Below are 57,363 nucleotides of genomic sequence, written 5' to 3' on the forward strand. Positions count from 1 at the left end.
CCCCAACAGCGAATTCTCCGCCAGCGGCCTTCCGGTGGGCCACGAGTGGTTGCTGCTCAAGCCATACCGTGAACAATTGCCGTCCAAACTGCTCACCGAGCCCTTCAGCTTGTCCAAAACCGATGGTCGCGGCATTCCCCGGGAAACCCTGCGCAAAGCCTTGGCACTCTTGAAGGACGCCGGATGGTCCCTCAACGGCCAACGACTGGTGAACGCCGACAGCCAGCCCCTGAGCTTCGAGATCCTCTTGGTGAATCCGAACCTGGAGCGCATCCTGCAACCCTACGTTGAAAACCTCGCCAGCATCGGCATCCAGGCCCGGCTGCGCACGGTGGACCGCGCCCAGTACAAACAGCGGCTGGACCAGTTCGACTTCGACATGATCCTGCTGACCCTGGGCCAGACCCTCAGCCCGGGCCTGGAACAATGGCAGTATTTCCACTCCAGCCAGGTCGGGGTCAAGGGCAGCAAGAACTACGCGGGGATCGCCAACCCCGTGGTCGATCACTTGTTGGAAAAGCTGCTGGCCGCCCGCACCCGCGACGAACAGGTCGCCGCCGGCAAAGCCCTGGACCGCGTGTTGCTGTGGCAGCACTACTGCATCCCCAACTGGTATCTCAATTATCATCGCCTGGCGTACCGCAACCGGTTCGCCTTCGTCACCACGCCGCCCTACACCCTGGGCCTGAGCAGCTGGTGGCTGAAATCTTCGGAGAAAGATCAATGAAGCCTTTTCGCGCCCTGCTCCTGCAGGCCAGCAGCTTGTTATTCGCCGGGCTGGCCTTCGCCGCGCCGCAGCACGCCTTGACGTTGTACAACGAACCACCGAGATACCCGGCCGATTTCAAGCATTTCGACTACGTGAACCCCGATGCCCCCAAAGGCGGCGTGTTCCGCCAGGGCGGGTTTGGTGGTTTCGACAGCCTCAACCCGTTCATCAGCAAAGGTGTACCGGCCGATGACATCGGCCTGATCTACGACACCCTGGCCAAGCAAGGCTTGGACGAACCCTTCACCGAATACGGTCTGATCGCCGAAAAAATCGAGAAAGCTCCGGACAATGGCTGGGTGCGTTTCTACTTGCGTCCCGAAGCCCGCTTCAACGACGGTCATCCGCTGCGCGCCGAAGACGTGGTCTTCAGCTTCCAGACCCTGACCAAGGACGGCGCCCCGATGTTTCGCGGGTATTACAACGATGTCGCCGAAGTCATCGCCGAAACCCCGCTCAAAGTGCTGTTCAAGTTCAAGCACACCAACAACCGCGAATTGCCGTTGATCCTCGGCCAATTGCCGGTATTGCCAAAACACTGGTGGGCCGAGCGCGATTTCAACAAAGGCAACCTGGAGATCCCCCTCGGCAGCGGCCCCTACAAGGTCGCCGAAGTAAAGGCCGGACGCTCGATTCGCTATGAGCGCGTGAAGGACTACTGGGGCAAGGACCTGCCGGTCAATCGCGGCTTCTACAATTTCGACGTACTGACCACCGATTACTACCGCGACAACACCGTCGCGGTCGAGGCATTGAAAGCCGGGCAGTTCGATTTCTGGCTGGAGATGACCGCCAAGAACTGGGCCAACGCCTACAACATTCCGGCCGTAGCCGAAGGTCGACTGATCAAGGAACAGATCCCCAACGGCAACCCTACCGGCATGCAGGGCTTTGTCTACAACCTGCGCCGACCGATCTTCCAGGACGTGCGAGTGCGCAAGGCCTTGAGCCTGCTGCTGGATTTCGAGTGGACCAACAAGCAACTGTTCAACGGCGCTTACGCCCGCACCCGCAGCTATTTCGAAAATTCGGAAATGGCCGCCACCGGCCTGCCCGGTGAAGACGAGCTGAAGATACTCGGACCCCTGCGCGGCAAGATTCCCGAGCAGGTGTTCAGCGAAGCCTTCCAACCCTCAATGTGCGACGGCAGCGGCATGATCCGCGACCAGCAGCGCAAGGCGTACCAATTGCTGCAAGAAGCCGGCTGGCGCATCGTCGACGACAAGATGGTCGACGCCCAAGGTAAACCGGTGGTGCTGGAGTTCCTGCTGGCCCAGACCGAATTCGAGCGGGTGCTGCTGCCGTTCAAGCGCAACCTGAGCGACCTGGGCATTGAACTGGTAATCCGTCGTGTGGACGTGTCCCAGTACATCAACCGCGTGCGCTCCCGGGATTTCGACCTGGTGGTGGGCAGCTTCCCGCAATCCAGTTCGCCGGGTAACGAGCAGCGCGAGTTCTGGATGTCGGCCGCCGCCGACAAGCCTGGCAGCCGCAATACCATGGGCCTGAAGGATCCGGCCGTGGACCAGCTGGTGGAGCAACTGATCAACGCCGATTCGCGCAAGAGCCTGGTGGCCCACGCCCGGGCGCTGGACCGGGTCCTGCAATGGGGCTACTACGTGATTCCCAACTGGCACATCAAAACCTGGCGCGTGGCCTACTGGAACCATATCGGCCATCCGAAAATCACGCCGACCTATGACATCGGCACCACCACCTGGTGGGTCAAGCCGGACACCAAGCCTGCGGTGGAAGTAGAAAAACAAGTCATGGAACAACACATCAACGCCGCTCCTGCGAGCGTGGAGTAAACGATGCTGGCTTACATCTTTAGGCGGCTGCTGCTGATCATCCCGACCCTGTTCGGCATCCTGTTGATCAACTTCGTCATCATCCAGGCCGCGCCCGGCGGGCCAGTGGAGCAAATGATCGCCAAGCTCGAAGGTTTCGAAGGTGCCACCAGCCGCATTGCCGGCGGCGGCGCCGAAGTGTCGGTGGCCGGATCCTCCTATCGCGGCGCCCAGGGCCTGGACCCGGGACTGGTCAAGGAAATCGAGCGCATGTACGGCTTCGACAAGTCGGCCCCCGAACGCCTGTGGATCATGATCAAGAACTACGCCCAACTGGACTTCGGCGACAGTTTCTTCCGCGATGCCAAGGTCATCGACCTGATCAAGGAAAAGATGCCGGTGTCCATCTCCCTCGGGCTGTGGAGCACGCTGATCATGTACCTGGTGTCGATCCCGCTGGGGATCGCCAAGGCCACGCGGCATGGCAGCCATTTCGACGTGTGGACCAGTTCGGCGATCATCGTCGGCTACGCGATCCCGTCGTTCCTGTTCGCCATCCTGCTGATCGTGGTGTTTGCCGGCGGCAGTTATTTCGATTGGTTCCCGTTGCGCGGACTGACCTCCAACAATTTTGACGAACTGAGCATGGGCGGCAAGATTCTCGATTACTTCTGGCACCTGGCCTTGCCCGTGACTGCCTTGGTGATCGGCAACTTCGCCACCATGACCCTGCTGACCAAGAACAGCTTCCTCGATGAAATCAACAAACAGTACGTGGTCACCGCCAAGGCCAAGGGCCTGACCCGTCATCGGGTGCTCTACGGCCACGTCTTCCGTAACGCCATGCTGCTGGTGATCGCCGGCTTCCCCTCCGCGTTCATCGGGATATTCTTCACCGGCTCCTTGCTGGTGGAAGTGATCTTCTCCCTCGACGGCCTTGGGCTGATGAGTTTCGAAGCGGCCATCAACCGCGACTACCCGGTGGTGTTCGGCACTCTGTTTATCTTCACCCTGCTGGGGCTGGTGGTGAAGCTGATCGGCGACCTGACCTACACCTTTGTCGATCCACGCATCGACTTCGAAAGCCGGGAGCATTGAGATGAACCTGTCCCCTCTCAATCGCCGCCGCTTCGAATTGTTCAAGGCCAACAAGCGTGGCTGGTGGTCACTGTGGCTGTTTTTGATCCTGTTCGGGCTGAGCCTGGGCGCCGAGTTGATCGCCAACGACAAACCGCTGGTGGTGCATTACGACGACGGCTGGTATTTCCCGGCCCTCAAGCGCTACCCGGAAACCACGTTCGGCGGCGAATTTCCGCTGGAAGCCAACTACAAGAGCCCGTACATCCGTGAGTTGTTGGCCGCCAAAGACGCCTGGGTGCTGTGGGCGCCGATTCCGTTCAGCTACCAGAGCATCAACTACGACCTTAAGGTCCCGGCGCCAGCACCGCCTTCGGCCATGAACTGGCTGGGCACCGACGACCAGGGCCGCGATGTCCTGGCGCGGGTGATCTACGGCTTCCGCATCTCGGTGCTGTTCGCCCTGACCCTGACGGTGCTCAGTTCGATCATCGGCGTGATCGCCGGCGCCTTGCAGGGTTTCTATGGCGGCTGGGTCGATCTGGCCGGCCAGCGTTTCCTGGAGATCTGGTCCGGGCTGCCGGTGCTGTACCTGTTGATCATCCTCGCCAGTTTCGTACAGCCGAACTTCTGGTGGCTGCTGGGTATCATGCTGCTGTTTTCCTGGATGAGCCTGGTGGACGTGGTGCGCGCCGAGTTCCTGCGCGGACGCAACCTGGAGTACGTACGCGCCGCACGGGCGCTGGGCATGCAGAACGGGGCGATCATGTTCCGCCACATCCTGCCCAACGCCATGGTCTCGACCATGACCTTCATGCCGTTCATCCTCACGGGTGCCATCGGCACCCTCACCGCCCTGGATTTTCTCGGTTTCGGCTTGCCTGCCGGCTCGCCATCCCTGGGCGAGCTGGTGGCCCAGGGCAAATCCAACCTCCAGGCGCCGTGGCTGGGCATGAGCGCGTTCGCCGTGCTGGCGCTGATGCTGAGCCTGTTGGTGTTCATCGGCGAGTCCGCTCGCGATGCCTTCGATCCGAGGAAGTGATATGAACCAGGACAATCTGATCGAAGTACGCGACCTGGCGGTGGAATTCATTGTCGGCGAACGCCGCCAACGCGTAGTCGAGGGCGTCAGTTTCGATATCAAGCGCGGCGAAACCCTGGCCCTGGTGGGTGAAAGTGGCTCGGGCAAGTCGGTCACCGCCCACTCGATCCTGCGGTTGCTGCCCTACCCGCTGGCCCACCACCCGACCGGGACCATTCAGTACGCCGGGCAGGATTTGCTGGGGCTGAAAGAAAAAACCATCCGTCATATCCGCGGCAACCGGATCGCGATGATCTTCCAGGAACCGATGACGTCCCTGAACCCGCTGCACTGCATTGAAAAACAGATCAATGAAGTGCTCGGCATTCACAAAGGCCTGAGCGGCAAGGTGGCGAGCCGCCGGACCCTTGAGTTGCTGGAGCTGGTCGGCATCCCCGAGCCCCATAAGCGCCTCAAGGCCCTGCCCCATGAATTGTCCGGGGGCCAGCGCCAGCGGGTGATGATCGCCATGGCCCTGGCCAACGAGCCGGAGTTGCTGATCGCCGACGAACCGACCACGGCCCTGGACGTCACCGTCCAGCTGAAAATCCTCGAATTGCTCAAGGAGTTGCAGGCGCGATTGGGCATGTCGCTGCTGCTGATCAGCCACGATTTGAACCTGGTGCGAAGAATTGCTCACCGCGTATGTGTCATGCAGCGCGGTTGCATCGTCGAACAGGCATCGTGCGAAGAGTTGTTCCGCGCGCCACAGCATCCGTACACTCGGGAATTGCTGGCCGCCGAGCCCAGCGGCACCCCGGCGACCAACGTCGTCGGCCCGCCGCTGTTGCAGGTCGAAGACCTGAAAGTCTGGTTCCCGATCAAGAAAGGTTTGTTCAAACGCACGGTAGACTACATCAAGGCCGTAGACGGTGTCCGCTTCAGCCTGCCCCAGGGCCAGACCCTGGGTATCGTTGGCGAAAGTGGTTCCGGCAAGTCCACCCTGGGCCTGGCGATCTTGCGGTTGATCGGCAGCCAGGGCGGGATCCGCTTCGAAGACAAGCAACTCGATAGCCTGACGCAGCAACAGGTCCGGCCGCTGCGCCGGGAGATGCAAGTGGTGTTTCAGGACCCGTTCGGCAGCCTGAGCCCACGGATGTGTGTGAGCCAGATCGTCGGCGAAGGCCTGCGGATCCACAAAATCGGCAGCGAAGCCGAACAGGAACAAGCGATAATCGCGGCATTGAAGGAGGTAGGCCTGGACCCGGAAACCCGGAACCGCTACCCCCATGAATTTTCCGGAGGGCAACGGCAGCGTATCGCCATTGCCCGGGCCCTGGTGCTCAAGCCGGCGTTGATTCTGCTGGATGAACCGACGTCGGCCCTGGACCGTACCGTGCAACGCCAGGTGGTGGAGCTGTTGCGGTCATTGCAAACCAAGTACAACCTGACGTACCTGTTTATCAGCCATGACCTGGCTGTCGTCAAAGCGCTGAGCCACCAGCTGATGGTGGTCAAGCATGGCCAAGTGGTCGAACAAGGTGATGCCCGCAGCATATTCGCCGCGCCGCAACACCCCTATACACAGCAGTTGCTGGAGGCCGCCTTCCTGGCCCCAACAGCTGCCGAATAACCTGAAAGAGGAGCAACACATGGGTTTTCTCGCCGGTAAGCGCGTACTGATCGTCGGTGTCGCCAGCAAGCTGTCCATCGCATCCGGCATCGCCGCCGCCATGCATCGCGAGGGCGCTGAGCTTGCCTTCACTTATCAGAACGACAAACTCAAGGGTCGTGTCGAAGAGTTCGCACAAGGCTGGGGCTCGAGCCCTGAACTGTGCTTCCCGTGCGACGTGGCCAGTGATGAAGAAATCGCCAAGGTCTTCGAAGCATTGAGCAAGAAGTGGGACGGCCTGGACTGCATCGTGCACTCCGTGGGCTTTGCCCCGGGCGACCAGCTGGACGGCGACTTCACCGAAGCCACCACCCGCGAAGGTTTCCGCATCGCCCACGACATCAGCGCCTACAGCTTCGTGGCCCTGGCCAAGGCCGGTCGCGAAATGATGAAAGGCCGCAACGGCAGCCTGCTGACCCTGTCGTACCTGGGCGCCGAGCGCACCATGCCGAACTACAACGTCATGGGTATGGCCAAGGCTTCCCTGGAAGCTGGCGTGCGTTATCTGGCCGGCTCCCTGGGCCCGGACGGCACCCGCGTCAACTGCGTATCGGCAGGTCCGATCCGCACCCTCGCCGCTTCCGGCATCAAGAATTTCCGCAAGATGCTGGCGGCCAACGAAGCGCAAACCCCGCTGCGTCGCAACGTCACCATCGAAGAAGTCGGCAACGCCGGCGCCTTTCTGTGCTCGGACCTGGCGTCGGGCATCAGCGGTGAAATCATGTACGTGGACGGCGGCTTCAACACCACCGCCATGGGTAATCTCGAAGAGTAATCTTCGCTTCAGCGCTGCATAAAAACGCCGCTTGCCCTGAAAAGGACAAGCGGCGTTTTTTTGTCCCCCTATTTCCCAGTCGCCACAGTCCACCTCTGGGAGCCAGCTTGCTCGCGATAGCGGCGGGTCAGTGTGCAGTGATATTGGCTGTGCCGCCGTCATCGCGAGCAAGCTCGCTCCCACATTGGTGCCGGGCGGGTCATAGAACTTACATCCGCCACAAATCCCCTGTGGGAGCCAGCTTGCTGGCGATAGCGGTGGGTCAGTGTGCAGTGATATTGGCTGTGCCGCCGTCATCGCGAGCAGGCTCGCTCCCACATTGGTTCCGGGCGGGTCACAGAACTTACATCCACCACAAACCCCCTGTGGGAGCCAGCTTGCTCGCGATAGCGGCGGGTCAGTTTGCAGTGATATTGGCTGTGCCGCCGTCTTCGCGAGCAGGCTCGCTCCCACGTTGGTTCCGGGTGTTCACAGAGCTTACATCCACCACAAATCCCCTGTGGGAGCGAGCCTGCTCGCGATAGCGGCGGGTCAGTGTGCAGTGATATTGGCTGTGCCGCCGTCATCGCGAGCAGCGAGCCCACACCAACTAGCGGCGCAATGCCTGTTTCTGGGTATACATGGCCGCATCCGCCTCGGCCAACAGGCTGTCGATTGACGAATGCCGCCGGGGGTCGTATTCGATCTGGCCCACGCTGAAGTGGATGTCATAGCCGCGATGCAGCATCGCATTGCGTTCATCGAGGATTTCCTTGAGCCGCGCCACAATCGCCGAGGTCTCGACATGGGAAGAGCCGGTGAGCAACGCCACGAACTCATCGCCGCCCAAACGGCCGATCACATCGCTTTCGCGAAAGGCGATGCGCAACACGTCGGCGAATGTCTTCAGCGCAGCGTCGCCCTCGGCGTGCCCGAAGCGGTCATTAATGGACTTGAAATCATTGAGATCGAAGAACAGCAACGTCGCCGGGCGCGACAAGCGGTCGCAAACGCTCAATCCATGCTGGGCGAGCATCTTGAAGCCGCGCCGGTTGGACAGCAGGGTCAGTTCGTCCAGGCTCGCCATCTGCACAGCAATCATTTCCTGCTCGGCCATGCGTGCCAGGTCACGCAGCAGCTCGCGCTCTTCATCGTTCAGGGTGCGCGGCCGGGTGTCGAGCAGGCACAATGTGCCGAGCTTGCTGCCGTCCTCCAGCCCCAGGGGATACCCCGCATAGAAGCGAATACGCGGTGCGTCCGTGACCAGCGGGTTGTCGTGAAACCGCTCATCCTGTTCCGCGTCGCAGATTTCCAGGATCTGATCCTGCAAAATCGCATGCCCGCAGAAGGAAATCTCCCGCGAGGTTTCACAGGCCTCCAGGCCGGTACGGGACTTGAACCACTGGCGGTTGCTGTCCACCAGGGATACCAGCGCAATGGGCACATCAAACAAACGCCGGGCAAGCCGGGTCAGACGGTCAAACCGCTCCTCGGGCGCGGTGTCGAGCAGTTTGAGCGAGTGCAAATTCTTGAGGCGAACGGCTTCGTTGTCCGGTTTACCTGGCGCAAGCATCGGGAACTCCATCGGCGGGACTTTTTGAAGTCTAGTCCAGGCCCACGCCCCTTCAAACCCAACGGCCAAATCAATCGGGCATTTGTCGGCGAGGGCTAATACACTGCTTCACAGGTTCAGGACGAGGACGTTCAGCGATGAAGCACGCTACCCATGACGCCGCCCCACGCTTCTGGCGCGATGCAGCCCTGCCTTTCATCGAAGCCCGAGCCATCGCCGATGGGCGCAAAGTCTGCTATTCACGTCACTCCCACGACCACTTTTCCATCGGTGCGATCACCGCCGGGCGCAGCACCTATATTCACGAACGTTCGAATTTCCAGGTGCAGAGCGGCACGGTGGTGCTGATGAACCCCGGCGATGTCCATGCGTGCAACCCCATCGACGATGAGCCCTGGTCGTATGTGATGCTGTACGTCGATACCCAATGGCTCAGGGATTTGCAACGCCGTATCGGTTTTGATGAAACCCTGGAATTCCAGAGCTTCTCCACGACCCACAGCCGCGACGTCGAGCTGTTTGCCGCGCTACAAGGATTGTATGAGCAACTGGTGGATGAGCGGCTCGACACCGACCGCAAGCGCACCGCCGCCGAGGCGTTTTTCACCGATCTGCAACAACGCCTCAACCCTGCCGGCCGTCCGGACCGGGGCAGCCATCCGGGGTTGATGCGCGCAGCGCAGTTCATCCACGACCATTGCACCGAAGCGTTGAAGCTCGAAGATATCTGCACCGCGGCGCAACTCTCGCCGTCTTACCTGAGCCGCGCCTTCAAGCGCCATTACGGGATGACGCCCCATGCGTTCCTGGTCAACCGCCGGATCCAGTTCGCCCGCCGCCAACTGCGCGAAGGCAAGCTGATCGCCGACGTGGCGCTGGACAGCGGGTTTGCCGACCAGGCGCATTTTCAGCGGGCCTTCAAACAACACCTGGCCGCTACGCCGGGCCAGTATCGCGGTTGATGCCGACTCCCCACATACTTCTGTGGCGAGGGAGCTTGCTCCCGCTGGGCTACGCAGTAGCCCCACTGACCTTTGGCGACTGCTGCGCAGTCGAGCGGGAGCAAGCTCCCTCGCCACAACAGCATCCGATCTGAAAATGGGGTTGCTGCCACAACAGCGGGCCCGACTCAAGGCAACAGCAAATACACCGCACTTACCACCAGCAACACCGCCATCGCCCGGTTGAACAGGCGCATGGTCGCCGGATTGCCCAGCCAGATGCGCAAGAAACTGCCGGCATAGGCCCAGCAGCCCACCGAGACGTAGCAGATCACCAAGTAGACAGCCGCAAACTGCCACACCAGTCGTGCCTCCCCATCGGCCACGAACGCGCCCATCCCCGCCACACAGGCCAGCCAGGCCTTGGGGTTGAGCCATTGCATCAGCGCACCGTAGAACATCGACGGCGCCCGGTCCTCGTCCTTGGCGCCCAAGTGCCCATTGTCCATCGCCAACTTCCATGCCATGTACAGCAGAAACGCCACGCCCCCCAGTTGCACCACCCGCGTGAGCCCGGGCCAGCGTTGCAGCACTTCATGCAACCCAAGTCCCATCAGCACCAGTAATAAGACAAAGCCCAGGGTCGCGCCGGCCACATGGCGCAAGGTCGCTCGAAACCCGTATCGTGCCCCGGAACTGAGGGCCACAATGTTGACCGGCCCTGGTGTAATGGAGGCGACCAAGGCAAACGCCGCCATGGAAAGAATCAGACTCATCGCAAACCTTCTTCGTATCTGTGAGGTGGCGATCAAGGTAAATCGACCGTCGCGGTGGGTATTGAAGAAAACTGCCCAATGGAGAGAGCCAATCACTACCTCGCGAAGCGGCATCACTTCAGGCTCTTTTTTACGCAAACTTTACGCAGCGGCCGACCCACGAAAACAATACTGTGCGGCTCATTCATTCAGGCGCGTCCCATGTCCATTGCGGTAGTGCGGTTTATCGGTTTCATTCTCGGTATTTTCCTGATCACCCTCGCTGCCAGCATGGCAATCCCACTTTTGACGTTGGTGATGTACGGGCGCAACGATGACCTGTCGGCGTTTTTGTGGTCGAGCCTGATCACCTTTGTCTGTGGCATCGCCCTGGTGGCGCGAGGTCGGCCCGCGCACACCCAGATACGCCCGCGGGACATGTACCTGTTGACCACCGCCAGCTGGGTCATCGTCTGCAGCTTCGCCGCCCTGCCCATGGTGTTCATCCAGCACATCAGCTACACCGATGCCTTTTTCGAGACCATGTCGGGTATCACCACCACCGGCTCGACCATCCTCACCGGACTGGACAACGCCTCCCCCGGTCTGTTGATCTGGCGCTCGATGCTGCACTGGCTCGGCGGGATCGGTTTCATCGGCATGGCGGTGGCGATCCTGCCACTGCTGCGGGTCGGCGGCATGCGACTGTTCCAGACCGAATCGTCGGACTGGTCGGAGAAGGTCACACCACGCTCCCACGTCGCCGCGACCTACATCCTGTGGATCTACGTCGGGTTGACCGCACTCGCCACCCTTGCCCTGTGGTGGGCCGGCATGACGCCCTTCGACGCGATCAATCACGCGATGTCCTTGATTTCCACCGGCGGCTTTTCCACGTCGGATTCATCCCTGGGACATTGGACTCAACCCGCCATTCACTGGGTGTCGGTGATCGTCATGATGGCAGGCGCACTGCCATTCACCTTGTATGTCGCCACCTTGCGCGGCAACACGCGCGCGCTGTTCAGGGACCAGCAAGTCAGGGGGTTCGTCGGGTTTCTGGTCATCACCTGGCTCGTGGTGGGGACCTGGCTGAGCCTGAACAGTGACTACACCTGGTGGGACGCGGTGCGTATCGTGGCCGTCAACGTGACGTCAGTGGTGACTACTACGGGTGTGGCGCTGGGTGATTACACCTTATGGGGCAGTTTTGCCTTGCTGTTGTTCTTCTATCTGACGTTTGTCGGCGGCTGTTCGGGCTCCACGTCCGGCGGGTTGAAAATCTTCCGCTTCCAAGTGGCCGGGGCGTTGCTGATGAGCAGTCTGAAACAATTGATCCATCCCCGGGCGGTGATTCAGAAAAAATACAACAACCACCCCATCGATGAAGAGATCGTCCGCTCGCTGCTGACGTTTTCGTTTTTCTTCACCATCACCATCGGCGCTATCGCCCTGGGGTTGGCGCTGATCGGCCTCGACTGGACAACCGCCTTGACCGGCGCGGCCACCGCCGTGTGCAACGTAGGCCCGGGGCTGGGTACGATCATCGGGCCAGCCGGTAACTTCTCGACGTTGCCGGATGCGGCGAAGTGGCTGCTGACCATTGGCATGCTTCTGGGTCGCCTGGAAATCCTGACGGTGATGGTGTTGTTCACCCCAGTGTTCTGGAAGTATTGAACGCCTCGCTACTATGTAGCCGACAGACGAAAAAGCCCCGGCACCCTGAACAAGCGTGACCGGAAAATTCACTGTCGATTTTTCGGTGGAGTCGTTTCCGACACGGTTCTATGCTCCACCCATGAACCGACAAGACTCGCTGCTCCCGCCCCATGCCGAGATGGTCCGCGCCATGCTCGAACGAGACACCGCCTACGAGGGGGTGTTTTTCACCGCGGTCAAGACCACCGGCATTTTCTGCCGCCCCGCTTGCACGGCGCGCAAGCCGAAACCGGAGAACGTGGAGTTCTTCGCCCACGCCGACGAAGCCATGTCAGCCGGCTACCGGGCCTGCCTGCGCTGCAAGCCGTTGGACGCCGCGGCCATCGCGCCGGACTGGATCCAGGCCTTGCTCAAAGCCGTGGATGCCGAACCCGAACTGCGCTGGACCGACGCCCTGCTGCTGGAACAAGGCATCGAACCGCTGAAACTGCGGCGCTGGTTCAAGCAACATTTCGGCATGACCTTCCACTCCTATTTGCGCACCCGCCGCCTGGGTATCGCCCTGGGCGGTATCAAGGAAGGCGCCTCCATCGATCACGCGGCATTCGATTCCGGCTATGAGTCGCTGAGCGGATTTCGCGACGCCTTCGTCAAATCCTTCCATATCACCCCGGGCCGCGCCGCCCTCAGTGAGCCCTTGTTGTTCACCCGCCTGACCACGCCGTTGGGTCCGATGCTGGCCATGGCCGAACGGCGTGGCCTGGTGTTGCTGGAGTTCCTCGACCGTCCGGCCCTGACCCGGGAAATCGAAGAGCTGCAGCAGCGCTACGGCTATACCATTGCGCCGGGGCACAACCCTCATTTGCAGCAGATCGAAACCGAGCTGGCCGACTATTTCGCCGGCAAACTCACCGCGTTCAGCGTCCCGCTGCATATGCCTGGCAGTGCCTTCGCCGTGCGGGTCTGGGCCGAGTTGCAGAACATCCCCTACGGCGAAACCCGCAGCTACGGCGGCATCGCCTCGGTGCTCGGCAGCCCTGGCGCCAGCCGCGCCGTGGGCCTGGCCAATGGACAGAATCGCCTGGCCATCGTCATCCCCTGCCACCGGGTGATTGGCGCGGACGGCTCGTTGACCGGTTATGGTGGCGGACAGCCGCGCAAGGCGTTTCTGTTGCGGCTGGAAAAAGCCGCGGTGCAGGTTTCGCTGCCGCTGGCGTTCTGATCGGCCCGGAGAACGAACACCTGATGCCTGTGCCCTACCATGACGCCAGTGTCTTTCTGGCGAGTCAGGACGAAGATTGGCGCCGCCATGTCGAAGCGATCGGCCCTTGCCTGCTGCAACCCAAGCCGGCCCGCGATCCCTATGAGGCCCTGGTGCGGGCGATTGCCTATCAGCAACTGCACGCCAAGGCTGGCGATGCGATTCTCGCTCGGTTGCTGGCACTGTTCCCGGCGCTGACATTCCCCAAGCCTGAGCAGATTCTGGCGACTGACTTTGCGCAAATGCGCAGCTGTGGGTTTTCCGCCAGCAAGATCGCGACCATCCAGGGCATAGCCCAAGCGACTCTGGAGGGGCTGGTGCCGGATTACGCCACGGCGCTGGCCATGGGAGATGAAGCCCTGATCGAGCGCCTGACCGCGTTGCGCGGTGTCGGGCGCTGGACCGTGGAAATGCTACTGATCTACAGCCTGGAGCGGCCAGACATTCTGCCAGCCGATGACTTTGGTGTGCGCGAGGGTTATCGACGGATGAAGGGGCTGGAGCAACAGCCCAGCCGCAGGCAGATGATCGATATCGGCCGGGCCTGGAGCCCTTATCGGACGGTGGCGGCGTGGTATTTGTGGCGGGTACCCGGCCGTGGGGCCGCGTAATCTGTCATCGCGAGCAGGCTCGTCTAGGCTGTTTAGAATCATTCCAACCCTAATTGGAGGCTCCCATGCAGCTCGAAGGATCCTGCCACTGCGGCGCGGTTTCATTCAGCCTGACCTGTGCCCACCCCTACCCTTATCAACGCTGCTACTGCTCGATCTGCCGCAAGACCCAGGGCGGTGGTGGTTTTGCCATCAACCTGGGGGGCGATGCCCAGAGCCTGAAGGTGCGCGGGCGCAAACACATTTCCATCTACCATGCACGGCTCAAGAATGAAGGCGATAAGCGCGCCCACCGCAGCAGTGCCGAACGGCATTTCTGTTCCTTGTGCGGCTCGGGATTATGGCTGTTCAGCCCGGAATGGCCAGAGCTGATCCACCCTTTTGCCTCCGCCATCGACACACCGCTGCCGGTACCGCCGGAGCACACGCACCTGATGCTCGGTTCCAAGGCGCCGTGGGTGGAGGTCGAGACGCATAAGGGCGACCAGCAGTTCGATGTCTATCCCGAGGAATCCATTGCCCAGTGGCATGAACGCCTGGGGCTGGTCACTTAGAGATGCAGTGCTGCATAAGGCCCCATCGCGAGCAAGCTCGCTCCCACATTTGACTCTTCAGTGTTCACAAATAATGTGTACACAGAAAATCCCCTGTGGGAGCGAGCTTGCTCGCGATGGCGTCAGTACCGGCACCTCAGCACTGTCGAGCCGGCACACCACTGTGGAACCGAAACTCCACGTCCGGCGATTCGATCAGTTCCCGCTCGGCGTCACGCACCTTGTCGATCACCTGGGCAATGTCCTTGGCGTCACCGTACTGGTAAGCCAGTTTCAGGTAACCCTGGAAGTGCCGCGCCTCGCTTTTGAGCAAGCCGAAGTAGAATTTGCCCAGTTCTTCGTCCAGATGCGGCACCAGGGCCTCGAAACGCTCGCAACTGCGGGCTTCGATGAAGGCGCCGACCACCAGGGTGTCCACCAGCTTGACCGGCTCATGGCTGCGTACCACCTTGCGCAGCCCCGAGGCGTAACGCCCGGCGGAGAGCTGGCGCAAGCCGATCTTGCGTCTTTTCATCAGGCGCATGACCTGCTCGTGATGCACCAGCTCTTCTCGGGCCAGGCGCGACATCAGGTTGATCAGGTCCACATGGGAATGATACTTGGCGATCAGGCTCAAGGCGGTGCTGGCGGCCTTGAACTCGCAGTTCTTGTGGTCGATCAGCAACGTTTCCTGATCAGCCAGCGCGGCCTGGACCCAGGCATCCGGGGTGCGGCAACCAAGGAATTGGTGAATTTCGGGAAGGATCATGGGGCTCACGGGAAAAGGTAGTCGAGCGAAGGGCGCCGATTATACCGGCCTGCCTCCAGACCACCAGTCACCGCCGTTGATATGCATCAAGTCGACGACTCACCCATAGCAACTAGACTGCCCCACAACAACTATAGTTGAGCAACGCCAGCCTTTTCATTGCAGGAGAACGCCGATCATGCAAGCCATTCGCAGCATTCTGGTGGTCATCGAACCCGAACATTCGGAAAGCCTGGCGCTCAAGCGCGCCAAGCTGATCGCCGGGGTGACCCAGGCCCACCTGCACCTGCTGGTGTGCGACAAAAAGCACGACCATGCCGGCATGCTCGGCGTGCTGAAGGCCGCGCTGCTGGCGGACGGCTACAGCGTCACCACCGAGCAGGCCTGGAACGAAAGCCTCTACGAAACCATCATCGATGTGCAGCAGGCCGAGGGCTGCGGCCTGGTGATCAAGCAGCACTTCCCCGACAGCCCGCTGAAAAAAGCCCTGCTCACCCCGGCGGACTGGAAGCTGCTGCGCCACTGCCCGACCCCGGTGCTGCTGGTGAAAACTGCGGGTTCCTGGAAGGACAAGGTGATTTTGGCGGCCGTGGACGTTGGCAATGCCGACGGCGAGCACCGTCACCTGCACAACACCATCATCGATCACGGCTACGACATTGCCCTCCTGGCCAAGGCGCATCTGCATGTGATCAGTGCCCACCCCACGCCGATGCTGTCGTCGGCCGACCCGACCTTCCAGCTCAAGGAAACCATCGAAGCTCGTTATCGCGAGCAATGCCGGGCGTTCCAGGCCGAGTTCGACATCGACGACCAGCACCTGCACATCGAAGAAGGTCCGGCGGACGTGCTGATCCCATTCATGGCGCGCAAGCTGCAGGCCGCGGTAACGGTGATCGGCACCGTGGCGCGTTCCGGGTTGTCAGGGGTGTTGATCGGCAATACCGCCGAAGCGGTGCTCGATACACTGGAAAGCGACGTGCTGGTGCTCAAGCCGCAGGAAGTCGAGGACCATCTGGTGGAGTTGGCGGTCAAGGAATAAAGCGAATGAGCTCTTTGTGGCGAGGGAGCTTGCTCCCGCTGGGTTGCGAAGCGACCCTCGCTCTTGATCTTAAAAATGTCTGGTCCTGAAAAACCCTGGCGCAAATGGCCGGAGGTCAGCCGCCGATTGCATCCTTCAGGAACCCCGGCGCGATGTAGCGCTGGTAGTGGGCTTCGGACAGAAGGAAAAATTCCCGATCAATGGCGTCGCGCAGGTCTGGCAGGTCCCAGTCGCGAAACTCCGGCATCAGCACCATGCCGTAGGCTTCCAGATTGTTGATCACGCGCGCGCCCCGGGCGATCAATTGGTAGGCCCAGCAATATTCCGACTGATGCGGCACAAAGCGGATTTTGCGCGACTCCAGCTGCTGGCGCAGCAATCCTGGGTCGAAAACCTCCAACTTGGCCACCATCACCTGCACCAGCAACTGCTCCAGCCGCATCCACACCGCGCGTTTTTCGTCCTCGTTGTAGCCGTTCCAGTGAATCACTTCATGGTGGAACCGCTTGCAGCCACGGCACACCAGGTCACCGTAGACAGTGGAGCAGAGGCCGACACAGGGGGTCTTGATGAGCTGGTTGGGCATAAGGAAAAGCACACGCAAAAGCAGGACAGGCCGTCATGTTAGCCCTTTGTCTAAGATTGATCACCCCTTCAAACTTCATGGCCCAACTTACCTTTAATTTTTTTTTCCCGTAGAATCAGCCAGCCTTTTAAGGCGCCAATGTCCGTTAGAAGCTGTTTTCAAAGCGTCACGAGCACAGTCGTTCCTTCAGAGCGGTGTTGGCGAAGGGTCTTTCCAGCGGGGAAAGCCCAACGCCAACCCTCATCAGCTCCCCGTTCTGCAGGCGTAAAACTTTGAAAGCAGCTTCTGTGAGGAACCCCGGAAACTCTGGCCTGGTGGCTCAAAAAGCCACCGACGCGCATGAGTACCGTGGGTTTCTGGATGAGCGTCCCGGACACCCATTTGGGACCACTGATGAGGGTAATAACTGTGCTTGAAGCCTACCGCAAACATATCGAAGAGCGTGCAGCACTGGGTATCGTTCCCCAGCCGCTTAACGCCGAACAAACCGCAGGCCTGATCGAGCTGCTGAAAAATCCTCCGGCTGGCGAAGAAGCTTTCCTCGTTGACCTGATCACCAATCGCGTTCCGCCTGGAGTCGACGAAGCCGCCTACGTCAAGGCCGGTTTCCTGTCCGCCCTGGCCAAGGGCGAAGCCCAATCCCCTCTGCTGGACAAGAAGCGCGCCGTTGAACTGCTCGGCACCATGCAGGGCGGCTACAACATCGTGACCCTGGTGGAATTGCTGGACGACGCCGAGCTGGCGCCGGTAGCAGCCAAGGAACTCAAGCACACCCTGCTGATGTTCGATGCCTTCCACGACGTGGCTGAAAAAGCCAAGAACGGCAACGTTCACGCCAAGGCCGTGTTGCAATCCTGGGCCGACGGCGAGTGGTTCAAGAATCGCCCTGTGCTGGCCGACAAGATCAGCCTGCGGGTATTCAAAGTCACCGGCGAAACCAACACCGACGACCTGTCCCCTGCCCCTGATGCCTGGTCCCGCCCGGACATCCCGCTGCACGCCCTGGCCATGCTGAAAATGGCCCGCGACGGTATCGTGCCTGATGAACAAGGCAAGACCGGGCCGATGAAGCAGATCGAAGAGATGCGTGGCCAAGGCTTCCCGATCGCCTACGTCGGTGACGTAGTCGGTACTGGTTCGTCGCGTAAATCGGCGACCAACTCGGTGCTGTGGTTCTTCGGCGACGACGTTCCTTTCGTTCCGAACAAGCGCGCCGGCGGTTTCTGCTTCGGCAGCAAGATCGCCCCGATTTTCTACAACACCATGGAAGACGCCGGCGCCCTGCCGATCGAATTCGATGTGTCCAACATGCACATGGGCGACGTGATCGACCTGTACCCGCATGCTGGCAAAGTCTGCAAGCACGGTACCGATGAAGTCCTGACCACTTTCGAAATGAAGACCCCGGTCCTGTTGGACGAAGTCCGTGCCGGCGGCCGTATCCCACTGATCATTGGCCGTGGCCTGACCGAGAAGGCTCGCGCCGAACTGGGCCTGCCAGCGTTCGACCTGTTCAAGAAACCGGATGCCCCGATCGAAAGCACCAAGGGTTTCACCCTGGCGCAGAAAATGGTCGGTAAGGCCTGCGGTGTAGCGGGTGTGCGTCCAGGCACCTACTGCGAGCCGAAGATGACTACCGTCGGTTCCCAGGACACCACGGGGCCGATGACCCGTGATGAACTGAAAGACCTGGCATGCCTGGGCTTCTCGGCCGATCTGGTGATGCAGTCGTTCTGCCACACCGCGGCTTATCCAAAGCCGATCGACGTGACCACCCACCACACCCTGCCTGACTTCATCATGACCCGCGGCGGCGTTTCCCTGCGTCCGGGCGACGGCATCATCCACAGCTGGCTGAACCGCATGCTGCTGCCGGACACCGTCGGTACCGGTGGCGACTCCCATACCCGTTTCCCAATGGGCATTTCGTTCCCTGCCGGTTCCGGTCTGGTCGCGTTCGCTGCAGCCACTGGCGTCATGCCGCTGGACATGCCGGAATCGATCCTGGTGCGCTTCAAAGGCAAGATGCAACCGGGTGTCACCCTCCGTGACCTGGTTCACGCCATTCCTTACTTCGCGATTCAGGCTGGCTTGCTGACTGTCGAGAAGAAAGGCAAGAAGAACGCCTTCTCCGGCCGCATTCTGGAAATCGAAGGCCTGGACAACCTGAGCATCGAACAGGCTTTCGAGCTGTCCGACGCCTCTGCCGAGCGTTCGGCTGCCGGTTGCACCATCAAGCTGTCGAAAGAGTCGATTACCGAATACCTGCAATCGAACATCACCCTGCTGCGCTGGATGATCGGCGAAGGCTACGGCGATGTGCGTACCCTGGAACGTCGCGCCCAAGCGATGGAAGCCTGGATCGCCAACCCTGAGCTGATGGAAGCCGATGCTGACGCCGAATACGCCGAAGTCATCGAAATCGACCTAGCCGACATCAAGGAGCCTGTGCTCTGCGCCCCGAACGACCCGGACGACGCCCGTCTGCTCTCCAGCGTAGCTGGCGAGAAGATCGACGAAGTGTTCATCGGTTCGTGCATGACCAACATCGGTCACTTCCGCGCTGCCGGCAAGTTGCTGGAGCAGGTCAAGGGCCAGTTGCCAACCCGTCTGTGGCTGTCGCCGCCGACCAAGATGGACGCTCACCAGCTCACCGAAGAGGGCTACTACGGCATCTACGGCAAGGCCGGTGCACGGATGGAAATGCCAGGCTGCTCGTTGTGCATGGGTAACCAGGCACGCGTCGAGCCGAACGCCACCGTGGTGTCGACATCGACCCGTAACTTCCCGAACCGTCTGGGTGACGGCGCGAACGTCTACCTGGCTTCGGCTGAACTGGCGTCCGTTGCATCCATCCTGGGTCGCCTGCCGACCGTCGAGGAGTACATGGAATACGCCGGCAAGATCGACAGCATGGCAGCGGACGTGTACCGCTACCTGAGCTTCGACCAGATCGCCGAGTTCCGTGAAGCAGCTGCAAACGCCAACATCCCGGTCGTCCAAGCCTAACGCTTCGACGCCCGACTAAAAACGCCGCCCTTCTTGCGAGGGGCGGCGTTTTTTTATGCCTGCTGCTTCGATGCAAACCGAGCAACCGCTATCGCGAGCAGGCTCGCTCCCACAGGAGATTGTGGTTGGATACAGGTTTGTGAACAGCCCGAAAACCATGTGGGAGCGAGCCTGCTCGCGAAGACGGCGGCACATTCAAAACCAATGCCAACTGAACCACCGCTATCGCGAGCAAGCCCGCTCCCACAAGGGGATAGTCAGGCCATCAGGGAATAGACCAATGCCGTAATCGCCACCAAGCCCACCAACGCGACAAAGACATTGGACGCCTGGCCGCGATAGCGGGCCATGGCCGGGACTTTGCGGATGGCGTACATCGGCATCAGGAACAGGATCGCCGCGATGACCGGGCCGCCCAGGGTTTCGATCATGCCCAGGATGCTCGGGTTGAGCGTGGCGACGATCCAGCACACCACCAGCATGAACGCCGCCGTCAGGCGGTCCAGGGTCTTGGCTGCCGGGCGACGACCGCTCTTGGCGATCAGGCCCTTGAGGCCTTCGCTGGCGCCGATGTAATGGCCGAGGAAGGATTTGGAGATCGCCACGAACGCAATCAACGGCGCAGCAAAGGCGATGGTCGGGTTGCTGAAATGGTTGGCCAGGTACGACAGGATCGACAGGTTCTGCGCCTTGGCCTCAGCCAGCTGCGCCGGGGACAGGGTCAGCACGCAGCTGAACACGAAAAACAGCACCATCACCACCATCAGCACGTGGGCGCGTGACAGGATCTGCGAACTGCGCGCCTCGGCGTTGGCACCGTAGCGACGCTTCTGGTCCACCGCAAACGCCGAGATGATCGGCGAGTGATTGAACGAGAACACCATCACCGGAATCGCCAGCCACAGGGTGTGCAGCAGCGCCGAAGGCTCAGGCGGCGTGGACGCCGTGGTCAGGATGCCGCCGTTCCAGTGCGGGATCAGAAACACCGCCAGGAACAGCAGCGCAACGATAAACGGATAGACCATCAGGCTCATGGCCTTGACGATCGCCTGCTCGCCGCAACGCACCACCGCCAGCAGGCCCAGGATCAGCACCAGGGACAGCACCGCCCGAGGGGGTGGCTGGATATGCAGTTGATACTCCAGGAAGCTGCCCACGGTATTGGTCAGCGCCACGCTGTAGATCAGCAGGATCGGGAAAATCGCAAAGAAGTACAGCAAGGTGATCAACGCGCCGGCCTTGAGACCGAAATGCTCTTCCACCACCTCGGTGATATCCGCGCCGTCACGACCGGACAACACGAAGCGGGTCAGCCCCCGGTGTGCATAGAACGTCATGGGGAACGCCAGCACTGCCAGGATCAGCAGCGGCCAGAAACCACCCAGGCCCGCATTGATCGGTAAAAACAGCGTGCCTGCACCGATGGCGGTGCCAAACAGACCCAACATCCAGGTGGTGTCATGGCGACTCCATTGGCCGAGGGTGGCGGGGGCTGTCGTTTCAAAGCGCTCTTCGACGCTGTTGGCCTGATCATTCATCCGGTCGGATCTCCGTTTTCCGGTCACATGCACCCGGCCGGGACGAGTCGGAAAAACCCGACAGGCAGCGCCCTGGCCGAAACAGGGGCGCGATTGTCCGGGATTAACGAGCAGAAGCAAAGACTTAGCTGAGGAGTGGTGGTGCGGATCAGAGCACTGCAGTAGAAGTTGTCGCTGCATTAACGGTGAGACCGGGCTTGCTCGCGAAAGCGACACTGAACAGCAAATGCACATAAAAAGCCTGAGCCCCCTGCCCTCGGCTCCTACAATCAGGTTGAATACTGAAATCAACCCAGCGCCCACAGGAGCACAGCATGACCGCAACCGTTCTGGTACTGGTTGAAACCGTCAATGAATACCTGCCGATTCTTGAGCGGCAGGGCTATCACCTGGAATTGGCGCCAACGCCTGCCGAACGCAAGACGGCGATTTTCGAACACGGTGAGCGGTTCAGCGCGGTGCTGACGCGGGGTCCCCTGGGGCTGACGGCTGAAGAAATTGCCGCCCTGCCCAACCTGCGGATCATCTGCGTGATCGGCGCCGGGTACGAACAGGTGGACCTGCAGGCCGCCAGTAACCGCGGCATCGCAGTGACCAACGGCGCCGGGGTCAATGCCTCATCAGTGGCCGACCATGCCATGGCGTTGCTGCTGGGGCTGGTGCGCGACATTCCCCGCTCCGATGCGGCGCTGCGCCGGGGCGAATGGCCAAGAGGCACACGTCCTTCCTTGGCCGGCAAACGCCTGGGCATATTAGGCCTGGGCGCGGTGGGCATGGCGGTTGCCAAACGGGCCGCGCTCGGCTTCGACATGAGCGTCAGCTACCATAATCGCCGGGTGCGCAACGACGTGCCCTACACCTTCTGCGCCACCCCCACCGAGCTGGCCCGGGTCTCGGACTTCCTGATCATCGCTACGCCCGGGGGCCTGGACACCCGGCAGTTGATCACCAAACAAGCCCTCGACGCCCTGGGCCCCAAAGGTTTTTTGGTGAACATTGCCCGGGCCAGCGTGGTCGCGACCAGCGACCTGATCAGCGCATTGGAACAACGACGAATCGCCGGCGCAGCCCTGGATGTGTTCGATCACGAGCCCGAAGTACCTGAGGCGCTGAAGAACCTGCCCAACGTCGTCCTCACGCCCCATGTGGCCGGCCTGTCGCCGGAAGCGACCCGCAGCACGGTGGAGCTGGTGGGCCAGAACCTCTCGGCGTTTTTTTCCGGCAAGCCGCTGCTCACGCCAGTGCCGTTACCCGATGCCTGGGACTAAAGAACCCCTAGCAACGTCCACAACCGCCGGGATTCGGCATCGGCACTGATCAGTTCGCCCAACAACTCGCTCAACGGTTTGTTGCCCCACTCCACACCGCGCCGGATCAGGTAAGGCACGGGGCTGTGGGGTTCGGTGCGGGCGAGGTAACCGGCGATGACCAGCAGCTGTCGATAGGCTTCTTCGCGGCTGGCCGGTTCTTGAAAGACTTGGGCCGATGCAGCCTGCGGCGCAGAAGTCGGCGTCACCGCAGGGGCATTTTGCACCGGCACAACAGTAGGTTGCTGCGGATTCATCGCGATGAACTCCTCTACCAAGGTCAGCAAGGCCTGTATCACGTCCTGCAAGGATCTGTAGCCCGGGGCCTGGTTGCCCAGGTAAGCGTCGCTCCAGGCTTCGAGCCGTTGCAGATGTTGCAGGCTCAACATCAAGCTGCCCTGGTGGTGCAACCAGAACGACAGCGGCGTGGAGCGAATCAGTTCGCTGAGTTTCTTTTGATCATTGCGCGCCGCTTCGGCCGAGGCCTTGGCGTTCTTGCTGTCGTTGCCCAGCACTTGCTGGCGCTGCAGACGTTGCCAGTCATCCAGGCAAAAACCGGCGAAAGCCTGGTCCCGACCGTCGAACAACGGCACCCGCGTCAGCAGCACTTCGCTGTAGCGGCGGGCCAGCCACTCCAGCGGAATCACCCGCCACGACTGGTCGCCCTCTTCGGCCTGGGGATGCAACTGCTCGGAGTAGCGTTCGCACAGGCCCGCCACCAAGGCCAGGCTGCCCGGCAAGCCTTCCAGCCCCGCCAGGTGCAACCACGCCTCCCCCAGCCAGGCACTGATCATCAAGTCCTTGCTGCGCGTGAGTAACAGCGTGGTGGCGAGTTTTTCCAGGTCCGGCCATTGGGCGCGCTTGATCGAAGACTGCCACACGCCGGTGGGCAGGCTGGTGTCGTCCTCACGGCGCAACTCGCGCAGCAGGTCATATTCCGGTTCGTAGCGCAGGTCCTGGCCGCAGGGCGATTCGACGCTGAGCGGTTCGAGCAGCTGGCTGACCCGGTCGGGCAAGGGGGATATCGACAAGCTCACAGGCCTTCCTCACGGGTGGCGATGGCGGGACTCGATGAAGTCGCCATGAACGGTGAACGGGGTGCCCGCGTCGGCAACGGCGGGATCGACAGGGGCAGCTTCGAACCCTGGCTCATCAACGACAGGCGCACGAACATCAACGTTTGCTGCGCCGTGCTGGCCTGGACCTGGGCCGTCACCGGCAATTGCAGGGTCAGCGGAAAATCGGTGTAGTCGATGTTGGGTTGGCGTTGCGTCGACACCAACGAACGCATCAGCCGTAGCAACGACCAGGGCCCCTGATACTCCCAGCCGGCTTCAAGGTCGCGCACCACCAGGTTCGGTTGCAAGGGGTCGTTGACCGGCCGCTGGTAACCATTGCGAGCCCAGCGCAAGGTCAAGCGCACGGGCTGCCCGACCATCCAGCGCAGGTTCTGCTGGGCTGCACCGGGGTAGCTGACCTGCTGGTTGCCGGCGTTCAAGCCCCAGGCAATCACTTGGTCGGCGCCACGTTCTTCCTCTCGGTCGGTACGCCAGCGCACGTCCATTTCCACACCGAGAATGCCGCTCTTGTCCCGCACGAACAGCGGCCCGAGCCACGTGCCGGCCTGTTTCAAACGGTTGAGGAAATCTTCGGCCGCCAGCCGCTCCGGTGTCTGGCTCAGCGTCAGCCCGGCCTGGGCCAAGGGCAAGCGTGTGTCGATCAACTCCAGCAGGTGCTGCACGCGCGCCGGGTCGGCATCGCTGGCCCGCACATCCTGGGAAAACGGAAAGCGTCCGGCCAGGTACTGATTGAAGTAGTTGGCCAAGTCATTCCAGGCCATTGCCGCCTGGTTCTGTTGCAGGTACAGGCAACGTTGCAAGGCGCTCTGTTGCAACGCGACCGTGCGCTGGGCCAGGTCACCACGCCCGACGGACAGGCTGGAGGTGCGCAGGATCTGCGCGCAAGACGTGGTGTCCATCTCGATGAAATCCCGGCTCACCAGTTGTTCCAACTGGGCTGCGGAACTGGCCGGGTTCTGGTTCTTGTACTTGAGCAACTCATCGTTGAGGGCCATGAACCGCGCCACCTGGTCGTGCTCCAGGCCCGACAGGTTGTCCTGCTGGACGATCAGCCATTCCAAGGCCGGCATGCGTTGCTCGGCGATCTGCAACATGGCGCCAAATTGCTGGTTCAGGTTCAGCTTCAGATCTTGGGGGTCGCTGGCGCCGTACAGCTGCAAGCCGAAGTTTTTCGAACCGTCCCAACGCTGGACATCGGCCCGCTGGCTGAACAGCGGCTGGGCATCGATTTCGTCCAGGCCGCTCTTGATCTGCGCCAATGCACGGCGATTGAGCAGGCGCTGGAAACGCACGGCCAGATCACTACGGTGCACGTCCATGAAGGCTTTTTGCAGCGCAACGGCCTGGGACGTTTGCACATTGAAGCCCATGCCCGGCAACTGCTCGTCGCTCTCATTGAGGCTTAGCCACATGGCTTGCGCCGCCGCCCCTTCAGCGGCCTGCATCAATGCGTCACGGTAATCCGGCGGGATGCGCGGCAACTCTTCGTTGGCGTAACTCTTATAGCTGGCGAAGTAGTTCAGGGCGCCACTGAAATCATCGCTGCCGTCGCCCTGTCCATTGCTGCCCGACGGATCCTTCTGCAACGCCAGTGCCACGAAATCACGCTTGAACAGGGCTTGCACCGCGCCGTCCAGCGCCGTGACATGCTCTTGCAACACCAGCAAGCCACTGCCCTGCTGCACCAGCAGATTGTCCCGGGAACCGGACTGCACGATCCACTGGTCCCTGAAGCTCTGCTGCAGCTTCGCCGCCTGGCTCTCCAGGTCCTGTTCGATATCCGGCCCCAGCAATGAACTGTGGCTGACCTTGTCCATCATCTGGGTGTAACCGGGCACCAGGTCCTGGCCCTTGCCCCGCCCCCAGGCCGAATTGGTCAGGCTGACCAGCGTCTGCAAATCATCGATCAGCGCCATCAGGTCTTCGAGTTCACTCAGGGAGTTTCCACTGCCCGCCTCCAGGCGTTGCAGATGCAGCTTGAGATAGCCGGCCTGGCGCACGAAGTTGTCCGCCAGGAAATAATGATCGAGCCAGCGCTGCATCAGGCCGGTGAAGTTATCGGAGATCACCGGGCGCGCAGCATTCAGGTCCAGTCCTTGCAGATCGGTGTTTTGCGAATCGAACAGCACGCGGTTGTAGAACCGTGCCCGACTCAAGGTGCCGGTGTTGAGGCTCAGCGACAAGGCGTTGTTACTCAGTTGCACCAGCTCGTCCAGCGGCGCCTTGGGGTTGTTCACCGCCTGGCTGAACATCTGGTTGTGCTGCTCCAGGCGCACGGCGAGCTCCACCAACTGCTTGGCCTTCACGTAGCTCTGCCATTGCGCCGGGTCTTCGCTTTCCACATTGCCGCGGCGCTCGGTGTTGCGGATGGACTTGAGTTGGTCCAGGTCCGACTCCAGCAGGTCACGCAGGGGCAGTACCCAGTGGTGCCGCGCGGTCAGGCGCAAGCCCTCCTCCAGTTGCGTGTCCACGGAGGAGAACCACGAAGTGGGAAACACCACCGAGACAAAACGCCAGCGCGGGGCTTTTTCCAGCACGTTCCAGTAGTTCTGCACATTGTGCCGGGTCAGCTCCAGTTGCGGCTCGTCAGGATCGACCGCGAGATGGTTCTTATGGGCACTGAGGACCAGTCGCGAGAGCCCCTCGGCCTCCTCCACCGAGTCGTGCCAGACCCACAACATGCCCCCTAGCCAGACCAGCCCGATTACCAGCGCCACCGCACCTGCCAGCCGATGCCAGCGCAGGCGCAAGCGCAGCAGACGCGGCACAGGCTGGGCCAGGCCACGTTCAGCCATCAGCCGTCGTGCCCACAACTGGCGGGCGAACACCGTTTGCCGCAAGCCGCTGTCGGTGGCGGCGAACCCGTCCACACTGACTGCCGGCGCCTGGCTGGCGGTGAAATACACGCCACGAAAACGCGGCGCTTCGCCTTGGGCATTGCCCTGGAACACCGGCTCCAGGAGGATCTGCAAGGCCCGCCGCAAGCCTTCGAAGCGCTCGGGCAAACCGTAAAGATCGGTGCTCAGGTGGCCCGCCAGCGCACCCATTTCAATGATCGATTGCGACAGCGCGGCGTTGACCTGATCCAGCGCCTGATCACTCCACTGCGATTGCCATGCCGCATCAGGCAGGTAAGGCGAGGACCAGCCCAATGTCGATTCCCGGGCCTCGGCGGGCAGTGCGCTGACCAGTTCCTGGAACCCGGGCAGCTCCTCCATCCCGGTGATTACTACGTACACCGGCAGGCTGAGACCAAACCGCTGCAGAAGGTCGATAAAACAACGCCGGACCTTGAGGCTCAACTCGGTGGTGTGTTCGATGTCGTCGAGCTTGCCGAACGGGACGGTCCAGATCACCGCGTCCAGCGGCCGCTTGCTGCGCAACCGCAAGATCAGCCCCAACAAACGCCACCAGTTGCCCCGCTGCCGGTTCATGCCTTCATCCGGCAGGAACAACGCCTGGGGCACCACCAGCACCGCGCCTTCGGCGTCCGACCACCAGCGCCCAAACCAGGCGGCCTTATCCGTCGGTTGCAAACGCCACTGGCTGCACAGCTGCGCGCCGTCCGTTTCATTGCCGAGCATCATCAGCCAGGGCATCTGGTAACGGTCGCGGGTGCCCTGCTCCTGTTCCATGTGGCGCACCGCGCCATAGAAACTGCGGATCGCCGCGCCACCCTGGGTCCGCAGCCACCAGATCAAGGCCGCGAGCAACAGCACCAGGACGATGGCGAGCAGCACCAGGGCGATGATGCTCAAGGGGCTCATGAGTCCTGCTCCTGGACCACTGACTCGCTCAGTTGCAGCACCGGCTCGAGTTCCGAACGAATGTCACGCCAGAAAACCTGCCCCAACCCAGTCAGCAACACCACCATCGCCAGGATCGCCAACCCCAGGCGCACCCCGTCCGGCAGCGACTGCTGCACCGGCATACGCACCGGCACCGCCGCCGAAGACATCGCCAGGCGCTCACTGACATCGCCATAATCGGGGTCGTGCTGCCAGGCAAACGTGAACAGCGCCAGACGCCATTTTTCATGCTGGACCTGACCGGGCTCGCCGCGCAGCCGGCCCTGGAAACCGAGGATCAGGCATTGCAGGTAGACATTGGCCAGGTCCCGGGTGCCGGGCATCTGCTCATCCAACAGCTTCTTGATGGCGGCAGGCAGCCGCTCGCCGGCCTGGCGACTGGAATACATGCGCGATTCGAGCGGGTGCTGCTGCCAGGCCAATTGCCCCGGCCACGGGGTGAACAACAAGATTTCGTCCACCAGCGCCACGAAGGCGTAGACCAGGGCCTTGACCTGCTCAGTGGCGGCATCGCCGACGGTGGCAAAAGCCACCCGCCACAGGCGCTGGGCACTGCGCCCGGAAAACTCCACCACCCGGTTGACCAATACCGCAGGGTCGCTGTCCTTGGGCAAGTCCTGCCATTCCTGGGACCACTTCAGCCAGGCCTGACGAAAAGCGCTGCTCAGCGGCGCCTCATGCAGACCCCGAACCGCCCCGCCACTTCCGTCAGGCATACGACTCCCCTTTTGCAATCAGGCACTTTCACCGGTTTGCGCCACGAACAACACCACTTGCCACGGACTGCTGGGCTGGGCTGATGCCGGCGCCACGATGTACAACGGTAACTGCCCGTCGAACCACTGCCCGCTGGCGGCCACCACAAACAACCGGGTGTCATCGCCCACGCTGTAGGCCACCTGTTCATTGCGGCTCATGGCCTGATGGGGCAGACCGCTCATGCGTTGTCGGCTCAACAGCGGGACGTGCGGCGCGGACGCGATAATCGCGCTGCGTAACCACTCGGCTGCGGCCTGCTCACTGGCGCCGTTGGGCATGCGCAGGCCGATCACCAGGCGTTGGCTCGGCTGGTCGTCAGGCAACTGGATCGAGAAGACCTGATCATTGCGCTCGAAGGCCAGGCTGCGATAGCCGGCACGAACCAGTTCCAAGGTGTCTTCCAGCCAATCGAGCAGCGGCTCGTAGCCGCGCTGCAACTCCAGAAAATCCAGAGGCGCGAAAGCCGGCACGCCGGCCAGTGGATCGAGGGCCGACCAGGTTCCGGCCAGCCCCAGCAGCAAGCCGTACAGCGCTTGGGGCGTCACCACCCGGGTATTCAACGCACCTTCGACCTCCGGCAAACGCGCCCACAACGCCGTCAATTGCCGGCGAATCTCCAAGGCATCGTCCTGGTTACCGGCGGCCTGGGCCTGACGCAACCGACCGGCAAGGAACAGGCATTTTTCCCGCGCCCGAGCGCACAGCCCGGCGACTCGCCGACCGAGCATCGACTCCGGCAGCAACACAGGCGTCGGTGGCGTGTAGGGCACCCGCAAAAAGCCGCCGCCTTCCTTACGGATGCGCAGCAGCGGCAGGCAGATCGAGTCGGCCTTGCTCAGTTGCGTGCACAGCCTTGGATTGGGTCGCCAGACGGTGATGGATTCGGGAAACTCGCCGCTGGTGAGGTCTGGCAGCGCATCGCGAACCACCGACTGCAGGCGGCCCTTGAGTGGCAGCAATTGTCCGGCACGCCAGAGCGGACTGATGGCCAGGTACACGGTCACGGTAGCGTCGTCGGTCTTGTTCACCGCCTCGTTGATGTCCAGCTCCAGGACAGGCCCGACACCCGCCTGCAGGTTGACCGGCAAGCCGTCCGGCAAGGTGCCTTGCAGTTGCAGCAGTCGAACTTGCCCGGCGCTGAGGGCCGAGGGGTCGACTTCCAGTTGACTGACACCCCAGAACCAGGGATTGCAGGCCCCGGCAAAATGCGCGGCCAGGGCCTCGGCGCGCAACCCTTGCAATTGAAAATGCTGGGGCAGCAACTGCATGCCCTCATGCCAGCACACCGCGTCAGGTAACAGACTCATACGACTCCCTTCGACATCCCAATGTCGCCGCGCTTGGCGGCCCGCGGTCACTCAAGGCTGGTTGTCACTGAGCTGGCCATCATTCACGAGGGTCATCTCGCGACTGTCGAACTTCAGCCAGGCCTTGCGCTGATCGTCCAGCCGAAGCCGGTGGGCTCCGGGAGTGTTATAGCTGGCGAAGACTAAAAGTCCAGCGGCGCGCCGGCCCTCCAACGGGAAGGGTTGGCGGTCGATAAATTGTCCCGGGACCAACTCCAGCCCCCACACCGACATAAGTTGACGATAGTCGCGCTGGAACTGTTCGCGCTCGGCGAACCACTGGCTGGCGGTGATACCCGACAGCTGCTTGAGCAGGTCCGGGTCATTCACGGCGATGAAATCCACGGCGATCGGCGTGTCGTCATTGGCCCGCGGCGCGACGTCCAGGGTCAGGCTGTCCAGGTCGACACTGGGGGCAAAGAACGAGCAACCGGTGAGTGCCAGGCTCAAAAAAAATCCGAAAAAAAAGACACGCAAAATGAATTTTCCTTTTCTCAGCGGTCATAAATTGTTTTTGCTTGCTTTTTTATAGACCTGTTCTAGCGTCTTGGATAGTTCGACCAGCACGGTCGAATGCACCAGGTTCGTCAAGGGAATGACAGGTTTTCTGCCCTCCATTTGCAACCTGCGGATCAGCAAGGGATTGCGATGAGCGGGACTCCCGATGCATTGCTCCCACACATGCATCGGAGTCGGCCGCCATGGCAGAAAGTACCCAGCACAAGCTCGACAGAGTCCGTCCTCCCCGCGTCCAGATCACCTACGACGTGGAAATCGGCAACGCCATCGAGAAAAAAGAATTGCCACTGGTGGTCGGCATTCTGGCCGACCTTTCGGGCAAGCCCCTGGACCCGCTGCCCAAGCTCAATGAGCGGCGCTTCACGGAAATCGATCGGGATAATTTCAATGAAGTCCTGGCCTCCATCTCCCCCCGCGCCACCCTCCAAGTGAACAACACCCTCAGCGGGGATGACAGCAAGCTCAACATCGAACTCAACTTCCGCCACATCGACGACTTCGACCCGGTCAAGGTCGTGGAGCAGGTCACACCGCTGCGTCGCTTGTTCGAGGCGCGCCAGCGCCTGCGGGACCTGTTGACCAAACTCGACGGCAACGACGACCTGGACAAGCTGCTGCGGGACGTGATCGCCAACACCGAAGGCCTGCAAGAGATCAAGTCGGCCCGCCCTCAGGACGTACCGCCAGAGCTGCCGACCGTGGCCGCCAACGATGACCCGGCCCCGACCGAACCACAGGCCTGATCGCGCTCATCACTCAAGGGAGATAAAGCCATGCCTGCTTCATCCAGCGCTCAAACCAGCGAGAGCACGACCCAGACCCTGTCCCTGCTGGACAGGATCATCGCCGAAGGCCGCATGGCCCACGACGACAGCCAGCAGGACTACGCCCGCGACATGCTGGCCGAATTTGCCACCCAGGTCCTCGACGAAGGCATGGCCATCGACAAGGACACCGTGGCGATGATCAACGACCGCATCAGCCAGATCGACCAGTTGATCAGCGCCCAGCTCAACGAAGTGCTGCACCACCCCGATCTGCAGAAACTCGAAGCCTCCTGGCGCGGCCTGCACCTGCTGGTGCAGAACACCGAAACCAGCACTCGGCTCAAATTGCGCCTGCTCAACGTGACCCAGAAAGAGCTGCAGAACGATCTGGAGAAAGCCGTCGAATTCGACCAGAGCGCGTTATTCAAGAAGATCTACGAAGAAGAATACGGCACCTTTGGCGGGCACCCGTTCAGCCTGCTGGTGGGTGACTACACCTTCGGCCGGCATCCGCAGGACATCGGCCTGCTGGAAAAACTCTCGAACGTCGCCGCCGCGGCGCACGCGCCGTTCATTGCCGCCGCCAGCCCACGGCTGTTCGACATGACCAGCTTCACCGAACTGGCAGTGCCGAGGGACCTGTCGAAGATTTTCGAGAGCCAGGAACTGATCAAGTGGCGCTCGTTCCGTGAAAGCGAAGACTCGCGTTATGTCTCCCTGGTGCTGCCGCACTTCCTGCTGCGCCTGCCCTACGGCCCGGACACGCTGCCGGTGGAAGGCATCAACTACGTCGAAGACGTCAACGGCACCGACCACAGCAAATACCTGTGGGGCAACGCCGCCTGGGCGCTGTCACAACGCATCACCGAAGCCTTCGCCAAATATGGCTGGTGCGCGGCGATTCGCGGCGCCGAGGGCGGTGGCGCGGTCGAAGGCCTGCCAGCCCATACCTTCCGCACCAGCTCCGGGGACCTGTCGCTCAAATGCCCGACCGAAGTGGCGATCACCGACCGCCGCGAAAAAGAACTCAACGACCTGGGCTTCATCGCCCTGTGCCACAAGAAAAACAGCGACGTGGCGGTGTTCTTCGGCGGCCAGACCACCAACCGGGCCAAGGTCTACAACACCAACGAGGCCAACGCCAACGCGCGGATCTCGGCGATGTTGCCGTATGTCCTCGCGGCCTCGCGTTTCGCCCATTACCTGAAGGTGATCATGCGCGACAAAGTCGGCAGCTTCATGACCCGCGACAACGTGCAGACCTACCTCAACAACTGGATCGCCGACTACGTGCTGATCAACGACAACGCACCCCAGGAGATCAAGGCGCAATACCCGTTGCGCGAAGCGCGGGTGGACGTGACGGAGGTGGCCGGCAAGCCGGGGGCCTACAAGGCAACGGTGTTCCTGCGACCGCACTTCCAGCTCGAGGAGCTGACCGCCTCGATCCGCCTGGTGGCGACGCTGCCGCCACCGGTTGCTGCCTGATTGCTCGTGGCTATGTGGCTATGTGGCTATGTGGCGAGGGAGCTTGCTCCCGCTGGGGCGCGAAGCGGCCCTGTTTTTTGGGGCTGCTGCGCAGCCCAGCGGGAGCAAGCTCCCTCGCCACAGGGTTCGGAATTCGTCTTTAACTAATCGGTATCGGGCATTGCCCCACTTGTCTTCTTCTGGAGTTCCACACAATGGATGCGATCATTCTCGACCTCGGCGGCGACATCAAGGGCGACAGTCTGCTGGAGGGTTTCACGGACAAGATCGAGGTCATGTCCTACAGCCACAACGTGGCGATGCAGGTCACCAACGACGTCAGCAACTCGGAGCGCACCTCCGGCCGGCCCCACATCGGTGAGTTCACGCTGACCAAGTTCATCGACAGCTCCACCCCCACGCTCAATGAGTATTGCTGTGCCGGCAAACCGATCCCGCAAGCCGTCATCACCATCGGCCGCAACGCCGCCGAGGGCAGCGGCAAGCTCATGCCGTTCATCATCTACACCCTGACCAACGTCGTGCTATCCAACGTCAGCGTCAGCGGCGGCACGGGCGGCAAACCCGTGGAAACCCTGTCGCTGAACTTCACCAAGATCAAATGGGAACTCACCGCCCAGAAAGACGACGGCACCAAGGAAGGCACGGCGGGCACGACCTGGGACCTGGCGGCCAACAAGATGACCAAGTGACGGAGCGCGCCCATGGCCGGCTTCGGGCTTCGCCCGCCGCTGTTCGATCGCCTGGCCAGCCCGGCGGACGATTCGGGGCGGACGTTCGATCGACAGGCGTTGCAGGACTCGGTCCATGCCGAACTGCAACGCCTGTTCAATACCCGACGCGGCCCACGGGCGCTGACCGAGCCCCCGAGCATCCTGGACTACGGCATCGCCGACTGGACCGCACTGCAACAGCAGCGCAGCGATGACCGGCGCCAACTGACCCGGGAAATTCGCCAGGCCATCACCCACTTCGAACCTCGCCTGCGCTTGGGTGAGGTGCAGGTCAGCCCGGTACCCGGTCATCCGCAGCAACTGAGCATACGGCTATTGGGCGAGCTGCGCGGCGACTCGCATGCATGGCCCGTGGCCTTTGTCATCGAGCACGCCGGCGACGGCCTCGAGGTACGACATGAGCGACTCGATTGACCCGCAACTGCTGGACTATTACCAGCGCGAACTGACCTGGCTGCGGCACGCCGGGAGCCTGTTCGCCGAACGTTACCCCAAGGTTGCCAGGCGTCTGGAGTTGTCCCCCGGTGAATGCCCCGACCCGCACGTCGAGCGCCTTCTAGAAGGCTTCGCGTTGTTGGCCGCGCGCCTGCAGCGCAGGCTCGATGACGATTACGCCGAGTTCAGCGACGCCCTGCTTGAACAGCTTTACCCACTGGCCATGCGCCCGTTGCCATCGTGCGCAATCGTGCAGTTCGAACCCGACCCGAGCAAAGGCAACCTCAACGAGGGCTACCCGCTGCCCCGTGACACCCCGTTGTTCGTCACGACCGACAAGGGCCAGAGCATTCATTTCCGTACCTCGGCTGCCGTGCACTTGTGGCCAGTAGAAGTCAGCGAAGCGTTACTGCTGGGCAGTGACGAGGCCCAGGCGCTGACCGGCGTGGTCCAGGCCCGCTCGGCCTTGCGCCTGAACCTGCGTTGCCTGGGGGAAAGCCAATGGTCGAGCCTGGGCATCGATCATCTGCGGGTGCACTTGGCCGCCTCACCGATGATCAATGCCTGGCTGTACGACTTGCTTGGCGCCCATGCCGTCAAGGTTCTGGCCGGCCCGCCGGGTAGCGTGCCGGAACCGCTGATGGGTTTGCCGAACATCGTCGGTTTCGCCAGTGATGAAGTCTTGTTGCCGGACGAAGACGGTGTACATCCCGGCATGCGCTTGCTAGCGGAGTACTTCGCCTTTCCCGACAAATTCGGCTTTTTCGACCTGCCATTGGCCGGGGCTACCAGCGACGGCCCATCGTTGTACCTGTACATCGTGTTCGACCGCGCGCCCGCCAGCCGCCTGCCGCTCCAGGCCAGCGACATCGCCCTGGGCTGCGCCCCGGTGATCAACCTGTTCCCCAGGACCTCCGAGCCGCTGCGCCCGGACGGCACCCGCAGCGAATACCGCCTGGTGGCCGACAGTCATCGGGAGAACAGTGTCGAGATCCACAGCATCCGAGGCATGCGCGCCACGTCCAGCCAGGGCGTGCGCAAAGTGCCGGCCTACTACGGCAGCCAGCACGGCAGCGACCAGCCGTGCTATTGGCATGCACGACGGGTCAGCGGCATGAGCCCGAACCGGCTGGGCACCGATGTGATGGTCAGCCTGGTGGATACCCGACTCGACCCACTGGCCGAAACCGGGGACTACAGCCTCACGGCGGAACTGTTGTGCACCAACCGACACCTGGCCCAGAGCCTGCCGGCCGGCACCCCGTTGGGGTTCGAGCGTCCCGGGCCCGTGGCCTGGGCCCGCCTGCGCAACCCTCCCAGCCCCCAAAGCCTGCCACGCCTGGACGGTGAGTCGCGCTGGCGGTTGGTGTCGCAATTGACGCTGAACCATTTATCACTGGTCGAAGGTCCCCAGGCGCTGGACGCGCTGCGCGAGATTCTCGAACTGCACAATTTGCGCGACGAGGCCAGCGCCCGTCGCCAGATCGAAGGGGTATCGGGGCTGGGCTGCGAGCGTGTCATCGCCCACGTCGGCGAAGACGCCTGGCGTGGCTGGCGTAACGGGCTGGAAGTGCGCCTGCAACTGGATCCGCAGCATTTCGTCGGCAGCAGCGCCGTACTGTTCTCCGGGGTACTGGCGCAGTTCTTCTCCCTTTATGCCACCGCCAATCGCTTCGTGCGCACAGCGCTGGTTCAGTCCGACAAGGAGGTGAAAACATGGCAACCCCAAGCCGGCAAACCCCTGACGCTCTGAACCTGAGCCAACGGCTGCGGCGTGACCCACAACGCTTCGAATGGCTCCAGGCCTTATTGCTGCTGGAGCGCGAACATCCCCAGGCCGAACCCTTGGGCAGCGGCACCGCGCCGCACGCCGAAGCCTTGCGCCTGCGCGGGCCGTTGACGCCGCTGTTCGCCGCCAGTGAAGTCGAAAGCCTTAACCAGGAACCCGGTTCGCAACCGATCCTGACCACGCCGATCTTTGGCCTCGGCGGCCCCGACGGTCCCCTGCCCTACGCTTATCAGGAATGGCTGCAACAACGGGCGCGGGCGCGGGATCATGCGCCGGCGGAATTTCTCGACCTGTTCCAGCATCGCTTGCTCAGCCTGCTCTATAAGGTGATGCGCAAGCATCGCATCGCCCTGGGTTTCACCGCGCCTGGAGCCTCCGCGGTACACGCGCAATTGCGAGCCCTGACCGGCCTGTTGCCCAAGGCCTTGCAGGAGCGCCAGGCCGCGCCCGATTCCGCCGTGCTGGCCTGCACCGCCCTGTACGCCGATGGCCGGCGCTCCCTGGCCGGGTTCGCGGCGATTGTCCGCGAGCAGTTCGGGCTGCCGGTGGAGCTGACGGCTTACGAAGGGGGCTGGCGGGAAATTCCGTCCGCCAGTCGCAGCCGCTTGCAGCCGGGCGGCCGTAACCTGCGCCTGGGTCGCAGCGCCGTGGCCGGTACCCGGGTCTGGGACGAACATGCCGGTGTGCGCCTGACCCTCGGCCCGCTGAGCGTTGCCCAGGCCCATGGTTTGCTGCCCAACGGCGAGACCCATCCGCTACTCGCCAGCCTGTATGCCTTGTATTTCGGCCCAGACCTGGATTGCACCCTGGTATTGCTGATCCGTGGCGCCTGGCCTCTGCAACTGGGCCACCAAGCGCCGCCACGGTTGAACTGGAACGGCGGTCTGCAACGCCAGCCGAGCCTGGCCGTGCAACGGATCGTCACCCGCCTTCGTCAGCCGGAGATCGCCTGAAATGGAACTGGCCAGCCTGATCGGGCGCCTCAACCCGGACAACCGTCGCGCCCTGGAACGGGCCGCGCAACGCTGCATGCAGCGCAGCCATCATTACGTGGAAATCGAACACCTGCTGCTGGAGTTGCTGGACATCGAAGGCGGTGACTTCGGCTGCCTGCTGCCGCGCTTCGGCCTGGAACGTGACGCGGTGGCGGCGGAAACCAACAAGGCCCTGGACCTGTTCAAGTCCGGCAGCACCCGCACGCCCGCCCTGTCGGCGCAGACCATCGGCCTGTTGGAAGACGCCGTGGTCCAGGCCAGTGTGCTGGGCCTGGACAGCATTCGCTCCGGACTGTTGCTGTTGGCGTTGCTGGACCGTGACGAGCGTCGCAGCCTGCTGCTCAACAGCGCCTCGTCATTGCTGCGCATTCCCCGGGACGCCCTGCGCGCACATTTATTGGAATGGACCGAGAGCTCCCGCGAACATGTCGCTGGCGTGCGTGCGGTCAAACCCGGTGAAGCGCCGCAAAAGCAGGACCCAGTACTCGACCAATACACCCAGGACTTGACCGCCGACGCCCGGGCCGGACGCATCGACCCCATCGTCGGTCGCGACGGGGAGATTCGCCAGTGCATCGATATCCTGCTCCGGCGCCGGCAGAACAACCCAATCCTGGTGGGCGCGCCGGGGGTCGGCAAGACCGCCGTGGTGGAAGGCCTGGCCCTGCGCATTGCCGCCGGGGATGTGCCGCCGTCTTTGCAGGAAGTCACCCTGCGCGTGCTCGATCTCGGCTTGTTGCAGGCCGGCGCGGGGGTCAAAGGCGAGTTCGAACAGCGCCTCAAAGGCGTGATCGACGCGGTCCGCAGCGCCGAAAAACCGATCATTCTATTCATCGACGAAGCCCACACCCTGATCGGCGCCGGCGGCGCAGAGGGCGGCAGTGACGCCGCCAATCTGCTCAAACCGGCCCTGGCCCGGGGCGAGCTGCGCACCCTGGCCGCCACCACCTGGCTTGAGTACAAAAAATATTTCGAGAAAGACCCGGCCCTGGCCCGGCGCTTCCAGTTGGTGCAAGTCGAAGAACCGGACGAACTCACCGCCGTGGAAATGCTCCGTGGCGTGGCAACCAAACTGGAACAGCACCACGGTGTGCAGGTGCTGGACGCGGCCATCCACGAAGCGGTGAAACTGTCCCACCGCTACATCTCCGGACGCCAGCTGCCGGACAAAGCCATCAGCGTCCTCGACACCGCCTGCGCCCGGGTCGCCCTCGGCCAGCACGATGTACCGCCCCCCCTGGAAAGCCTGCGCCACCGCCAGAACAGTCTCAAGGACGAAGTCGAACGCCTGCGCCGGGAACAGGCCACCGGCCTGGACCATCGCGAACGCATCACCCTGCTGGAAAGCGAATCGACCAACAACGTGCAGGCCATTCGCGAGCTGGAAACCCGCTGGGGCGAAGAGCGCGAAGCGGTGCGCGAACTGCTCGACACAAGGCGCGAACTGCTGGCCTTGAGCGAACGCGCCGACAGTGAAAAACCCGACACCGAGATCGATAACCGCATCGACCACCTGGCCGCCGAATTGTTGCGCCTGGAGGCCGGCCTCGATGCCATTCGCCAGGACGATCCGCTGGTGCCGGAACAGGTGGACAGCAAGACCGTCGCCGCCGTGATCGCCGGTTGGACCGGCATCCCGGTCGGCAAGATGCTCGCCGACGAAGCCCACGCCGTGCGCACCCTCGGCCAGCGCATGGGCCAGCGAGTCATGGGCCAAAGCACGGCGCTGAACACCATCGCCCAACGTCTGCAAGCCTACCGCGCCGGCCTCACCGACCCGCAGAAACCGGTCGGGGTGTTCCTGCTGGTGGGCCCCACCGGCGTGGGCAAGACAGAGACCGCCTACGCCCTGGCCGACGCCTTGTATGGCGGCGAACGCAACCTGATCAGCATCAACCTTTCCGAATATCAGGAGGCCCACACCGTCAGCCAACTCAAGGGCGCTCCACCCGGCTACGTCGGCTACGGCAGCGGCGGCGTGCTCACCGAAGCGGTGCGGCGCAAACCCTATTCGGTGGTGCTGCTGGATGAAATCGAAAAGGCCCACCCGGATGTGCTCGAGGCGTTTTACAACGTCTTCGACAAAGGCCTGATGGAAGACGGCACCGGCCTGGTGGTGGACTTCAAGAACACCGTGATGCTCGCCACCAGCAACGTCGGCGCCGAACTGCTGCTGGACACACCCCCCGCGCAACTGGGCACTGATGCCTTCAACGAAGCCTTGCACAAGGTCCTGCTGCAAGCGTTTCGCCCGGCGTTCCTGGCGCGCATGACGGTGGTGGCGTATCGACCGCTGGATGAGGCGACGCTGGAGGGGATTGTGCTGGCGAAACTGGAGAAATTACGTGGCCGCTACAAGGCCGCGACCGGTAAGCAATTCGAGTTTGATGCCGGGATCGTCAAGGCCGTGTTGGCCAAATGCAGCGCGGCTGGAGCACGGGATGTCGAAAATGTGTTGATGACGCAGGTGACCGGGAAGTTGGCGGAGTGGGTGTTGGAGTAATACTGCTAAACCGGCCGACTTTTACAACAGTTTCTTACTCAGCGGAGACAGGCATCATGACGGAAGGAGACTTTTTGAACGTTGTATTGCAAGCGGCTGGCGTCCATCCGCAAGACTTCTCCGGCACACCCAGCCAGTTCAATAAAAGCTGGACTTCGAACGGCCCGTGGGAAAGCGCCGCCCAAGTTGAGATTTCCTACCACCTCCAACGTGGCTACGGGATCACTGCCAAGGTCAGGGAGATCAGTTACCCCTGGCCTTACAGCGCAGAGAAGGTGGATTTCTATTTCGTTCTTCTGGGCAAGAGTTATGCAGTGGAAATCAAGGTAGAGAGCACAAACGGAGATTTCGGGGGGGCGAACCTTCAGGAATCCATCACCCGGGATGTCAACAAGCTCCACGGGTTCAAGGCTGATAATCGCTGGGTCGTTGTCGTCGCTACAAGCCAGAAAAATCGTGAGTTGCTGGACAAGACATTGAACCGTGGTGATTCATGGGTCTTCGATGCCGAGGGGTCCTTTACCGCTTATCTCTGCAACATAGACACGTACCCTCATGGCCTTCCTATCAGTCGATCGAGCGAATTAAGCGCGCCGTACAATTTCATCACCACTCATTACAGCTGACGCCTGCGTTTTTCTTGAAGTCGTGAGGACTTTCAATGCCCCGCTCCACCGACAGCAACACCACCCTCTCCCTCACCGCCGCCTCGCTGTCGGCGCTGTACCCTGATTCGCTGTCCGGCGAAGAAAGCCTCAATGCATTGGGCTCGCACATCCTCAACGGTATCAACGACGGCGCTTCGTTGACCCTCACCACTGCCGTCGCCAGCCACGTCACCACGACGCTGCACAAGGATGCCCTGCTGCGCCCCATGGATTTTCTGGTGGCCGAAGTCCGCCAGCTCCCTGCCGATGCCACCGCCGAGCGTTATCAACTCTTGTTGCGGCCATGGCTGTGGTGGCTGAGCCTTGCCAGCAACAACCGGGTGTTCCAGAACCTCGCCACGTCGGACATCGTCACCACGATTTTCAAGGCCCATGGTTTCACCGACTTCCAGCTCAAACTCACCGGCAGCTACACCCCGCGCGAATACTGCGTGCAATACGGCGAGACTGATCTGGCGTTCGTCTCGCGTCTGATGGAAGAGGACGGGATCTTCTGGTTCTTCGCCCATGCAGAAGGCACGCACACCCTGGTACTGGCCGACAGCAACGACGCCTTCGCGCCCATTCCCAATGGGCCGACAGTGAATTATCTCGGGCAAAACATCGGCGGGCGGGAACTGCACGGCATTCGCGCCGGGCATGTGTGTCTGCAAGCGGTGGCCGGGGTTTATCAGGCAACCGACTACGAATTCACCACGCCGACGACATCGCTCTACAGCCAGGCCGAAGCCGTGGCCGGGCCGAGTTCGATGTACGAACATCCGGGTGGGTATACCGTCAAGGCTCAAGGCGACGCCTTGACCAAACAGCGGGTGGATGGCTTGCGCAGCCTGGAGAAGCGTTTTGTCGGCGAGAGCGACTGCCGCTGGTTGGTGCCGGGGTATTGGTTCACCCTCGCCGGCCATGAAGACACGACGCTGAATATCGACTGGCTGGTGACCTCGGTCAGCCACGAAGCCAGCCATGACAGTTATCGCAACCGCTTCGAAGCGATCCCCAAGGCCACCGCTTATCGACCGGCCCGCATCACGCCAAAACCACGCATGCACACCCAGACGGCGCTGGTGGTGGGCAAGGCCGGTGAAGAAATCTGGACCGACGAGTACGGGCGGATCAAGTTGCAGTTTCCCTGGGACCGCACCGGCAAGAACGACGAAACCTCGTCCTGCTGGGTGCGCGTTGTGTTGCCCTGGAGTGGCAAAGGTTTTGGCATGCAGTTCGTGCCGCGTATCGGCCAGGAAGTGATCGTGACCTTCATTGACGGCGACCCGGACCGGCCTCTGGTGACCGGTTGCGTCTATAACGGCGACAACGCCCTGCCCTACGCGTTGCCGGCGAACCAGACCCAGTCCGGGATCAAGACCAATTCATCCAAGGGCAGCGGCGGTTTCAATGAGCTGCGTTTCGAAGACAAGAAGGATGCCGAGGAGGTGTTTCTCCAGGCCCAGAAGGACTTCAACATCAACGTGCTCAACGACACCACCGCCACCGTCGGCCATGACGAAACCCTCACGGTGCAAAACGCTCGCACCCGCACGGTCAAGGAAGGCGACGAGACCATCACCCTGGAGAAGGGCAAACGCAGCGTGACCCTCCAGACCGGCAGCGACAGCCTTGATGTGAAAGACACCCGCACCGTCACCGTGGGCTCGGACCAGAACCACAGCACAGGCGGCAACTTCACGCACAAAGTCACCGGCAACTACGACTTGACGGTGGACGGCAACCTGACCATCAAGGTCAGCGGCACCCTGACCCTGCAAAGCGGCGGCAGTTTCGCGATCAAGAGCGGCGCGGACCTGGCGGCCCAGGCCAGCACATCGATCAGTCAGAAAGCCGGCACGGCCCTGAGCAACCAGGCCGGTACGTCGCTGGAAAACAAGGCCGGCACCACCCTGACCAACGATGCCGGTATCAGCCTGGTGAACAAGGCCGCCGCCGAACAGACCGTAGACGGCGGCGGCATGCTGACGATCAAGGGCGGCCTGGTGAAGGTCAACTGACAGGAGCACTGCGATGGCCTCGAAAAGACTGGACCTGGAGCGTGACGACAGCCGGCTGAGCGGGCAATTGGTCGATGGCCGGCTCGACGGCGCGTTGCAGATTGAAGAAGCACAACGACCGCAGGCAAAACTCAACTACAGCCAGGGTGAACTGCAAGGCACCAGCACCCTGTATCACCCCAATGGAAGGGTCTCGGCGGTGTTGCCCTTCGTGAAAGGCAAGTTGCAGGGTGTGGCGAGCTTTTACGCGGCTGAAGGCGGATTGCAGCGCCAGGCCTCTTACCGCCATGGCTTGTTGCACGGTGAGGCGAACAATTACTTCCCCGACGGGCAACTGGCCGAAGCCGAGTTCTATCGCGACGGCGTGCGCGACGGTCGCTATCGCCGCCTGCACGCCAATGGCAACCCCGCCGTCGAGGCCCGCTACCTCAATGGCCAACTGCTGGAACCGGCCCACGCCTACGCCCAGGACGGCCGCCCGCTGGATGCCGACGGCAAGCCGATCTCCCGGGTGCGCTGGTGGTTCAGGCGCTGGAATGATCCGGCGCAGGCATAACTATCGTCTTACCCCCTTCCCCCTGTGGGAGCGAGCTTGCTCGCGATGAGGCCGGCACATCCAACATCACCATAAGCTGACACACCGCTATCGCGAGCAAGCTCGCTCCCACAGGGGATTGATGGTGGACCTGAATTTCGCGCTCCCACAGGATCTGTGCAATGCCTGCAAGATTACCAGTCAGGGAATCAACATCTGCACCTGCCCCGGCACGACGATCTTGATCACTCCGGCCCAGGTGCACATCAAGGTGCTGTTGGCGTCGATGGCCGGCATGTTGCCCAGCAACAGGGTCGGCGCGCCGCCGGGGATCCATGGGGTAGCCGTGGCGGGAATGCACGGCATGGGGGTCAGTACGCCCAGCGCTGCCGCAGTCGCCGCGGCCACGGTCGGGTTCGCCAGGCTCTGGCACATGCCGAAGGTGGTGATGTTCACCAGTGGGATGTGATCCATGATGTTCGCCGCCGGCATCCCGCCGGTCAGCAAGCGATTGACCGGTAGCACATTGAGCACCGCCGGGGCCGCGCCAAAGCTGCATTGCAAAGTTGCGGTGCCACAGACTTGCGGGCATCCCATCGCGGTTGCTCCCTGAAAGCGACAGACCCTCAAACCTTAGCCCGTGCACGGCCACCGCGCACGCCCGCGTGCATCAGGCCCGCTGATTATCCGGCAACACGCTAACCTATAAGACCCGGGCGTGCTTGTGACGCCTCCCACGCGCCATTAGATTAGCCAATGATCGATGGCCTCCAAAATAAGCAGAAGGGATAAGCATGGCGTTTACTGATCAGTCCACCCGGGTGCGCGACGGTGAAGAACTCGACGCCAACCTGATCGACCCGTACCTCAAGGCCCACATTCCAGGCCTCGTCGGCATGCCACGGATCAGCCAGTTTCCCGGGGGCGCGTCGAACCTGACCTATCTGCTGGAGTACCCCGAACAGGAGTTCGTCCTGCGCCGTCCGCCGTTCGGCCACAAGGCCAAGTCCGCCCACGACATGGGCCGCGAATTCCGCATCCTCAATCAACTGCGCGAGGCTTTCCCCTACTGCCCGAAAGCCTACGTGCACTGCACCGACGAGTCGGTGATGGGTGCGGAGTTCTACGTGATGGAACGGGTCAAGGGCATCATCCTGCGCTCCGAACTGCCGCCGGAACTGGGCTTCGATGCCGCCCGCACCGAAGCGCTGTGCAAGAGCTTCATCGACAGGCTCGTCGAATTGCATCAGGTCGACTATAACGCCTGCGGCCTTAGCGACCTGGGCAAGCCCGAAGGCTACGTGGCCCGGCAGATCCGTGGCTGGAGCGATCGCTACGAAAAAGCCCTGACCCCCGATGCGCCGAAATGGGAGGCGGTCAAGGCCTGGCTCAACGACAAGATGCCCGCCGATCATCCTACGTCGAGCATCGTCCACAACGACTACCGTTTCGACAATGTCATCCTCGATCCGGAGAACCCGATGCAGATCATCGGCGTGCTGGACTGGGAACTGACCACCCTCGGCGATCCGTTGATGGACTTGGGCAATAGCCTCGCCTACTGGATCGAGGCCGGCGACCCGGCACCGGTGCAATTGATGCGCCGCCAGCCCAGCCATGCGCCTGGCATGCTGACCCGCCGCGAGTTCGTCGATTACTACGCCGAGCGCGCCGGGATCCGCATCGACAACTTCGATTTCTATTACACCTACGGCCTGTTCCGCCTGGCCGGCATCGTCCAGCAGATCTACTACCGCTTCTTCCACGGCCAGACCCAGGACAAACGCTTCGCGCAGTTCGTTCAGATGAACCAACTGCTGGAGCAGATGAGCCTGCAGGTCATCGACAAATCCACGCTCTGAGCGCACCTATAACAAGGAAACAGCATGTCCAAGACCCAGTTGTTCGACCTCGACGGTAAAATCGCTTTTGTTTCCGGCGCCAGCCGCGGCATCGGCGAAGCCATCGCCAAATTGCTGGCCCAGCAAGGTGCCCATGTGATTGTGTCCAGCCGCAAGCTCGACGGTTGCCAGCATGTGGCCGACGCCATCATCGCCGCCGGCGGCAAGGCCACCGCCATCGCTTGCCACATCGGGGAAATGGAGCAGATCAGCCAGGTGTTCGCTGGCATCCGCGAACAGTTCGGGCGCCTGGATATCCTGGTGAATAACGCTGCCACCAACCCGCAATTCTGCAACGTCCTGGACACCGACCTGGGCGCATTCCAGAAAACCGTGGACGTGAACATTCGCGGCTATTTCTTCATGTCGGTGGAAGCCGGCAAGCTGATGCGCGAGAACGGCGGCGGCAGCATCATCAACGTGGCGTCGATCAATGGCATCTCGCCGGGGATCTTCCAGGGCATCTATTCGGTGACCAAGGCCGCGGTAATCAACATGACCAAGGTCTTCGCCAAGGAATGCGCGCAGTTCGGCATTCGCTGCAACGCCTTGCTGCCGGGCCTGACCGACACCAAGTTCGCCTCGGCGCTGGTCAAGAACGACGCCATCCTGAAAACCGCCCTGGCGCAGATCCCCCTCAAGCGCGTGGCCGACCCGAGCGAAATGGCCGGCGCGGTGTTGTACCTGGCCAGTGATGCGTCGAGCTACACCACGGGTGTGGCGCTGAATGTGGATGGTGGGTTCTTGTCCTGAGAATGAACGCCATGGCAGACCTATGAGAAACCCTGTGGGAGCGAGCTTGCTCGCGATGGCATTGCATCAGTCAAACCGGTACTGCTGACCCACCGCTATCGCGAGCAAGCTCGCTCCCACAAGGGATCCTCTGTGATCGCACAAATGAATATTTATTCCAACATTTGCAATTAGCGAATATTTATTCCATAAATAGCCCTTCTGAAATAAAAATTCAAAGGGCTCTTTCTCATGCGTGAACTCGGCATCGGTCTGATTGGCACCGGCTTCATGGGCCGTGCCCATGCCTTGGCGTTCCACAATGCCAAAGCGGTGTTCGACCTCCCCCTGAACCTGACACTGGCGGCCCTCGCCGACGCCGATCCGCAGCGTGCCCGGCAGTGCGCCCAAAGCTGGGGGTTCGAGACGGCCCATAGCGACTGGCAACAGCTGATCGATGACCCAAAGGTCAACCTGATCGCCATCACCACGCCCAACCATCTGCACTTCCCGATGGCCATGGCGGCCCTGGCCGCAGGCAAGCCGGTCTACTGTGAAAAGCCCCTGGCAGTATCCCTGGAGCAGGCCGAGCAGATGCGCCAGGCCGCCAAAGCGGCCGGCGTGGTGACGCGGGTCGGCTACAACTACCAGCACAATCCGATCATCCAACTGGCGCGGGACCTGCTCCAACGCGGAGAACTGGGGCAGATCATAAGTTTCCAGGGCGAATTCAGCGAAGACTTCATGGCCGACCCGACCTCGCCGTGGTCATGGCGCTGCGAAGCGGCCCACGCTGGTGGTGCGCTGGCCGACCTGGGCAGTCACTTGCTGGCCATGGCCCGTCATTTGTTGGGTGATGTCGAGGCGGTGTGCGCCGACAGCCAGACCGTGCACATCCAGCGTCCCGTCAGCGCTGGCAATACCGAACAACGCGCCATCGCCGTGGATGACCAGGTCCACGCCCTGCTGCGTTTCGCCAACGGCGCCCGAGGCACGGTGAGCAGCAGTTGGCTCAAGCATGGCTACAAGAACCACCTGAGTTTCGAAATCAGCGGCACCCTGGGCACGCTGGCGTTCGACCAGGAACGGCTTAATGAGCTGCGCCTGTGTCGCGTCGGCCAGACCGGATTCCAGCGTTTGCTGGCCGGCCCGGATTTACCGGGCTACGCCGCGTTCAGCCCGGCGGCCGGACATCAGTTGGGGTACAACGAATTGAAGACGCTGGAGGTGCAGGAACTGATCATGGCCCTGGCCGGCGAAGGCGGCAGCGGCACGGACTTCGAAGAGGCCTGGGAAGTGGAGCGGCTGGCGACGGCGATTCGGGTGGCGGCGCGGGAGCAGCGTTGGGTGAAAATCAGTGAATAGTCACTGCCCGCCGCTGATCCGCTTTTGTGGCGAGGGAGCTTGCTCCCGCTGGGCTACGAAGTAGCCCCAAAACCATTCACCTTGGTGTGCCAGGTTGATTGCGTTCAGCCTCTTGGGGTTGCTTCGCAACCCAGCGGGAGCAAGCTCCCTCGCCACGGGGGACGGGGTCAATCTGAATGTTGGGTTTACAACTCAACCAACCGCGCCGCCAGCGCCTTGGCCTGGCTCGCCACGTCGGTCACGGCAGTGCTTTCCCACCACATCCCCCGCAGTGGCGGGCCCATGGCGAACAGCCGCTGGGCGGGTTCGCCTTGGGCGTCCAGCACCGCACCGTCAGCACGGGCAGCGATGCCCAGGGCCAGCGGCCCCGGCTGGATCAGACCTCGAGCCAGCAGCTGTCGCGGCAACGGTCGCGCCACGCGGCGCCAGTCATATTCGATACCGCTGGAGTTGATCAGCGCTGCGCCTTGCACCACGGTCAGTCCGGTCTCGCCCCGACGGCGGATGCGAATACCCACCGTACCCTCGGCGGATGACGCCAGGCCCTTGAACGACGCCGCCTGGATCCGCAACCGCCCTTCCCCATGCAGACGCGCCACCAGCTCGGCGCTCAACGGCGGCGAACGGTGGTGGTGGCTCTCCCACCAGGGCCGTACATGCCGGACGAACTGCCGGCGCTGCACATCACTGGCCTGGTTCCACAAACGCCCGATGTGCGCGCGTACCGTGTCCAATGGCGCCTGCCAATCAATGCCCTCGGCCATCGCCTGACGGCATTGTTCACGCAGAGCCCGCATCAACTGGCGTGGCGAACGCAGACTGTGATCTTCGGCGAGGAAATCCACCCAGGCCGGCGGCTGGCGGCGCACATGGGGTAACAGGCCATGGCGGGAAAACACTTCAATCGGGCCACGGTGCCCGGCCTGCTCCAGAGACACCACGGCGTCGACCATGGTCAGCCCCGAGCCGATGATCAACACTGTCGACTGCGGGTCGAGCTGGCGCATCGCAGCCACATCCCAAGGATCCAGGGCCGCGGCATTGACACCGTTGGATTCGGTCAGCGGCGTTCGCGCCGCCGGGAACATGCCGGTGGCCAGCACCGCGAAACGTCCATGCAAGGCCTTTCCATCGTTCAATGTCACCTGCACAGCGTCGTCCACGAGCTGCACATCCACCACCTCTGCGCACACGTGCTCCACCATCGAGCCGTTCTGTGCGCCCACCGCGCGGGCTTCGGCCAAGCGTTGTTGCACATACAAACCAAAGATTCCCCGGGGTGGGAACAGCTCGCTGACCGGCACATGTTGCTGATCCGATTCCGGCCAGCCGCCAGCCTCGATGAACGCGGTGAGCCATTGGGTCAGGTCATCGGCGTTGTCCGGATCGACGCTCATCCGCGCCGCGTTGCCGTTCAAGGTGTGCCCCAGCTCCACGGCACTGTAGGCCTCGCCCCGGCCCAGTTCGCTGCGCGGCTCGACGATCAGCACCTCGCGTCGGCCGGGCAGGCGCAGCAACTGCGCCGCCAGCATGGCGCCACTCAGGCCGCCGCCGATGATCAGGATATCGGCTTCGCGGGTGAGGCCGCTCGCCTGTCGATCCAACGCTATGTCCATACCGCTCTCCAGGATCAAATCACCACATTGCGGACGAATCTCGCCGCCACCGGCCCATCGTTGCGATAGGCATGGGGCTGGTTGCTGGCGAACATGAAAAATTCACCGGCGTCGATCCGGCGCTCTTCGCTGCCCAACAGCAGGGTCAGGCAGCCCTCGAACACATAGAGCTGCTCGCTCCAACCCTCGGCGTCGGGTTCGGAAGGGTAATGCTCACCGGGCTCCAGGCGCCACTCCCAGAGCTCGACTTCGCGACTGGCAGTGGCTTTGGCCAGCAGCACGGCTTTGCTGCCGGGGATGGTACCGGCCCAGGCCAACTCGTTGATGCGGCTCGGGTCGCGAGCGTCGGGGGCCTGGATCAAATCACTGAAGGCCACGTCGAGGGCTTCGGCGACCCGGTCCAGGGTGGTCAGGCTGACGTTCTTTTCCCCGGCCTCGATGGCCACCAGCATCCGCCGACTGACCCCGGAGCGCTCCGCCAGCGCGGTCTGGCTGAGCTGAGCGGCGTGCCGCAGGCGGCGGACGTTCTGGCTGACGTGTTGCAGGACGGAGGCCCGCTGGCCATTTTCTTTGTGCACTGTATGGCTCATCTGTTGGGGTTGCGCATTATACTGCCCAACTGTTCGGGCGCATTGTGCGTCCGCCTCAAGTGGCGCGCAAGGTCATGGCATCGGTGAATACCCCTCAAGCTTCCTCCCGTTTCTCCCGATTCAGCAAGGCCGAATGCGTGCTGGTGCTGATCACCATGATCTGGGGCGGAACTTTCTTGCTGGTACAGCACGCCATGACGGTCAGCGGACCGATGTTTTTCGTCGGCCTGCGTTTCGCTGCCGCGGCGGCGTTTGTCGCGCTGTTCTCCTGGCGCCACCTGCGGGAGTTGACCCTGTTCGAACTCAAGGCCGGCTGCTTCATCGGCGTGGCAATCATGCTCGGCTATGGCTTGCAGACCGTCGGCCTGCAGACCATCCCCAGCAGCCAGTCGGCATTCATCACCGCGCTTTACGTGCCCTTCGTACCACTGCTGCAGTGGTTGGTGCTGGGCCGTCGGCCGGGGTTGATGCCGAGCATCGGCATCATGCTGGCGTTCACCGGACTGATGCTGGTCTCGGGTCCGGCGGGCGCCTCGTTGAACTTCAGCGCTGGCGAAATCGCCACGTTGATCAGCGCCATCGCGATTGCCGCCGAAATCATTCTGATCAGCGCCTATGCCGGCCAGGTCGATGTGCGCCGGGTGACCGTGGTGCAACTGGCGAGCACGGCGGTACTGGCATTTCTGATGGTGGTGCCAACCCAGGAAGCAATCCCGGATTTCTCCTGGTTGCTGCTGGTCAGCGCCCTGGGCCTGGGAGCCGCCAGTGCAGCGATTCAGGTGGCGATGAACTGGGCGCAGAAAAGTGTCTCGCCCACCCGCGCCACGTTGATCTACGCCGGCGAGCCGGTATGGGCCGGCATTGCCGGACGCCTGGCGGGCGAACGGTTGCCGGCGATTGCCTTGTTCGGCGCGGCGCTGATTGTGGCGGCGGTGATTGTCAGTGAGCTGAAAACCCGAGGCAAAGGTGTCGTCGTGGAAGATGAGGTGCTTGAGCGCGAGGGTTAAGCCTCGTTTAGAAATCGTGTTTCCTATCCTCCTGAAACAATACAAGGCAGGAAAACTGCACCTCCCTTGTAGGATTCTGCGACACCCTCGCGGTTGGTGATCTGGAATACGCCACGTATGATCCCTGCAATCCACCCGCTGAATAGAAGCCTATGTCACTGATAGTTCTATTGCTTTTGCCCTTCATCGGCAGCTGTGTCGCGGCGCTGCTGCCGCATAACGCCCGTAACGCCGAATCCTTGCTGGCAGGCCTCGTGGCCCTGGCCGGCACCGTTCAGGTGGCCTTGCTGTACCCGCAGATCGCCGACGGCGGCGTGATTCGTGAAACGTATGCCTGGCTGCCCAGCCTGGGCCTGGATTTCGTGTTGCGCCTGGACGGTTTCGCCTGGCTGTTTTCGTTGCTGGTGCTGGGCATCGGTACGCTGGTGTCGCTGTATGCCCGCTATTACATGTCGCCGGACGATCCGGTGCCGCGCTTCTTCGCTTTTTTCCTGGCGTTCATGGGCGCCATGCTCGGGCTGGTGATTTCCGGCAACCTGGTGCAGATGGTGTTTTTCTGGGAACTGACCAGCCTGTTCTCGTTCCTGCTGATCGGCTACTGGCACCACCGCGCCGACGCCCGGCGCGGAGCCTACATGGCCTTGATGGTGACCGGCGCCGGCGGGCTTTGCCTGTTGGCCGGGGTGATGCTGCTCGGGCATGTGGTGGGCAGCTATGACCTGGACAAGGTCCTGGCCGCCGGCGACCAGATCCGGGCCCATGCCCTCTACCCTATCCTGCTGCCGTTGATCCTGATCGGCGCCCTGAGCAAAAGCGCGCAATTTCCTTTCCACTTCTGGCTTCCCCATGCCATGGCCGCGCCCACGCCGGTGTCGGCGTATCTGCACTCGGCCACCATGGTCAAGGCCGGGGTGTTCCTGCTGGCGCGGTTATGGCCGTCGCTGTCGGGCAGCGAAGAATGGTTCTACATCGTCAGTGGCGCGGGGGCCTGTACGTTGTTGCTGGGCGCCTACTGCGCGATGTTCCAGAACGACCTCAAGGGACTGCTGGCCTACTCCACCATCAGCCACCTCGGGCTGATCACCCTGCTGTTGGGCCTGAACAGTCCGCTGGCGGCCGTGGCGGCGGTGTTTCATATCCTCAACCACGCCACCTTCAAGGCCTCGCTGTTCATGGCCGCCGGGATCATCGACCATGAAAGCGGCACCCGGGATATTCGCAAGCTCAGTGGCCTGGTCCGGCTGATTCCGTTCACTGCAACGTTGGCGATGGTCGCGAGCGCGGCGATGGCAGGGGTGCCGCTGCTCAATGGGTTCCTGTCCAAGGAAATGTTCTTCGCCGAGACCGTGTTCATTTCCGCCACGGCCTGGGTCGAGCTGGCGCTGCCGATCATCGCCACCATCGCCGGGACTTTCAGCGTCGCCTACTCCCTGCGCTTTACCGTGGACGTGTTCTTCGGCCCCACCGCCACCGACCTGCCCCATACGCCCCACGAACCACCACGCTGGATGCGCGCTCCAGTGGAGCTGCTGGTGTTCACCTGCCTGCTGGTGGGGATCTTCCCGGCCCAGGTGGTCGGTTCGTTGCTCGCGGCGGCCGCGTTGCCGGTGGTCGGCGGCACGCTGCCCGAGTACAGCCTGGCGATCTGGCACGGCCTGAACGCGCCGATGATCATGAGCCTGGTGGCGATGTCCGGCGGCATCGTGCTGTACCTGCTGCTGCGCAATCAGTTCCGGCAAGGGCACATCAAGCACCCACCCTTCATTGGCCGACTCAGTGGCAAGCGGCTGTTCGAGCGTTGCCTGGTGCTGATGATGCGCCTCGGTCGGCGGCTGGAACGCCGGATCAGTACCCGCCGCCTGCAGGCCCAGCTGTTCCTGCTGGTGCTGGCCGCGGTACTCGCCGGGCTGATCCCGATGCTGCACAGCACGCTGGTCTGGGGCGACCGGCCGAAGATCCCGGGCTCCATCGTGTTCGTCACCCTGTGGTTGCTGGCAATTGCCTGTGCACTGGGCGCGGCCTGGCAGGCCAAGTATCACCGGCTCGCGGCCCTGACCATGGTCAGCGTCTGCGGCCTGATGACCTGCGTAACCTTCGTCTGGTTCTCCGCGCCCGACCTGGCGTTGACGCAGCTGGTGGTGGAAGTGGTGACCACGGTGCTGATCCTGCTGGGCCTGCGCTGGCTGCCGCGACGGATCGAGGATGCCTCGCCGCGGCCCAACAGCGAACGACGCGCACGCATCCGTCGCCTGCGGGACTTGCTCTTGTCCATCGCGGTGGGCGGCGGCATGGCACTGTTGTCCTACGCCATGCTGACACGCCAGACGCCCAACGATATTTCTTCGTTCTACCTCAGTCGTGCCCTGCCCGAAGGCGGCGGCAGCAATGTGGTGAACGTGATGCTGGTGGATTTCCGTGGCTTCGACACCCTGGGGGAAATCACCGTGCTGGTGGCGGTAGCCCTGGCGGTGTTCGCCCTGTTGCGACGCTTCCGCCCACCGAGGGAAAGCATGCAATTGCCAGCGCAACAGCGTCAGTTGGCACCGGACGTGGTCACCGATCTGGTCAACCCGCGCCATGCCAGCGACACCGCGCTGGGCTTCATGATGGTGCCGTCGGTGCTGGTGCGCCTGCTGCTGCCGATCGCCCTGGTGGTGTCGTTCTACCTGTTCATGCGCGGTCACAATCAACCGGGCGGTGGCTTCGTGGCCGGGCTGGTGATGTCGGTGGCGTTCATCCTCCAGTACATGGTCGCCGGCACGCAGTGGGTCGAGGCGCAAATGAGCCTGCGACCGCTGCGCTGGATGGGTACCGGGCTGTTCTTCGCCACCGCCACCGGCCTCGGGTCGATGGCCGTGGGTTATCCGTTCCTGACGACGCACACCTGGCACTTCGAATGGCCGTTGCTGGGTGACATTCACCTGGCCAGCGCGCTGTTCTTCGACATCGGCGTGTACGCCGTGGTGGTCGGCTCAACGCTGTTGATCCTCACCGCCCTGGCTCACCAATCGGTGCGGGCGCATAAACCGAGCCTGCAATCCAAACCCGTCGCCCCTCGCACAGGAGCCACTGCCTGATGGAAGAAGTCATCGCAATTGCAATCGGCGTACTGGCCGCCTCCGGGGTCTGGCTGGTGCTGCGACCACGGACCTTTCAGGTGGTCATGGGCCTGTGCCTGCTGTCCTACGGCGTCAACTTGTTCATCTTCAGCATGGGCAGCCTGTTCATCGGCAAGGAACCGATCATCAAGGACGGCGTGCCCCAGGATCTGCTGCACTACACCGACCCGCTGCCCCAGGCCCTGGTGCTGACCGCCATCGTGATCAGCTTCGCCATGACCGCCCTGTTCCTGGTGGTCCTGCTGGCGTCCCGGGGCCTGACCGGTACTGACCATGTGGACGGTCGGGAGCCCAAGGAATGATGTTGACGCCCCACTTGATCGCCGCGCCCATCCTGCTGCCGCTGCTGACCGCCGCGTTGATGCTGATGCTGGGCGAGAAACACCGTCCACTCAAGGCACGGATCAACCTGCTTTCCAGTCTGCTGGGCCTGGGCATCGCCGTGCTGTTGCTTGACTGGACCCAGGACCAGGCCCTGCCCGCGTCCATCGGCGTGTACCTGCCTGGCAACTGGCAAGCGCCGTTCGGCATCGTACTGGTGGTTGATCGCCTGTCAGCGCTGATGCTGGTGCTCACCGGCATCATCGGCGTCTGCGCCCTGCTGTTCGCCACGGCCCGTTGGGACCGCGCCGGGGCGAGTTTCCATGCGCTGTTCCAGATCCAGCTGATGGGCCTCTATGGGGCCTTCCTGACGGCGGACCTGTTCAACCTGTTCGTGTTCTTCGAAGTGTTGCTGGCGGCCTCCTACGGGTTGATGTTGCACGGTTCGGGCCGGGCGCGGGTGTCGTCGGGGCTGCATTACATTTCCATCAATCTGTTGGCCTCGTCGCTGTTCCTGATCGGCGCGGCGCTGATCTATGGCGTCACTGGCACGTTGAACATGGCCGACCTGGCCTTGAAGGTGCCCCTGGTGCCGGAAGCCGACCGTGGCCTGCTGCACGCCGGGGCAGGGATCCTTGCGGTGGCGTTCCTGGCCAAAGCTGGCCTGTGGCCGCTGAATTTCTGGCTGGTGCCGGCCTACAGCGCGGCCAGTGCGCCGGTAGCGGCGTTGTTCGCGATCATGACCAAGGTCGGCGTCTACACGATTTTGCGTCTGTGGACGTTGCTCTTCTCCGGCCAGGCCGGCGCCTCGGCGTTTTTCGGCGCCGACTGGCTGGTCTACGGCGGCATGGCGACCATCATCTGCGCGGCCATTGCCATTCTGGGGGCCCAACGCCTGGAGCGCATGGCCAGCCTGAGCATCCTGGTCTCGGCCGGAATTCTGCTGTCAGCGATTGGTTTCGCCCAACCCAACCTGATGGGGGCCGCGCTGTTTTACCTGGTAAGTTCGACCCTGGCGCTCTGTGCACTGTTCTTGCTGGCCGAGCTGATCGAACGCTCGCGCTCGGCCAACGACATGTCCCTGGACGATGACCTGGATACGTTGCCACGGCCAATGGAATCCCTGGAGCCGCCCAAGGGCATCAACCTTGATGACGAACAGAAAGCCGTGGTCGGGCAAGTGATCCCCTGGACCATGGCCTTCCTCGGCTTGAGTTTCATCTTCTGTGCGTTGTTGATCATCGGCATGCCGCCGCTGTCGGGGTTCATCGGCAAGTTGAGCCTGCTGGGAGCCTTGCTCAACCCCCAAGGGCTTGGGGCCAGCGCCGGGACGCCGGTGTCGAATCAGGCGTGGGGGTTGTTGGCGTTGCTGATCCTGTCCGGGCTGGCCTCGTTGATTGCGTTCTCACGCCTGGGCGTCCAACGCTTCTGGACGCCGCAAGAGCGACCCTCGCCGTTGCTGCGGCCTTTCGAATGCCTGCCGATCATCCTGTTGCTGGGCCTGGGCATCGCCTTGACCTTCAAGGCCGAGCCGTTGTTGCGTTACACCCAGTCCGCTGCCGATGCGTTGAACAATCCAGAACATTATGTGATGTCAGTGCTCGCCACCCGCTCCGTCCCGAACCCCGAGACCAGCGCCGCATTGCAGGAGGTGCAACCATGAAGCGCCTGTTTCCCGCACCGTGGCTGTCCCTGGCGCTCGGGTTGCTGTGGCTGGTATTGAATCTGTCCCTCAGCGCCGGCCATCTGCTGCTGGGGGCTGCGCTGGGCTTCCTGGCCCCGTTGATGATGCGCCCGTTGCGCCCGCGCCCGATCCGTATCCGGCGACCGTGGGTGGTCCTGCGGTTGTTCCTGCTGGTGGGCCGCGACGTGCTGGTTTCCAATCTGACGGTGGCCTGGGGTGTGCTGAACGCCGGGCGCCACCCCCCTCGCCCACAGTTCATCAAGGTGCCGCTGGACTTGCACGATGCCAACGGCCTGGCGGCCCTGTCGATGATCACCACGGTGATTCCCGGAACGGTCTGGTCGGAACTGGCCCTGGATCGCAGCATCCTGCTGATCCATGTGTTTGACCTGGAGGACGAGGCGTCCTTCATCGCGCACTTCAAGGCCACCTACGAGCGTCCCTTGATGGAGATTTTCCAATGAGCCCGCTGCTGTCCAATGCGATCCTGCTGAGCCTGTTCCTGTTCTCCCTGGCGATGGTGTTGACCCTGCTGCGGCTGTTCAAGGGGCCTTCGGCACAAGACCGGGTCTTGGCCCTGGACTATTTGTACATCGTGGCGATGCTGATGATGCTGGTGCTGGGCATTCGTTATGCCAGTGACACTTATTTCGAGGCGGCGCTACTGATCGCCCTGTTCGGCTTTGTCGGCTCGTTCGCCCTGGCCAAGTTCCTGTTGCGTGGCGAGGTGATCGAATGACTGGCGAACTGTCGATGTGGGTGGAAATCCCGGTGGCGATCCTGCTGGTGCTCAGCGGCCTCTTCGCGCTGCTCGGAGCCATTGGCCTGGTGCGGCTCAAGGACTTTTTCCAGCGCATGCACCCGCCGGCCCTGGCGTCCACGCTGGGGGCCTGGTGCGTGGCGCTGGCCTCGATCATCTATTTTTCCGCACTCAAGTCCGGGCCGGTGCTGCACGCCTGGCTGATCCCGATCCTGCTGTCCATCACCGTACCGGTGACCACCCTGCTGCTGGCCCGGGCGGCGTTGTTTCGCAAGCGCATGGCGGGGGATGATGTGCCGGCGGAAGTGAGTAGCCGCCGGACCGGGCAAGACGACTGACCGCTACCTTGCGCCGGACACCATTGTGGCGAGGGAGCTTGCTCCCGCTGGGGTGCGCAGCAGCCCCAAGACCTTCCACCTCGGAGTGTCAGGTTATTTGTGTTCAGCTCTTGGGAGGGCTGCGCCCTCCAGCGGGAGCAAGCTCCCTCGCCACAAAAAGCGGGTTGTGTACCCAATGCACTGCGCTGCCGTTCAGGCCCAGGCCACGGTCAACAACCCAGCCCCAAGCACAACGCACAAGGGCGAATAAACCCAAGTGTCGAGCCGGGCGAACGTCGAGCCCTTGACCTCCTTGAAAAAACCCACCAGGTTCGACTCGCCAATGGCCCGGGCGAACATCAGCAAGGCAATCGCGCTGATCAGCCATTGCAACGCCCGATGGGTGACCGGCGGTGCCAACAGGCCGACTCTCAGGCACACCAGAACCGCGATCATCAACAGCGACAGCGCGACCACCAGGGTCAGCCAACCCGAGGGGTTGAACGCCGGACGCAGCGAACCGCCCTGCTTCACCGGCACCTGAGGCACCACCGCCAGGGCCGCCCATCGGCCGCCCAGGGCCCAATACAAATGAATCAAGCTGATGGTCGCAAACACTGCGACCAGCGACCGAGCCAATACAAGCGTCATCTCGCCAGCCTCCTGAAAAGAGTTGAACAATCATCCTAGCTGGAATTTGGCATTTCGCTGGACGGACGCAGACTGCCAGATTCCCGCGAATGACTCATTGCTCAGGATCAAGAGTTCGACCGACGGGGCCGGATGGCACTAGAGCTCGGCGGAGACTTTGTCTGCCACCTCCTTGGGCACCCAGGCCTGCCAGACCTGCGGATGAGCCTTGAGAAACGCCTCGGCGGCTTCACGGGGTGGCGTGCGCTTCTCGCCCATGTCAGCCAGGGCCTTGTTCAACGGTTCGATGGGCAGGTCGACCTTGCTGAAGAACTCGGCAATCTCCGGGTATTGCTTCTGGAACGGTACCGATACACCGATGGACAGTTTGGAGGCCAGTGAACGGGTCGGCTTGGGATTGGGATTGTCGGCGTCGGTCAGGGTTTTCCAGGCCTCGGCATCGAACGGCGGCTCTTGCAACTGCACCAGTTTGAAACGACCGAGCAGCGGCGTGGGCGACCAGTAATAAAACAGGATCGGCTTGCCTCGGCGAATCGACGAGCTGATTTCCGCATCCAGCGCCGCCCCCGAACCGCTGCGGAAGTTCACGTAGCTGTCCGAGAGGCCATACGCCTTGAGCTTCTGTTTGTTGACCACTTCGGACGTCCAGCCAATGGGGCTGTTGAGGAAACGTCCCTTGTCAGGACTTTCCGGGTCCTTGAATACGTGCTTGTAGCGCGCCAGGTCTTCGACGCTGCGCAGGTCCGGCGCCAGGGGCTTGATGCCCTTGGCGGGGTCACCCTTGATCACGTATTCCGGCACCCACCAACCTTCGGTCGCGCCCTTGACCGTATCGCCCAGGGCGACCACCTTGCCTTCAGCCTCGGCCTTGACCCACACAGGGCTGCGACCGGCCCACTCTTCGCCGATCACCTGGATGTCGTTATTGGCCAGGGCGGTTTCCAAGGTAATGGTGGTACCCGGCAATGTGTCAGTCTGCAACCCGTAGCCTTTTTCGACGATGATCCGCAGGATATCGGTGATCAGGCTGCCGCTTTCCCAGTTCAGATCGGCGAAGTGAATCGGCGCTGAAGCGGCCGATGCCGGAAATGGCAAAACCAACACAGCGAAGGTGGCCCAGGTAGCCAGCCACTGTCGAACTCGTTTCATGCTTTGTACCTCATGCCAGACACAGCCATGGCTGAACGGCCTTGCGTCACCGAAC

General features: G+C 62.3%; 48 protein-coding genes and 1 pseudogene (1 of these 49 only partly in view). 34 read left to right on the forward strand and 15 right to left on the reverse strand.

The genetic code is table 11. The features are described 5' to 3' along the window. The 6 genes in view from QNH97_RS15860 to fabI are tightly spaced (at most 19 nt apart) and all read left to right on the forward strand, a layout consistent with a single transcriptional unit that may run on beyond the window. A protein-coding gene (locus QNH97_RS15860; RefSeq protein ID WP_502944373.1) for an extracellular solute-binding protein crosses the window boundary here: on the forward strand, positions 1–727 show its end. Its footprint begins 1,106 nt before the window's first position; only the last 727 of its 1,833 coding nucleotides appear in the window; its start codon lies off the left edge, out of view; the stop codon is at positions 725–727. Continuing rightward, positions 724–2,580 (forward strand): extracellular solute-binding protein, encoded by a 1,857-nt coding sequence (locus QNH97_RS15865; protein ID WP_283552854.1) that lies wholly within the window; start codon positions 724–726, stop codon positions 2,578–2,580. Before QNH97_RS15860 ends, QNH97_RS15865 begins: the two co-directional genes overlap by 4 nt. Before the next feature lie 3 nt (positions 2,581–2,583). After that, complete coding sequence (locus QNH97_RS15870; RefSeq protein ID WP_283552855.1) at positions 2,584–3,657, forward strand: microcin C ABC transporter permease YejB; 1,074 nt, start codon at positions 2,584–2,586, stop codon at positions 3,655–3,657. A 1-nt stretch (position 3,658) separates the two neighbouring features. Continuing rightward, the gene (locus tag QNH97_RS15875; protein WP_283552856.1) at positions 3,659–4,678 is read left to right on the forward strand and encodes an ABC transporter permease; all 1,020 of its coding nucleotides are present in this window, start codon (positions 3,659–3,661) and stop codon (positions 4,676–4,678) included. A gap of 1 nt (position 4,679) precedes the next feature. Next, the gene (locus QNH97_RS15880) at positions 4,680–6,290 is read left to right on the forward strand and encodes an ABC transporter ATP-binding protein (protein WP_283552857.1); all 1,611 of its coding nucleotides are present in this window, start codon (positions 4,680–4,682) and stop codon (positions 6,288–6,290) included. A 19-nt stretch (positions 6,291–6,309) separates the two neighbouring features. Next, entirely contained in the window at positions 6,310–7,104 is a 795-nt protein-coding gene (gene fabI, locus QNH97_RS15885; protein WP_025213267.1) for an enoyl-ACP reductase FabI, read from the forward strand. Positions 7,105–7,693: 589 nt separating this feature from the next. On the opposite strand, the gene QNH97_RS15890 is transcribed toward fabI, so the two are convergent. Further along, positions 7,694–8,656, reverse strand: a complete 963-nt coding sequence (locus QNH97_RS15890; RefSeq protein WP_283552858.1) for a sensor domain-containing diguanylate cyclase — start codon at positions 8,654–8,656, stop codon at positions 7,694–7,696. A gap of 137 nt (positions 8,657–8,793) precedes the next feature. Between QNH97_RS15890 and QNH97_RS15895 the strand changes: the two genes are divergently transcribed. After that, positions 8,794–9,618, forward strand: coding sequence for a helix-turn-helix transcriptional regulator (locus QNH97_RS15895; protein ID WP_283552859.1), 825 nt, complete (start codon positions 8,794–8,796; stop codon positions 9,616–9,618). Positions 9,619–9,785: 167 nt separating this feature from the next. Here QNH97_RS15895 and QNH97_RS15900 read toward each other — a convergent pair whose 3' ends face one another. Continuing rightward, positions 9,786–10,373 carry a LysE family translocator gene (locus QNH97_RS15900; RefSeq protein ID WP_283552860.1) on the reverse strand — a complete coding sequence of 196 codons (588 nt, stop codon included), beginning with the start codon at positions 10,371–10,373 and terminating at the stop codon, positions 9,786–9,788. A gap of 201 nt (positions 10,374–10,574) precedes the next feature. Here QNH97_RS15900 and QNH97_RS15905 point away from each other — a divergent pair, with 201 nt between their 5' ends. The 4 genes from QNH97_RS15905 (at position 10,575) to QNH97_RS15920 (ending at position 14,437) form a co-directional block, all read left to right on the forward strand. Beyond that, the gene (locus QNH97_RS15905; RefSeq protein ID WP_283552861.1) at positions 10,575–12,029 is read left to right on the forward strand and encodes a TrkH family potassium uptake protein; all 1,455 of its coding nucleotides are present in this window, start codon (positions 10,575–10,577) and stop codon (positions 12,027–12,029) included. A 121-nt stretch (positions 12,030–12,150) separates the two neighbouring features. Then, complete coding sequence (locus QNH97_RS15910; RefSeq protein ID WP_283552862.1) at positions 12,151–13,233, forward strand: bifunctional transcriptional activator/DNA repair enzyme AdaA; 1,083 nt, start codon at positions 12,151–12,153, stop codon at positions 13,231–13,233. Between the two features lie 23 nt (positions 13,234–13,256). Next, positions 13,257–13,883: a DNA-3-methyladenine glycosylase family protein gene (locus QNH97_RS15915; RefSeq protein WP_283552863.1), complete on the forward strand. Its 627-nt coding sequence runs from the start codon at positions 13,257–13,259 to the stop codon at positions 13,881–13,883. Between the two features lie 65 nt (positions 13,884–13,948). Beyond that, positions 13,949–14,437 carry a GFA family protein gene (locus QNH97_RS15920; RefSeq protein WP_283552864.1) on the forward strand — a complete coding sequence of 163 codons (489 nt, stop codon included), beginning with the start codon at positions 13,949–13,951 and terminating at the stop codon, positions 14,435–14,437. Between the two features lie 136 nt (positions 14,438–14,573). On the opposite strand, the gene QNH97_RS15925 is transcribed toward QNH97_RS15920, so the two are convergent. After that, positions 14,574–15,185, reverse strand: coding sequence for a MiaE family protein (locus QNH97_RS15925; RefSeq protein ID WP_283552865.1), 612 nt, complete (start codon positions 15,183–15,185; stop codon positions 14,574–14,576). Between the two features lie 178 nt (positions 15,186–15,363). Here QNH97_RS15925 and uspL point away from each other — a divergent pair, with 178 nt between their 5' ends. Next, positions 15,364–16,227 (forward strand): universal stress protein UspL, encoded by an 864-nt coding sequence (gene uspL, locus QNH97_RS15930; protein ID WP_283552866.1) that lies wholly within the window; start codon positions 15,364–15,366, stop codon positions 16,225–16,227. A gap of 115 nt (positions 16,228–16,342) precedes the next feature. Here the strand turns inward: uspL and QNH97_RS15935 are convergent, their stop codons facing one another. Beyond that, positions 16,343–16,813, reverse strand: coding sequence for a DUF1289 domain-containing protein (locus QNH97_RS15935; protein WP_060741956.1), 471 nt, complete (start codon positions 16,811–16,813; stop codon positions 16,343–16,345). A 408-nt stretch (positions 16,814–17,221) separates the two neighbouring features. Between QNH97_RS15935 and acnB the strand changes: the two genes are divergently transcribed. Continuing rightward, complete coding sequence (acnB, locus tag QNH97_RS15940; RefSeq protein ID WP_283557497.1) at positions 17,222–19,822, forward strand: bifunctional aconitate hydratase 2/2-methylisocitrate dehydratase; 2,601 nt, start codon at positions 17,222–17,224, stop codon at positions 19,820–19,822. Between the two features lie 257 nt (positions 19,823–20,079). Here acnB and QNH97_RS15945 read toward each other — a convergent pair whose 3' ends face one another. Beyond that, entirely contained in the window at positions 20,080–21,360 is a 1,281-nt protein-coding gene (locus QNH97_RS15945) for a serine/threonine transporter (protein ID WP_283552867.1), read from the reverse strand. Between the two features lie 314 nt (positions 21,361–21,674). Between QNH97_RS15945 and QNH97_RS15950 the strand changes: the two genes are divergently transcribed. After that, positions 21,675–22,628 (forward strand): 2-hydroxyacid dehydrogenase, encoded by a 954-nt coding sequence (locus tag QNH97_RS15950; protein WP_283552868.1) that lies wholly within the window; start codon positions 21,675–21,677, stop codon positions 22,626–22,628. Here the strand turns inward: QNH97_RS15950 and tssA are convergent. Genes tssA through QNH97_RS15975 form a run of 5 tightly spaced genes read right to left on the reverse strand, consistent with a single transcriptional unit; the run spans position 22,625 to position 30,137 of the window. Next, positions 22,625–23,704 (reverse strand): type VI secretion system protein TssA, encoded by a 1,080-nt coding sequence (gene tssA, locus QNH97_RS15955; protein WP_283552869.1) that lies wholly within the window; start codon positions 23,702–23,704, stop codon positions 22,625–22,627. The genes QNH97_RS15950 and tssA overlap by 4 nt on opposite strands. After that, positions 23,701–27,513 carry a type VI secretion system protein gene (locus tag QNH97_RS15960; RefSeq protein ID WP_283552870.1) on the reverse strand — a complete coding sequence of 1,271 codons (3,813 nt, stop codon included), beginning with the start codon at positions 27,511–27,513 and terminating at the stop codon, positions 23,701–23,703. Before QNH97_RS15960 ends, tssA begins: the two co-directional genes overlap by 4 nt. Further along, positions 27,510–28,271 carry a DotU family type IV/VI secretion system protein gene (locus QNH97_RS15965; protein ID WP_283552871.1) on the reverse strand — a complete coding sequence of 254 codons (762 nt, stop codon included), beginning with the start codon at positions 28,269–28,271 and terminating at the stop codon, positions 27,510–27,512. The genes QNH97_RS15960 and QNH97_RS15965 overlap by 4 nt, the downstream gene beginning before the upstream one ends. 18 nt (positions 28,272–28,289) lie before the next feature. Continuing rightward, on the reverse strand, positions 28,290–29,621 hold the full coding sequence (gene tssK, locus QNH97_RS15970; protein WP_283552872.1) for a type VI secretion system baseplate subunit TssK: 1,332 nt from the start codon (positions 29,619–29,621) through the stop codon (positions 28,290–28,292). 51 nt (positions 29,622–29,672) lie between these two features. Beyond that, positions 29,673–30,137, reverse strand: coding sequence for a type VI secretion protein (locus QNH97_RS15975; RefSeq protein ID WP_283552873.1), 465 nt, complete (start codon positions 30,135–30,137; stop codon positions 29,673–29,675). 224 nt (positions 30,138–30,361) lie between these two features. Here QNH97_RS15975 and tssB point away from each other — a divergent pair, with 224 nt between their 5' ends. The 10 genes from tssB (at position 30,362) to QNH97_RS16025 (ending at position 42,117) form a co-directional block, all read left to right on the forward strand. Continuing rightward, positions 30,362–30,922, forward strand: a complete 561-nt coding sequence (tssB, locus tag QNH97_RS15980) for a type VI secretion system contractile sheath small subunit (RefSeq protein WP_025213243.1) — start codon at positions 30,362–30,364, stop codon at positions 30,920–30,922. A 30-nt stretch (positions 30,923–30,952) separates the two neighbouring features. Beyond that, entirely contained in the window at positions 30,953–32,434 is a 1,482-nt protein-coding gene (gene tssC / locus QNH97_RS15985) for a type VI secretion system contractile sheath large subunit (RefSeq protein ID WP_283552874.1), read from the forward strand. Positions 32,435–32,628: 194 nt separating this feature from the next. Further along, positions 32,629–33,126 carry an Hcp family type VI secretion system effector gene (locus tag QNH97_RS15990; protein WP_025213241.1) on the forward strand — a complete coding sequence of 166 codons (498 nt, stop codon included), beginning with the start codon at positions 32,629–32,631 and terminating at the stop codon, positions 33,124–33,126. Between the two features lie 12 nt (positions 33,127–33,138). Beyond that, positions 33,139–33,582: a type VI secretion system baseplate subunit TssE gene (gene tssE / locus QNH97_RS15995; RefSeq protein WP_283552875.1), complete on the forward strand. Its 444-nt coding sequence runs from the start codon at positions 33,139–33,141 to the stop codon at positions 33,580–33,582. After that, complete coding sequence (tssF, locus tag QNH97_RS16000; RefSeq protein ID WP_283552876.1) at positions 33,566–35,356, forward strand: type VI secretion system baseplate subunit TssF; 1,791 nt, start codon at positions 33,566–33,568, stop codon at positions 35,354–35,356. The genes tssE and tssF overlap by 17 nt, the downstream gene beginning before the upstream one ends. Beyond that, positions 35,320–36,345, forward strand: coding sequence for a type VI secretion system baseplate subunit TssG (gene tssG / locus QNH97_RS16005; RefSeq protein WP_283552877.1), 1,026 nt, complete (start codon positions 35,320–35,322; stop codon positions 36,343–36,345). Before tssF ends, tssG begins: the two co-directional genes overlap by 37 nt. Position 36,346: 1 nt before the next feature. Further along, entirely contained in the window at positions 36,347–38,890 is a 2,544-nt protein-coding gene (tssH, locus tag QNH97_RS16010; protein WP_283552878.1) for a type VI secretion system ATPase TssH, read from the forward strand. Positions 38,891–38,946: 56 nt separating this feature from the next. Then, complete coding sequence (locus QNH97_RS16015) at positions 38,947–39,516, forward strand: hypothetical protein (protein WP_283552879.1); 570 nt, start codon at positions 38,947–38,949, stop codon at positions 39,514–39,516. A 35-nt stretch (positions 39,517–39,551) separates the two neighbouring features. Further along, positions 39,552–41,561, forward strand: coding sequence for a type VI secretion system tip protein TssI/VgrG (tssI, locus tag QNH97_RS16020; protein WP_283552880.1), 2,010 nt, complete (start codon positions 39,552–39,554; stop codon positions 41,559–41,561). Between the two features lie 13 nt (positions 41,562–41,574). Then, a complete protein-coding gene (locus QNH97_RS16025; protein WP_283552881.1) occupies positions 41,575–42,117 on the forward strand; it encodes a toxin-antitoxin system YwqK family antitoxin in 543 nt (180 codons plus the stop codon). Between the two features lie 180 nt (positions 42,118–42,297). On the opposite strand, the gene QNH97_RS16030 is transcribed toward QNH97_RS16025, so the two are convergent. Next, entirely contained in the window at positions 42,298–42,693 is a 396-nt protein-coding gene (locus QNH97_RS16030) for a DUF4280 domain-containing protein (protein WP_025213233.1), read from the reverse strand. A 197-nt stretch (positions 42,694–42,890) separates the two neighbouring features. On the opposite strand from QNH97_RS16030, the gene QNH97_RS16035 reads away from it, so the two are divergent. From QNH97_RS16035 to QNH97_RS16045, 3 genes are all read left to right on the forward strand, one after another. Further along, a complete protein-coding gene (locus tag QNH97_RS16035) occupies positions 42,891–43,958 on the forward strand; it encodes a phosphotransferase family protein (protein ID WP_283552882.1) in 1,068 nt (355 codons plus the stop codon). A gap of 24 nt (positions 43,959–43,982) precedes the next feature. Beyond that, on the forward strand, positions 43,983–44,750 hold the full coding sequence (locus QNH97_RS16040) for an SDR family oxidoreductase (protein WP_003180553.1): 768 nt from the start codon (positions 43,983–43,985) through the stop codon (positions 44,748–44,750). Positions 44,751–44,981: 231 nt separating this feature from the next. Continuing rightward, on the forward strand, positions 44,982–46,094 hold the full coding sequence (locus QNH97_RS16045; RefSeq protein WP_283552883.1) for a Gfo/Idh/MocA family protein: 1,113 nt from the start codon (positions 44,982–44,984) through the stop codon (positions 46,092–46,094). 185 nt (positions 46,095–46,279) lie between these two features. On the opposite strand, the gene QNH97_RS16050 is transcribed toward QNH97_RS16045, so the two are convergent. Then, positions 46,280–47,710 (reverse strand): FAD/NAD(P)-binding protein, encoded by a 1,431-nt coding sequence (locus QNH97_RS16050; RefSeq protein WP_283552884.1) that lies wholly within the window; start codon positions 47,708–47,710, stop codon positions 46,280–46,282. A gap of 14 nt (positions 47,711–47,724) precedes the next feature. Beyond that, a complete protein-coding gene (locus QNH97_RS16055; RefSeq protein WP_283552885.1) occupies positions 47,725–48,288 on the reverse strand; it encodes a helix-turn-helix domain-containing protein in 564 nt (187 codons plus the stop codon). A gap of 3 nt (positions 48,289–48,291) precedes the next feature. On the opposite strand from QNH97_RS16055, the pseudogene QNH97_RS16060 reads away from it, so the two are divergent. The 7 genes and pseudogenes from QNH97_RS16060 to QNH97_RS16090 all read left to right on the forward strand — a co-directional run bounded on the left by QNH97_RS16060 (position 48,292) and on the right by QNH97_RS16090 (position 55,529). Then, positions 48,292–49,307, forward strand: a pseudogene (locus QNH97_RS16060) (DMT family transporter). Between the two features lie 152 nt (positions 49,308–49,459). Continuing rightward, the gene (locus QNH97_RS16065) at positions 49,460–52,384 is read left to right on the forward strand and encodes a monovalent cation/H+ antiporter subunit A (RefSeq protein WP_283552886.1); all 2,925 of its coding nucleotides are present in this window, start codon (positions 49,460–49,462) and stop codon (positions 52,382–52,384) included. Next, complete coding sequence (locus QNH97_RS16070) at positions 52,384–52,728, forward strand: Na+/H+ antiporter subunit C (protein ID WP_003202835.1); 345 nt, start codon at positions 52,384–52,386, stop codon at positions 52,726–52,728. Before QNH97_RS16065 ends, QNH97_RS16070 begins: the two co-directional genes overlap by 1 nt. After that, positions 52,725–54,410 (forward strand): monovalent cation/H+ antiporter subunit D, encoded by a 1,686-nt coding sequence (locus QNH97_RS16075; protein WP_283552887.1) that lies wholly within the window; start codon positions 52,725–52,727, stop codon positions 54,408–54,410. The genes QNH97_RS16070 and QNH97_RS16075 overlap by 4 nt, the downstream gene beginning before the upstream one ends. Next, positions 54,407–54,895 carry a Na+/H+ antiporter subunit E gene (locus tag QNH97_RS16080; RefSeq protein ID WP_283552888.1) on the forward strand — a complete coding sequence of 163 codons (489 nt, stop codon included), beginning with the start codon at positions 54,407–54,409 and terminating at the stop codon, positions 54,893–54,895. The genes QNH97_RS16075 and QNH97_RS16080 overlap by 4 nt, the downstream gene beginning before the upstream one ends. Continuing rightward, on the forward strand, positions 54,892–55,170 hold the full coding sequence (locus QNH97_RS16085; RefSeq protein WP_024780040.1) for a K+/H+ antiporter subunit F: 279 nt from the start codon (positions 54,892–54,894) through the stop codon (positions 55,168–55,170). The genes QNH97_RS16080 and QNH97_RS16085 overlap by 4 nt, the downstream gene beginning before the upstream one ends. Then, positions 55,167–55,529, forward strand: coding sequence for a Na+/H+ antiporter subunit G (locus QNH97_RS16090; protein WP_283552889.1), 363 nt, complete (start codon positions 55,167–55,169; stop codon positions 55,527–55,529). Before QNH97_RS16085 ends, QNH97_RS16090 begins: the two co-directional genes overlap by 4 nt. Before the next feature lie 192 nt (positions 55,530–55,721). Here the strand turns inward: QNH97_RS16090 and QNH97_RS16095 are convergent, their stop codons facing one another. Beyond that, positions 55,722–56,159 carry a DUF3995 domain-containing protein gene (locus tag QNH97_RS16095; RefSeq protein WP_283552890.1) on the reverse strand — a complete coding sequence of 146 codons (438 nt, stop codon included), beginning with the start codon at positions 56,157–56,159 and terminating at the stop codon, positions 55,722–55,724. A 138-nt stretch (positions 56,160–56,297) separates the two neighbouring features. Continuing rightward, positions 56,298–57,308 carry an ABC transporter substrate-binding protein gene (locus QNH97_RS16100; RefSeq protein ID WP_283552891.1) on the reverse strand — a complete coding sequence of 337 codons (1,011 nt, stop codon included), beginning with the start codon at positions 57,306–57,308 and terminating at the stop codon, positions 56,298–56,300. Positions 57,309–57,363: the final 55 nt, after the last annotated feature.

This window comes from Pseudomonas sp. G2-4 (assembly GCF_030064125.1).
In the GTDB taxonomy this organism is placed as follows: domain Bacteria; phylum Pseudomonadota; class Gammaproteobacteria; order Pseudomonadales; family Pseudomonadaceae; genus Aquipseudomonas.

What these genes read in the sequence shown, in the direction of transcription:
- QNH97_RS15865 (WP_283552854.1), top strand. Translation starts at nt 724, where the DNA reads ATGAAGCCTTTTCGCGCCCTGCTCCTGCAGGCCAGCAGCTTGTTATTC.
- QNH97_RS15870 (WP_283552855.1), top strand. Translation starts at nt 2,584, where the DNA reads ATGCTGGCTTACATCTTTAGGCGGCTGCTGCTGATCATCCCGACCCTG.
- QNH97_RS15875 (WP_283552856.1), top strand. Translation starts at nt 3,659, where the DNA reads ATGAACCTGTCCCCTCTCAATCGCCGCCGCTTCGAATTGTTCAAGGCC.
- QNH97_RS15880 (WP_283552857.1), top strand. Translation starts at nt 4,680, where the DNA reads ATGAACCAGGACAATCTGATCGAAGTACGCGACCTGGCGGTGGAATTC.
- fabI (WP_025213267.1), top strand. Translation starts at nt 6,310, where the DNA reads ATGGGTTTTCTCGCCGGTAAGCGCGTACTGATCGTCGGTGTCGCCAGC.
- QNH97_RS15890 (WP_283552858.1), bottom strand. Translation starts at nt 8,656, where the DNA reads ATGCTTGCGCCAGGTAAACCGGACAACGAAGCCGTTCGCCTCAAGAAT.
- QNH97_RS15895 (WP_283552859.1), top strand. Translation starts at nt 8,794, where the DNA reads ATGAAGCACGCTACCCATGACGCCGCCCCACGCTTCTGGCGCGATGCA.
- QNH97_RS15900 (WP_283552860.1), bottom strand. Translation starts at nt 10,373, where the DNA reads ATGAGTCTGATTCTTTCCATGGCGGCGTTTGCCTTGGTCGCCTCCATT.
- QNH97_RS15905 (WP_283552861.1), top strand. Translation starts at nt 10,575, where the DNA reads ATGTCCATTGCGGTAGTGCGGTTTATCGGTTTCATTCTCGGTATTTTC.
- QNH97_RS15910 (WP_283552862.1), top strand. Translation starts at nt 12,151, where the DNA reads ATGAACCGACAAGACTCGCTGCTCCCGCCCCATGCCGAGATGGTCCGC.
- QNH97_RS15915 (WP_283552863.1), top strand. Translation starts at nt 13,257, where the DNA reads ATGCCTGTGCCCTACCATGACGCCAGTGTCTTTCTGGCGAGTCAGGAC.
- QNH97_RS15920 (WP_283552864.1), top strand. Translation starts at nt 13,949, where the DNA reads ATGCAGCTCGAAGGATCCTGCCACTGCGGCGCGGTTTCATTCAGCCTG.
- QNH97_RS15925 (WP_283552865.1), bottom strand. Translation starts at nt 15,185, where the DNA reads ATGATCCTTCCCGAAATTCACCAATTCCTTGGTTGCCGCACCCCGGAT.
- uspL (WP_283552866.1), top strand. Translation starts at nt 15,364, where the DNA reads ATGCAAGCCATTCGCAGCATTCTGGTGGTCATCGAACCCGAACATTCG.
- QNH97_RS15935 (WP_060741956.1), bottom strand. Translation starts at nt 16,813, where the DNA reads ATGCCCAACCAGCTCATCAAGACCCCCTGTGTCGGCCTCTGCTCCACT.
- QNH97_RS15945 (WP_283552867.1), bottom strand. Translation starts at nt 21,360, where the DNA reads ATGAATGATCAGGCCAACAGCGTCGAAGAGCGCTTTGAAACGACAGCC.
- QNH97_RS15950 (WP_283552868.1), top strand. Translation starts at nt 21,675, where the DNA reads ATGACCGCAACCGTTCTGGTACTGGTTGAAACCGTCAATGAATACCTG.
- QNH97_RS15960 (WP_283552870.1), bottom strand. Translation starts at nt 27,513, where the DNA reads ATGAGCCCCTTGAGCATCATCGCCCTGGTGCTGCTCGCCATCGTCCTG.
- QNH97_RS15965 (WP_283552871.1), bottom strand. Translation starts at nt 28,271, where the DNA reads ATGCCTGACGGAAGTGGCGGGGCGGTTCGGGGTCTGCATGAGGCGCCG.
- tssK (WP_283552872.1), bottom strand. Translation starts at nt 29,621, where the DNA reads ATGAGTCTGTTACCTGACGCGGTGTGCTGGCATGAGGGCATGCAGTTG.
- tssB (WP_025213243.1), top strand. Translation starts at nt 30,362, where the DNA reads ATGGCAGAAAGTACCCAGCACAAGCTCGACAGAGTCCGTCCTCCCCGC.
- tssC (WP_283552874.1), top strand. Translation starts at nt 30,953, where the DNA reads ATGCCTGCTTCATCCAGCGCTCAAACCAGCGAGAGCACGACCCAGACC.
- QNH97_RS15990 (WP_025213241.1), top strand. Translation starts at nt 32,629, where the DNA reads ATGGATGCGATCATTCTCGACCTCGGCGGCGACATCAAGGGCGACAGT.
- tssE (WP_283552875.1), top strand. Translation starts at nt 33,139, where the DNA reads ATGGCCGGCTTCGGGCTTCGCCCGCCGCTGTTCGATCGCCTGGCCAGC.
- tssF (WP_283552876.1), top strand. Translation starts at nt 33,566, where the DNA reads ATGAGCGACTCGATTGACCCGCAACTGCTGGACTATTACCAGCGCGAA.
- tssG (WP_283552877.1), top strand. Translation starts at nt 35,320, where the DNA reads ATGGCAACCCCAAGCCGGCAAACCCCTGACGCTCTGAACCTGAGCCAA.
- tssH (WP_283552878.1), top strand. Translation starts at nt 36,347, where the DNA reads ATGGAACTGGCCAGCCTGATCGGGCGCCTCAACCCGGACAACCGTCGC.
- QNH97_RS16015 (WP_283552879.1), top strand. Translation starts at nt 38,947, where the DNA reads ATGACGGAAGGAGACTTTTTGAACGTTGTATTGCAAGCGGCTGGCGTC.
- tssI (WP_283552880.1), top strand. Translation starts at nt 39,552, where the DNA reads ATGCCCCGCTCCACCGACAGCAACACCACCCTCTCCCTCACCGCCGCC.
- QNH97_RS16025 (WP_283552881.1), top strand. Translation starts at nt 41,575, where the DNA reads ATGGCCTCGAAAAGACTGGACCTGGAGCGTGACGACAGCCGGCTGAGC.
- QNH97_RS16030 (WP_025213233.1), bottom strand. Translation starts at nt 42,693, where the DNA reads ATGGGATGCCCGCAAGTCTGTGGCACCGCAACTTTGCAATGCAGCTTT.
- QNH97_RS16035 (WP_283552882.1), top strand. Translation starts at nt 42,891, where the DNA reads ATGGCGTTTACTGATCAGTCCACCCGGGTGCGCGACGGTGAAGAACTC.
- QNH97_RS16040 (WP_003180553.1), top strand. Translation starts at nt 43,983, where the DNA reads ATGTCCAAGACCCAGTTGTTCGACCTCGACGGTAAAATCGCTTTTGTT.
- QNH97_RS16045 (WP_283552883.1), top strand. Translation starts at nt 44,982, where the DNA reads ATGCGTGAACTCGGCATCGGTCTGATTGGCACCGGCTTCATGGGCCGT.
- QNH97_RS16050 (WP_283552884.1), bottom strand. Translation starts at nt 47,710, where the DNA reads ATGGACATAGCGTTGGATCGACAGGCGAGCGGCCTCACCCGCGAAGCC.
- QNH97_RS16065 (WP_283552886.1), top strand. Translation starts at nt 49,460, where the DNA reads ATGTCACTGATAGTTCTATTGCTTTTGCCCTTCATCGGCAGCTGTGTC.
- QNH97_RS16070 (WP_003202835.1), top strand. Translation starts at nt 52,384, where the DNA reads ATGGAAGAAGTCATCGCAATTGCAATCGGCGTACTGGCCGCCTCCGGG.
- QNH97_RS16075 (WP_283552887.1), top strand. Translation starts at nt 52,725, where the DNA reads ATGATGTTGACGCCCCACTTGATCGCCGCGCCCATCCTGCTGCCGCTG.
- QNH97_RS16080 (WP_283552888.1), top strand. Translation starts at nt 54,407, where the DNA reads ATGAAGCGCCTGTTTCCCGCACCGTGGCTGTCCCTGGCGCTCGGGTTG.
- QNH97_RS16085 (WP_024780040.1), top strand. Translation starts at nt 54,892, where the DNA reads ATGAGCCCGCTGCTGTCCAATGCGATCCTGCTGAGCCTGTTCCTGTTC.
- QNH97_RS16090 (WP_283552889.1), top strand. Translation starts at nt 55,167, where the DNA reads ATGACTGGCGAACTGTCGATGTGGGTGGAAATCCCGGTGGCGATCCTG.
- QNH97_RS16095 (WP_283552890.1), bottom strand. Translation starts at nt 56,159, where the DNA reads ATGACGCTTGTATTGGCTCGGTCGCTGGTCGCAGTGTTTGCGACCATC.
- QNH97_RS16100 (WP_283552891.1), bottom strand. Translation starts at nt 57,308, where the DNA reads ATGAAACGAGTTCGACAGTGGCTGGCTACCTGGGCCACCTTCGCTGTG.